43 protein-coding genes and 3 pseudogenes (2 of these 46 cut by a window edge) are annotated in these 57,671 nt (G+C 56.1%); 30 read left to right on the top strand and 16 right to left on the bottom strand.

Going from position 1 to position 57,671, the window contains the following annotated elements:
• Together GNF76_RS16535 and GNF76_RS16530 are read left to right on the top strand one after the other, a co-directional pair.
• On the top strand, nt 1-1,675 hold the 3' portion of the coding sequence (locus GNF76_RS16535; RefSeq protein ID WP_155584210.1) for an RNA-directed DNA polymerase. It extends 1,340 nt beyond the left edge of the window; 1,675 of the gene's 3,015 nt are visible here — the last part of the coding sequence; its start codon lies beyond the left edge, outside the window; the stop codon is at nt 1,673-1,675.
• An 83-nt stretch (nt 1,676-1,758) separates the two neighbouring features.
• Nucleotides 1,759-4,044, top strand: a complete 2,286-nt coding sequence (locus GNF76_RS16530; RefSeq protein WP_155584209.1) for a KAP family P-loop NTPase fold protein — start codon at nt 1,759-1,761, stop codon at nt 4,042-4,044.
• Between the two features lie 58 nt (nt 4,045-4,102).
• Here the strand turns inward: GNF76_RS16530 and GNF76_RS16525 are convergent, their stop codons facing one another.
• Nucleotides 4,103-5,254 carry a helix-turn-helix domain-containing protein gene (locus GNF76_RS16525; RefSeq protein WP_155584208.1) on the bottom strand — a complete coding sequence of 384 codons (1,152 nt, stop codon included), beginning with the start codon at nt 5,252-5,254 and terminating at the stop codon, nt 4,103-4,105.
• 6 nt (nt 5,255-5,260) lie between these two features.
• Nucleotides 5,261-5,911, bottom strand: coding sequence for a hypothetical protein (locus GNF76_RS16520; protein ID WP_178123369.1), 651 nt, complete (start codon nt 5,909-5,911; stop codon nt 5,261-5,263).
• A 339-nt stretch (nt 5,912-6,250) separates the two neighbouring features.
• Here GNF76_RS16520 and GNF76_RS16515 point away from each other — a divergent pair, with 339 nt between their 5' ends.
• The 3 genes from GNF76_RS16515 (at nt 6,251) to GNF76_RS16505 (ending at nt 7,899) form a co-directional block, all read left to right on the top strand.
• Nucleotides 6,251-6,580, top strand: a complete 330-nt coding sequence (locus GNF76_RS16515; protein ID WP_155584207.1) for a hypothetical protein — start codon at nt 6,251-6,253, stop codon at nt 6,578-6,580.
• 91 nt (nt 6,581-6,671) lie between these two features.
• Nucleotides 6,672-7,640, top strand: a complete 969-nt coding sequence (locus GNF76_RS16510) for a DUF932 domain-containing protein (protein ID WP_155584206.1) — start codon at nt 6,672-6,674, stop codon at nt 7,638-7,640.
• Nucleotides 7,641-7,707: 67 nt separating this feature from the next.
• On the top strand, nt 7,708-7,899 hold the full coding sequence (locus tag GNF76_RS16505; RefSeq protein ID WP_155584205.1) for a hypothetical protein: 192 nt from the start codon (nt 7,708-7,710) through the stop codon (nt 7,897-7,899).
• Nucleotides 7,900-7,928: 29 nt separating this feature from the next.
• Here GNF76_RS16505 and GNF76_RS16500 read toward each other — a convergent pair whose 3' ends face one another.
• Entirely contained in the window at nt 7,929-8,237 is a 309-nt protein-coding gene (locus GNF76_RS16500; protein ID WP_155584204.1) for a helix-turn-helix domain-containing protein, read from the bottom strand.
• Between the two features lie 121 nt (nt 8,238-8,358).
• Between GNF76_RS16500 and GNF76_RS16495 the strand changes: the two genes are divergently transcribed.
• The 8 genes from GNF76_RS16495 (at nt 8,359) to GNF76_RS16460 (ending at nt 20,595) form a co-directional block, all read left to right on the top strand.
• Nucleotides 8,359-9,015, top strand: a complete 657-nt coding sequence (locus tag GNF76_RS16495; protein WP_155584203.1) for a hypothetical protein — start codon at nt 8,359-8,361, stop codon at nt 9,013-9,015.
• Between the two features lie 34 nt (nt 9,016-9,049).
• Nucleotides 9,050-9,382 carry a hypothetical protein gene (locus GNF76_RS16490; RefSeq protein WP_155584202.1) on the top strand — a complete coding sequence of 111 codons (333 nt, stop codon included), beginning with the start codon at nt 9,050-9,052 and terminating at the stop codon, nt 9,380-9,382.
• Nucleotides 9,383-10,425: 1,043 nt separating this feature from the next.
• On the top strand, nt 10,426-10,629 hold the full coding sequence (locus GNF76_RS16485; RefSeq protein ID WP_057401866.1) for a helix-turn-helix domain-containing protein: 204 nt from the start codon (nt 10,426-10,428) through the stop codon (nt 10,627-10,629).
• A complete protein-coding gene (locus GNF76_RS16480; protein ID WP_155584201.1) occupies nt 10,626-13,358 on the top strand; it encodes a type I restriction endonuclease subunit R in 2,733 nt (910 codons plus the stop codon). Before GNF76_RS16485 ends, GNF76_RS16480 begins: the two co-directional genes overlap by 4 nt.
• Nucleotides 13,359-13,378: 20 nt before the next feature.
• Nucleotides 13,379-15,832 carry a type I restriction-modification system subunit M gene (locus tag GNF76_RS16475; RefSeq protein WP_155584200.1) on the top strand — a complete coding sequence of 818 codons (2,454 nt, stop codon included), beginning with the start codon at nt 13,379-13,381 and terminating at the stop codon, nt 15,830-15,832.
• Nucleotides 15,829-17,748: a restriction endonuclease subunit S gene (locus tag GNF76_RS16470; RefSeq protein WP_155584199.1), complete on the top strand. Its 1,920-nt coding sequence runs from the start codon at nt 15,829-15,831 to the stop codon at nt 17,746-17,748. The genes GNF76_RS16475 and GNF76_RS16470 overlap by 4 nt, the downstream gene beginning before the upstream one ends.
• 53 nt (nt 17,749-17,801) lie before the next feature.
• Nucleotides 17,802-19,499, top strand: coding sequence for an AAA family ATPase (locus GNF76_RS16465; protein ID WP_343037827.1), 1,698 nt, complete (start codon nt 17,802-17,804; stop codon nt 19,497-19,499).
• Nucleotides 19,492-20,595, top strand: coding sequence for a hypothetical protein (locus tag GNF76_RS16460; RefSeq protein ID WP_155584197.1), 1,104 nt, complete (start codon nt 19,492-19,494; stop codon nt 20,593-20,595). Before GNF76_RS16465 ends, GNF76_RS16460 begins: the two co-directional genes overlap by 8 nt.
• 264 nt (nt 20,596-20,859) lie before the next feature.
• Here the strand turns inward: GNF76_RS16460 and GNF76_RS16455 are convergent, their stop codons facing one another.
• Nucleotides 20,860-21,534 (bottom strand): inovirus Gp2 family protein, encoded by a 675-nt coding sequence (locus tag GNF76_RS16455; RefSeq protein WP_155584196.1) that lies wholly within the window; start codon nt 21,532-21,534, stop codon nt 20,860-20,862.
• Nucleotides 21,535-21,957: 423 nt separating this feature from the next.
• Nucleotides 21,958-22,146, bottom strand: a complete 189-nt coding sequence (locus GNF76_RS16450; RefSeq protein WP_133836645.1) for a helix-turn-helix transcriptional regulator — start codon at nt 22,144-22,146, stop codon at nt 21,958-21,960.
• Between the two features lie 502 nt (nt 22,147-22,648).
• Between GNF76_RS16450 and GNF76_RS16445 the strand changes: the two genes are divergently transcribed.
• The 3 genes and pseudogenes from GNF76_RS16445 to GNF76_RS29960 form a co-directional block, all read left to right on the top strand.
• On the top strand, nt 22,649-23,497 hold the full coding sequence (locus GNF76_RS16445; protein WP_155584195.1) for a hypothetical protein: 849 nt from the start codon (nt 22,649-22,651) through the stop codon (nt 23,495-23,497).
• Nucleotides 23,498-23,997: 500 nt separating this feature from the next.
• A pseudogene (locus GNF76_RS16440) lies at nt 23,998-24,417 on the top strand (Ada metal-binding domain-containing protein); the annotation flags it as partial.
• Between the two features lie 30 nt (nt 24,418-24,447).
• Nucleotides 24,448-24,567 (top strand): annotated as a pseudogene (locus tag GNF76_RS29960) (DJ-1/PfpI family protein); the annotation flags it as partial.
• Nucleotides 24,568-24,681: 114 nt separating this feature from the next.
• Here GNF76_RS29960 and GNF76_RS16435 read toward each other — a convergent pair.
• The 4 genes from GNF76_RS16435 to GNF76_RS16420 form a co-directional block, all read right to left on the bottom strand.
• The gene (locus tag GNF76_RS16435) at nt 24,682-25,761 is read right to left on the bottom strand and encodes an NAD(P)/FAD-dependent oxidoreductase (RefSeq protein WP_155584194.1); all 1,080 of its coding nucleotides are present in this window, start codon (nt 25,759-25,761) and stop codon (nt 24,682-24,684) included.
• Nucleotides 25,762-26,117: 356 nt separating this feature from the next.
• A complete protein-coding gene (locus GNF76_RS16430; protein ID WP_155584193.1) occupies nt 26,118-29,234 on the bottom strand; it encodes an efflux RND transporter permease subunit in 3,117 nt (1,038 codons plus the stop codon).
• Nucleotides 29,231-30,430 carry an efflux RND transporter periplasmic adaptor subunit gene (locus GNF76_RS16425; protein ID WP_155584192.1) on the bottom strand — a complete coding sequence of 400 codons (1,200 nt, stop codon included), beginning with the start codon at nt 30,428-30,430 and terminating at the stop codon, nt 29,231-29,233. Before GNF76_RS16425 ends, GNF76_RS16430 begins: the two co-directional genes overlap by 4 nt.
• 117 nt (nt 30,431-30,547) lie before the next feature.
• Nucleotides 30,548-31,138 carry a TetR/AcrR family transcriptional regulator gene (locus GNF76_RS16420; protein WP_155584191.1) on the bottom strand — a complete coding sequence of 197 codons (591 nt, stop codon included), beginning with the start codon at nt 31,136-31,138 and terminating at the stop codon, nt 30,548-30,550.
• 114 nt (nt 31,139-31,252) lie between these two features.
• Between GNF76_RS16420 and GNF76_RS16415 the strand changes: the two genes are divergently transcribed.
• Nucleotides 31,253-32,722 (top strand): efflux transporter outer membrane subunit, encoded by a 1,470-nt coding sequence (locus tag GNF76_RS16415; protein WP_155584190.1) that lies wholly within the window; start codon nt 31,253-31,255, stop codon nt 32,720-32,722.
• Between the two features lie 19 nt (nt 32,723-32,741).
• Here GNF76_RS16415 and GNF76_RS16410 read toward each other — a convergent pair whose 3' ends face one another.
• Complete coding sequence (locus tag GNF76_RS16410) at nt 32,742-33,626, bottom strand: LysR family transcriptional regulator (RefSeq protein WP_155584189.1); 885 nt, start codon at nt 33,624-33,626, stop codon at nt 32,742-32,744.
• A 120-nt stretch (nt 33,627-33,746) separates the two neighbouring features.
• Here GNF76_RS16410 and GNF76_RS16405 point away from each other — a divergent pair, with 120 nt between their 5' ends.
• Nucleotides 33,747-35,132: a M20 family metallopeptidase gene (locus GNF76_RS16405; RefSeq protein ID WP_155584188.1), complete on the top strand. Its 1,386-nt coding sequence runs from the start codon at nt 33,747-33,749 to the stop codon at nt 35,130-35,132.
• Nucleotides 35,133-35,199: 67 nt separating this feature from the next.
• The gene (locus GNF76_RS16400; RefSeq protein ID WP_155584187.1) at nt 35,200-36,489 is read left to right on the top strand and encodes an MFS transporter; all 1,290 of its coding nucleotides are present in this window, start codon (nt 35,200-35,202) and stop codon (nt 36,487-36,489) included.
• Nucleotides 36,490-36,512: 23 nt separating this feature from the next.
• Here GNF76_RS16400 and GNF76_RS16395 read toward each other — a convergent pair whose 3' ends face one another.
• Nucleotides 36,513-37,877 (bottom strand): ArnT family glycosyltransferase, encoded by a 1,365-nt coding sequence (locus GNF76_RS16395; protein ID WP_155584186.1) that lies wholly within the window; start codon nt 37,875-37,877, stop codon nt 36,513-36,515.
• Nucleotides 37,878-38,137: 260 nt separating this feature from the next.
• A complete protein-coding gene (locus GNF76_RS16390; protein ID WP_155584185.1) occupies nt 38,138-38,752 on the bottom strand; it encodes a helix-turn-helix domain-containing protein in 615 nt (204 codons plus the stop codon).
• A 181-nt stretch (nt 38,753-38,933) separates the two neighbouring features.
• Between GNF76_RS16390 and GNF76_RS16385 the strand changes: the two genes are divergently transcribed.
• The 4 genes from GNF76_RS16385 to GNF76_RS16370 all read left to right on the top strand — a co-directional run bounded on the left by GNF76_RS16385 (nt 38,934) and on the right by GNF76_RS16370 (nt 42,803).
• Nucleotides 38,934-40,070: an NAD(P)/FAD-dependent oxidoreductase gene (locus tag GNF76_RS16385; protein ID WP_155584184.1), complete on the top strand. Its 1,137-nt coding sequence runs from the start codon at nt 38,934-38,936 to the stop codon at nt 40,068-40,070.
• 27 nt (nt 40,071-40,097) lie between these two features.
• Nucleotides 40,098-40,478, top strand: a complete 381-nt coding sequence (locus tag GNF76_RS16380) for a RidA family protein (RefSeq protein ID WP_155584183.1) — start codon at nt 40,098-40,100, stop codon at nt 40,476-40,478.
• Between the two features lie 96 nt (nt 40,479-40,574).
• On the top strand, nt 40,575-41,630 hold the full coding sequence (locus GNF76_RS16375; RefSeq protein WP_155584182.1) for a YkvI family membrane protein: 1,056 nt from the start codon (nt 40,575-40,577) through the stop codon (nt 41,628-41,630).
• Nucleotides 41,631-41,894: 264 nt separating this feature from the next.
• The gene (locus GNF76_RS16370) at nt 41,895-42,803 is read left to right on the top strand and encodes a LysR family transcriptional regulator (protein ID WP_155584181.1); all 909 of its coding nucleotides are present in this window, start codon (nt 41,895-41,897) and stop codon (nt 42,801-42,803) included.
• A 23-nt stretch (nt 42,804-42,826) separates the two neighbouring features.
• Here GNF76_RS16370 and GNF76_RS16365 read toward each other — a convergent pair whose 3' ends face one another.
• Both GNF76_RS16365 and pdxR read right to left on the bottom strand, forming a co-directional pair.
• Nucleotides 42,827-43,768, bottom strand: coding sequence for a cupin domain-containing protein (locus GNF76_RS16365; RefSeq protein ID WP_155584180.1), 942 nt, complete (start codon nt 43,766-43,768; stop codon nt 42,827-42,829).
• Nucleotides 43,769-43,884: 116 nt separating this feature from the next.
• Nucleotides 43,885-45,369 carry a MocR-like pyridoxine biosynthesis transcription factor PdxR gene (pdxR, locus tag GNF76_RS16360; protein ID WP_155584179.1) on the bottom strand — a complete coding sequence of 495 codons (1,485 nt, stop codon included), beginning with the start codon at nt 45,367-45,369 and terminating at the stop codon, nt 43,885-43,887.
• Between pdxR and GNF76_RS16355 the strand changes: the two genes are divergently transcribed.
• The 3 genes from GNF76_RS16355 (at nt 45,370) to GNF76_RS16345 (ending at nt 50,273) form a co-directional block, all read left to right on the top strand.
• Nucleotides 45,370-47,127: an NAD(P)H dependent flavin oxidoreductase family protein gene (locus tag GNF76_RS16355; protein WP_155584267.1), complete on the top strand. Its 1,758-nt coding sequence runs from the start codon at nt 45,370-45,372 to the stop codon at nt 47,125-47,127.
• A 138-nt stretch (nt 47,128-47,265) separates the two neighbouring features.
• Nucleotides 47,266-48,288: a hypothetical protein gene (locus GNF76_RS16350; RefSeq protein ID WP_155584178.1), complete on the top strand. Its 1,023-nt coding sequence runs from the start codon at nt 47,266-47,268 to the stop codon at nt 48,286-48,288.
• A 527-nt stretch (nt 48,289-48,815) separates the two neighbouring features.
• The gene (locus GNF76_RS16345) at nt 48,816-50,273 is read left to right on the top strand and encodes an ArnT family glycosyltransferase (protein WP_155584177.1); all 1,458 of its coding nucleotides are present in this window, start codon (nt 48,816-48,818) and stop codon (nt 50,271-50,273) included.
• A gap of 39 nt (nt 50,274-50,312) precedes the next feature.
• Here GNF76_RS16345 and GNF76_RS16340 read toward each other — a convergent pair whose 3' ends face one another.
• Together GNF76_RS16340 and GNF76_RS16335 are read right to left on the bottom strand one after the other, a co-directional pair.
• Nucleotides 50,313-50,648: a hypothetical protein gene (locus tag GNF76_RS16340; RefSeq protein WP_155584176.1), complete on the bottom strand. Its 336-nt coding sequence runs from the start codon at nt 50,646-50,648 to the stop codon at nt 50,313-50,315.
• 86 nt (nt 50,649-50,734) lie between these two features.
• Nucleotides 50,735-51,958 carry an OprD family porin gene (locus GNF76_RS16335; protein WP_178123367.1) on the bottom strand — a complete coding sequence of 408 codons (1,224 nt, stop codon included), beginning with the start codon at nt 51,956-51,958 and terminating at the stop codon, nt 50,735-50,737.
• 181 nt (nt 51,959-52,139) lie between these two features.
• Between GNF76_RS16335 and GNF76_RS16330 the strand changes: the two genes are divergently transcribed.
• From GNF76_RS16330 to GNF76_RS29955, 4 genes and pseudogenes are all read left to right on the top strand, one after another.
• Complete coding sequence (locus GNF76_RS16330; RefSeq protein WP_178123366.1) at nt 52,140-53,057, top strand: LysR substrate-binding domain-containing protein; 918 nt, start codon at nt 52,140-52,142, stop codon at nt 53,055-53,057.
• A 112-nt stretch (nt 53,058-53,169) separates the two neighbouring features.
• A complete protein-coding gene (locus GNF76_RS16325) occupies nt 53,170-54,609 on the top strand; it encodes a YfcC family protein (protein ID WP_155584174.1) in 1,440 nt (479 codons plus the stop codon).
• Between the two features lie 34 nt (nt 54,610-54,643).
• The gene (locus GNF76_RS16320; RefSeq protein WP_155584173.1) at nt 54,644-56,479 is read left to right on the top strand and encodes a CocE/NonD family hydrolase; all 1,836 of its coding nucleotides are present in this window, start codon (nt 54,644-54,646) and stop codon (nt 56,477-56,479) included.
• A gap of 177 nt (nt 56,480-56,656) precedes the next feature.
• Nucleotides 56,657-57,671, top strand: a pseudogene (locus GNF76_RS29955) (methyl-accepting chemotaxis protein); its annotated part runs 50 nt beyond the window's last position; the annotation flags it as partial.

Raw genomic sequence — 57,671 nt, 5'->3', positions numbered from 1 at the left:
CGCAGTCATAGAGCATCTGCTCACCCCGATTAAGTTCTTCGAACTGGCTCAATACCTCCCGCGCATCATCCGCATGGCTACCGCCTGCGAAGACTTTGAATACCTAGACAAGATCATCAATGCACTTGGTGGCCTGATCGTTAAAGTAGAGAACGACTGCACTTTAGCGATCAAAAGCCTAGCAGCTGCCAACGTGCCAGCCGAGGCCCGACATTTATGGAAGCGATCCATCTGGGAAGTAACAACGCAGAGCATTGTCTCTGCGTTTCCTCCCCGCCTAAGCAAATCGGGGGCTACGGATTGGAAAAACCAAATGACCGGGCATATGGAGAGCCTTGCCTCCGTCATCTGGGATAACTTCCTGGACAGGCCAATGAACATCACCACCCAGCACATACAGAAGCTTCAAGCTCGGCTGTTCAGCTTCGATCTCGCCCATATCCCCTTGCGCTTTACAGGCCTGCCTCAGGAAATGGTCAGCCAGCGCGGTATTCCACTCCGTAAAAACCTCGCTACTTTTGACGCAGAAGATCTATTGCCTGACGAGATGACCGACGGCATCGCTACACTGGCGAACTGGCTCAGGCTTAAACGCGGCACCCCGTCTGGTCTAACCTTTGCCACTCGCCCATTCAGTCTCAATGAGCTCTACCTCATAGCCCCCACGCCTTTTGCCGCCTCCAGCCGCAAGTCACTGGGGTTGGTGGTGCAAGCCCTGCGCGGTTTTGAGCTGACCGAGCACAAGATGCCCCACCTCGACAAAAAGCAGGTTTTGCATATCCCGGACGGAGAACCCAAAGCAAAACAGACCATCGCTGTGGCCAGTTTGGAAACCAAAGATGAAAGCTTTACCGCCGCCATCATGGGGTGGCCCGATCCGGACGGCCTGCACCGTTACCAACGCATCAATCGCCTGATTAACGAACTGATCTCTCGGCCTGACGGCGCTGGTTACTTGATCCTCCCGGAAGTGTCTTTACCACCCCAATGGTTTATGCGTATCGCCGACAAGCTCAAGGGCCGTGGCATATCTTTGATCACCGGGGTGGAGTACCTCCATGCACCGAGAAAGCATGTGCGCCACCAGGTTTGGGCTTCGCTAACCCACGACGGTCTTGGGTTCCCTTCGCTGATGCTCTATCGCCAGGATAAACAGCGTCCAGCATTTCATGAGGAGAAAGAACTCTTTCGCCTAGCAGGCCTGCAGATGCAGCCCACTCAAGAGCAACAGTGGCAAAAGCCTCCAGTCATCCAGCATGGTGATTTCCGCTTTGCCATCATGATCTGCAGCGAGCTAACCAATATTCGTTACCGCGCAGACCTACGCGGCCAGGTCGATGCGCTATTTGTTCCAGAGTGGAACAGCGACACCGACACATTCAACGCACTGGTGGAGTCTGCCGCCCTTGATATTCATGCCTACATCATCCAATGCAACAATCGCCGCTTCGGTGATAGTCGTATCCGCGCACCTTATAAAGACCGCTGGAAGCGCGACATATTACGAGTCAAGGGAGGTAACCACGACTACTGCATTACAGGTGAAATCGACGTACTGAGCCTGCGCCAGTTCCAGTCCAGCCACCGCTCGCCAGCCTCAGGTTTCAAGCCTGTGCCAGATGGCTTCAATGAGGACATGGCATCGGATCGAAGAGTATTGCCCAAAGGTGCCTAAACCTGACTCGATCAAGCAGGGTTGCCCATAGCGAAGCAAGAGCATCAGCGCGTAAAAACTAAAGAGACATCAAGGAGAGAGTCATGAAGTGGATTCGCAAGATTTTTGGTAAGGGCACTGAAGGCTCAGCAGCCTCTTCGGATGCTCCGGCAGAAGAGCTTGTTGGTAAAGATCGAGAAAGCGACGATGACAGCGATCAGTACTTCTCGGACGAGCCAATCACCTCAAAACATCAAGATCGGTTCGGGCGAGCGCCTTACGCAGCGCGTATCGCTGAGACAATCGCCAGGCGCCTCGACCCCTCAAGCATCGTCATCGGCCTGTTTGGCCCGTGGGGAGATGGAAAAACTTCAGTTCTCAAGATGATGGAGGAGTCGCTAGATCAACACGGACAGGTTGTCACAATACGATTCAATCCTTGGCACTTTCCTTCCGAGGACGCGCTTTTGCGCGGCTTCTTTGCGACCCTGGCTGAAGCCTTGGGTAAGGAGCCAGCATTCAAAGAAAAAGCGGCAGCGCTGCTTGAGTCCTACGGGGGGATCCTGTCTGTCATCTCAGTCGCTCTGCCGGGTGTAGAAATCAATCCAGGGGAAGCGGCGAAGCAGATCGGAGAGTCATTATCCAAAGTCAGTCTCGATAAGCTTAAGGATCAAATTGACGCTCTTCTGGGCCAAAGCGGGAAAAGATTGGTCATCCTTATCGATGATATTGACCGGTTGGATAGACAAGAAACCCACGCCATTTTCAAGCTGGTAAAGCTCTCGGCAAGCTTCAAGTACACCTGCTACGTTCTGGCTTTCGATGACGAGGTAGTCGCTGCTGCATTGGGTGAGCGTTACGGCGCCGGTGGACAAGAAGCGGGCCGCGCGTTTCTCGAAAAAATCATTCAGGTGCCCTTGCACCTACCCCCTGCTGATCAAATGAGCCTGCGAGAAATCGCTTTTGAGGGCGTCGAACATGCTCTTAATCAAGCAGGAATTGTCCTTGACCAGCGTCAGATCGACGTATTCACTCGTCATTTTGTAGATGGCCTTGAGCCGAAGCTTGAAACTCCACGAGTCGCAAAGCTGTACACGAACGCACTCATGTTTGCACTTCCACTCGTCAAGGGGGAAGTCAACATCGCTGAGTTCATGCTTGTTGAAGGATTGAGGGTGTTGTACCCGAAGCTCCATGCCGCAATTCGCGACAACGCAGATTTGTTTTTACAAGGGGAGCCCCGCGAAGCTTTGCGAGGTTTGGAAAAGCCTCCGTCAGCCATTGATCGACTCCTCGAAACCGCAATGCCGGGTTCTGCTTCAGAAGAGCGAGGCCAGATGCGAGAGCGACTTTTGAAACCTCTTTTTCCGCGAATCAGCAATATGATGTACGGGGGAGATTGGGAGGAGCGGTGGGGGAACGAGCGAAGAATTTGTTCGAGCCGTTATTTCAAACGCTACTTCGTTTACGGGGTGCCTGAAGGAGACATATCGGATAATCATTTAACAAACTTGATAGACGCCCTCGTCACAGCAGATACCGATTCGCAGCGCAGCCTGTTGAGCTCGTATTCAAAACGCGTCATGCCGCAATTGATCCAAGCACTTCGGAATCGAGCGGACTCTCTGGATGAAGTTTCGGCGTTAGCGATCGCAATCGCCGTCGCGAGGAATGGAGATCTTCTTCCGCGCGAACGCGGAGCTCTCGTAATCGGCGGCACGATAATGTACGCGGGGATACTAATTTCTCAACTTATCAGGCGAATCCCCTTATCTGACAGGCAGTCAGCTGCTGAGGCAGTACTTGGAGCGGCGTTTCCACTGGCAATGGGAATGGAGTGCGCCCGCTGGCTCACACACTCAGCGGACAGACCAGAAGAGCGCCGAGTTCTTCCTGATGGAGCGGACGACGCCCTTTACCATTTGTTCGCTGTTCGCATCCGTGACGCGGACGATGTTGAACCGTTGTTTATGCAGGCAGGAAGAGACGCACCAAATCTTTACTGGTACTGGCAGCACGGAAGAAATCGAGAAGAGATCGAAGCGCGCTTGCGCGAGGTTTTTGATAAAGACCCAGCGAAGCTGGATGACTTCCTCGACACCTACATTGGAGAAGGATGGGAAGTGGAAAGCGGCCTGCCGGTTAGGTCTGACCTAAGGCGCGAGAGCTACAACAGTATCGCGTCAATAATTTCACCGAACTACGTTTTTGATAACCTCCGCACCCGCTATGGCGCCGAGCTGGACGCCCCTCAGTACTATCAGAATGGAGAGCCAGCGAGAATAACGGCACACCAGTTCGCCTCTATACATCTTTCTATTGTCGCTGAGCAGCTTCCTAAGCCCGAGGATGCCGACGGATCAGGTAGCGACCCTGAGCAATCTGAATGATGGCAATCAGGACGTTTCTCTGTAGAGAAACTGGCTCGATCTCGAACCCCAGGAACCGCTAGCTTTTAACAAGACGCAGTTTTGGAGGGGGCGGATTTTTACCCGTTGCGCCCTCACCTCCATCCCCTCTGAGCACATTTAGCATGAGACCAAATGTCAGCTCATTGATCTCTTCGGGCGAGATTGCCAATTGTTCCGCCACATTCGTTTTCGTAATTCCTTCAGCTCGAAGCGCAGCAAATATCTTTTCCAACACTACAGAGCGTTCGTGATTGATAGGAGCAGGCTCATTCACCCGATACCCCTCTTGCGCAATCTGAATGCACAACGTCCGGTAAGTCCAGTCAGTTGTAAGCCCCAGGCTGTGTAACCTGTAATTCAAAGCTGCAACGGAAACCGCCCACAATTTTTTGAACTTGATCAAGCTATTTAGGCTAACTGAACGCGGAGCCATCGCCAAAACGCTTGCCCTCGGCATCAGAAACGCCGAAGCGAAGGCGTTAGCCTCCCGCTCAAGATCTGGTCCTTGAGGATGAGCATGCTGATGCATCACCAGATGTCCTAACTCATGTGCAGCATCAAAGCGGCAGCGCTCTGCTGATTTGAACGTGTTGAGAAACATGAACGGTCGCCCACCACTCCACATCGAAAATGCATCGACATCCTTGGCGTCAATGGCGAGCGAGTAGACGCGAATGCCCCTGGACTCAAGCAGAAGGATCATATTCTTGATCGGCTGTTCGCCAAGCCCCCACTGAGCACGCAGAGTCTCCGCTACAACCTCAGGACCTTGTTGAGAAGAAGTCAGTTGATTGAAAGCTTCTTCCGATGATGTAAGCGCCCCTCGCTCGCTACCCAGGTCCGGAACATCGGGGTGCGGAAGATCAAACCGGCACTCCAACCATTCGTTTAACAGCAGAGCTATTGCGCCAGCCCCTAAAGCACTGTCTCTTAGAGACGCCGTCATTTTCGAAAGTGAACGGAAGCTTGCGACATCAGGCGTAGGGACTTCCGGATCATCCCCAAAAAAGAAAGCTTCTGGAAATCGAAGCGCACTCGCAATCCTGGCCAAGGTCCCAGCTTCAGGCTCCTGCGTACCACTTTCATAACTCGACACGGACCGTTCGGTCACCCCGATAAGGCCCGCGAGCTCGCGCTTTTTCATCCCGCGTCTGCGTCTGGCCAGCGCGAACCGTTGTGAATTAAACATAAAAAGTCATGCGTTCTTACGACGAATTTCAATATCAATATCTGGGCCACTTGGACCGGTAATTTGAGCGAAGCTTTCATCCAAGTCGATAGCGCCGAGCAGGATTCGCTCAGACCACTCAGTGATCTTGCCTCCATGGTCGATGCTCGATGGCCGCGAAAGCTCAAACCTGATTTCATTCTTGGCGGTGTCAGTGTGGTGTAGCAGCATCCAAGTTTCAAAGCCCTCAAGCCCAGAGAACTCAGTCTGCTGAGGAATCAAGTCGGCGAACATATCCAGCTGGGAATTGTGCTGAATCGCCTCGACGGTGCTTCTTCCCTTTTTAGAGCGATTGGTGGGAGTACCGTAGGGATTGCCCACGCTTGCGTCACCCGACGCCACCGAGACCGCGAGTTTGAGGCCTGAATGGACCGTCAATGGATAGTTGATTTTTTCATAGGCAGCCCAGCCTAAAGGGCGTGTTTGGTCGCGGAATGACCCGACGATCCAGCCCCACATTTCCATACCTGGAAAAATCGACGGATGATTTCGAGTCAACCTCACACGATGCAAATGGCCTTGATAGACAGCTTCACGAACAGCCTCATGAGACAAGCTCAACTGATCAAGGCGTGAGGTTACATCTGTCGGATCACTGAATATCTGACAAGCCTGCATAAGCGTTTACTCATGGAGTGGACTTCCGTTTATTCTCCCTCAAAAGAGGAGGAAAAACAAGAAGCCGGGTTTTTATGCTCGGTTTCAGGTTCGCCCAGTCACTCCCGGAGAGCACACACCTACAGCCCACAGGCATCTTTCTCGAAAGCTTTCTCAACGAGATTGACTACCTGTCAGTTACATGGCTGAAACGCAATGCCAATGCAGTAGTACCGTTAGTGACCATACACCGCACTGAGTCGTTTACTGCTGTACCGGACGAATGATCCACGCTTATTCGATTCGAACAAATTTCAATCACACATCACTGCTTTGACATCCCACTATGGAGCTTCAACCATGTCATTGCAGTGCCCTCGCTGTCATTCCCTCAAAGTCGCTTCGTTCCATCACGCAATGAAAATTGGCGCTGCCATTGGCACTCTGGGCGGCGTTGCTCGTGGCGCCAGCGCCGCACTTGCTGGCAGTCAGGCAGGGGCGCTAGTCGGCGCCATTACCGGCCCACTGGGAGTTACCCTCGGAGCCGTTTCTGGCGCGATTCTCGGCGGGCTTGTTGGCGGCGCTGGCGGCTGCGCATTAGGCGCTCAACTCGGCGACAAGCTTGACCGACATGTACTCGCCCACAACCTCTGCCTGATCTGTGGGCATCGTTTCAACCTCCCTGCTTAAACCGTTTCCCACTTCTCTCTTTTAATACGTCCGGACGGGGCCACGCGATGCGTGGCCTTTATGCCGGCTCGCACCCTAAGGAATCGTAATCATGGCTCATCAAATCGAACAAATGGCTTACGTTGGTGCGACTCCGTGGCATGGCCTCGGCAGTCAACTGACGCAAAAACAACCTATCGAGATCTGGCAGCGTGAAGCCGGTATGGACTGGCAGATCCAGGAAAGCCCCGTCCACTTCAAAGCCGACGCCATCGGCCATATGGGCAGTATTCACTCATTCCCAGAACAAAAGGTACTGTACCGTTCCGACACCAAGGCTCCGCTGTCCGTAGTATCCAACCGCTACCAAATTGTCCAGCCACGTGAGGTTATGGAGTTTTACCGTGACCTCACTGAAGTGTCCGGCTATGAGCTGGAAACGGCAGGTGTTCTGAAGGGAGGGCGTAAGTTTTGGGCATTAGCGCGAACCGGGCAAAACGCCACCTTGAAGGGCAACGATCAGGTTAATGGCTACTTGTTGCTGGCGACCTCGTGTGACGGCACCCTCGCGACCACAGCCACGCCGACCACCGTTCGCGTGGTTTGCAACAACACGTTGAGCATTGCCTTGGATGGTATTCCCCATGCAATCAAGGTCCCACATAACACGCGATTCAATCCTCAGTCGGTGAAAAAGCAACTCGGTATTGCCGTCTCGCAATGGGACGAATTCATGTACCGGATGCGCGTGCTCTCCGAACGCAAAGTTCAGTGGCCTGAGGCGATGAGCTTTTTTATGGAGGTGCTATGTGAGACCTACGCCCATGATCCCATTCCCGACGTACTACCCAACAAACGAGCGCTGGAGAAGGTTCAAAACTTGTACGAAGGCAAAGGTCGCGGATCAGACATGGAGTCCGCTCGCGGCACCGCATGGGGCCTGCTAAACGCAGTAACTGAGTATGTCGATCACGAGCGTCGTGCCAGGAGTTCAGAGTACCGGATGGACTCAGCTTGGTTCGGGCAAGGAGCACTAATCAAGCAACGAGCACTCGACTCGGCTCTACGACTAGTTGCATAAAGTTGTTTTCGACCAACATGCCTGAGCGATCAACGCTCAGGCATTTTTCCGCCTGAAGGAAAATACGATGAATTTCATACGCTTTGTCGGTCTGCTTTTCATGTTTTTCGGCATTCTGGCCAGCTGCCTGTTGGCAGTAGCACTAGCAGTTCTCATGGCTCGCTCCTGGCCAATCCTGATTGCAGTGCTGCTGGCGGGTTTGCTATTCGAGTTGATCACGACAGAAGCCGGGGTCGAAGTATCTTTGAACCCGTGCTGAAGGTAGGCCAAAGGCGCATTGCTGAGTCGCTATTGAGATTCCAGCAGCTCGTCCAGGTATCGCATTAGCAGCACGCGCTCATCTGCATCCAGCTTACTAAACTTGATAAGCAGCTCAGCTTCGTCATCTTCGACCGCGTAAAAATACGCCGCAGGAACACTGAGCACCTCGCTCAGCCGCTCGACCAAATCCGGGGCAGGAACCCGCTTCCCCAACTCGTATCGGTTCATACGGGTGCTTGCAGACATCTCGTCTAAGCCGGCATCAAGTCCTAGTCGTTCTTGCGACAACCCCGCCCGAATACGCGCCTGCTTTATCCGCTTTGCCAGTACTGACATGCACACACCCAATTTCCAAAGGGGCATCGTGCATGCACAGCTTTTTCCAAATACTACCATTTTGGTAGTATTGGAATATCATACGAACTCAATCCAACCAACGACAAAACCGAGCGCTCAGATGAAAGTCAAAATCTCGCTGATCAATGCAATGCTTTTAACTGTGTTACAGGCAGGGGTGTCCCTGACAGCTGCCGCCGACCCGAACGTACGTGTATGCGATACGACCCCCACTCCCATGCCCATCCTTGCGATCAAGCACATCGACTGCTCTGTCCCCAACTCTCCGTCTTCAGTAAATAGGGCCTACGTCGATCAAAACGGCAACAAAACTTTGCAGCGTGTTGATGGAAGGCGAATCGTCAACTGCGACAGCGCAGGGACCTGCGCGCACCGTGGTGAATTCATGGGCAATGCTCCTGAAGGGATCTACGGGATCACAACCGGATGGTATCTGGGCACAGATACGTCGGGGGCCGTTGCGGCTTACAAGGAAGGTACCGGTCCTGGGTACGGTGGAAATCGTTACGAACCACAGGCAACGAATAAACCATCGTCAAGCCCGGTAGACGTAAGCAAACTTGACGTTGTGTGCATGGCAACAGCGGTTTTTAACTGTTCGATCAATGGGCAAGACATCGAAGATCAAGATTTACCTAAATATCTTCCACTGGTAGATAAAAAGGATGTAAACAAAAAAGGTGGCAACTGCGATTCAGTACCACTTTGCTACGATAAAAACATGATACTCCTGGGCCTCAACAAAGACTTATTTTAAAACTTGTGAATATCACTAGCGATTGGAAATCAACATGGACATCAGTGTTTATTCCGCCAGCGACATATCGAATGAGGATATTTCCTCAATGGTCTCAGAAAAGAAGTCTTTCACCATAAAAGAAATCGACTCCGACTTCTTTAGCGACACAATAGAAACTATAGAGAAGCTAATTGAGTCCCAAGGATTCACATGCAGAGTGTATACCGCTGGACGCATAACTGCCCTAGGAATCAGCGTGTTTACCATAGTGGGTGGAGTTGCAGCTGGCTTAACGATTGCAGCTCACAATCTCGCAACCTATAACCCTGACTATGAAATAGCAAAAATATACCCAAAAACGCTTATTATAAATTATAAAAAATAGCACTTAGCACACACATGAGCCTCCCACCCTAATTTAAAGGGTGAGAGGCTCGTGCGCACAAAATATAAAACACTCAAAAATCACTAAACGACAGGCACGACACTATCAACTGACAAAGCAGCGTCCCTTCAACGCTACCTATCAACCAACTCAATTATCTCAATCTGATACCGATAACGGGAAGCAACGTACCCCATCAGGATAGACCCGATAGACATGCCGAACAAGAACGCACCTACACCTAACAATATAGTATTGCCTACGTTACCAGCCTGAAGACCTGCACTCATAGTTCGGGAAACCCATTCGAAACCACCGAACTCAGCAATAAATGAATACACAGTAGCCAATAGACCTATCGTGGCAGTCTTCTTGCCAAAAAAGGCCTTTCCGCTCACTGATGAACAGCGCTCAGGTAAAAGCTTCTCTGCACTTGACCGCGCGATAGGCTTTTTTTACTACCGTTTTGGCGTGATGAGGATGCGGTCGCTTGCTCCGAACCGGTGAGCGTAGCACTGAGTCGATTGCCGCACTTTGATAATGGAGTGAGTGTCGGTTTACTGTTAAAGCTGAGCAGCCATGGCCCGTCCGCCCTCAAATGGTCGGTTCGTTACTCGAAGCTATTTGAGCGTACTGAATCGCTGCTATGGCTTGCGCTTCATGCAGCGCTTGCAGGGATACTCTTCGGTGTCTGCGACCGTTTGCCTGTTCAGCTTAAGCCCTTTGATGAGCTGATTACCACAGCGGAAAAACAGCCTTAGAACTTCCCCAGCAGGAGTTGTTTGACGAAGATGATCGGGGCTCATTATTCATGGAAGTTTTTTTTGCTAACCGATTCGTTAGGGGGACCGAGTGAGGGGAGCTGTGGCGAAACATTCGTTAGCGGCAGAGCTCGCCCTGGATTCAATGCCCTGTGGACCTCGATATCCGTATTGTCGCATCTCCTAAATTCTCTCCTTCTATCGCTGTAGGGTATACATCGTTCTGGTAAACTTCAGCCGACTTTAAACGACTATGACTGCGTAAGCTTGAGCCTAACCATAATGAGCACTGAACCTTGGGTCACTGCCGAACAGGTTTCCCTTCACTTGGGGGTGGCCAAAGACACGGTGTATCGCTGGCGCGAGCGTAAGGCTTTGCCTGCACACAAAGTTGGTCGTCTATGGAAGTTTCAGCTATCTGAGGTCGATGAGTGGGTGCGTGCGGGTGGCGCAGACGAGCACCAAAACTCAGGGAATGAGCAATGACTATTGCGAACAGCAATGAAGCGCAAACAAGATCTCAGGTCATCGACTCTCAGCTTGCTCATGCTGGCTGGTCTCAAAGTCGGCGGACTCTTGTCGAAGAATTTTTGCTCAAAACAGCCGAGCCTGCCGGCAATTATGGCAACGAGCAATTTGCTGACTACGTCCTTCTTGGTTCAGATGGCAATCCGATTGCAGTAGTCGAGGCCAAGCGGTCATCACGTGATGAGCTTGCCGGCAAGCGTCAGGCAGCGGACTACGCGGATGCAATCAACGCCAAATTCGGCAACGACCCCTTCATTTTTCTCACCAATGGCAAAGAGATTCAATTCTGGGATCGTGAGCGCTATGCGCCCCGAAAAATCTCGGGGTTCTACACCCGAGACGACTTGGAGCGACTGCGCCATCAGCGGCAGTTTGCTCAACCGCTGGGCGGTGTCACTATCAGCGCCGCTATTGCAGGCCGCGACTATCAGAATGAAGCTATTCGGCGTGTCACTGAAGGAGTAGATGCGGCCAAGCGCAAATTCTTGTTGGTGATGGCTACAGGTACAGGTAAGACTCGAACGACCATCGCTCTTGTTGATACTTTGCTGCGATCAAAGCGCGTGCAGCGAGTCCTATTCCTGGCCGACCGCCGCGAACTAGTACGCCAAGCTATGTCGGAGTTCAAGTCCCACTTACCCAACGAGAGTTTGGCTCGCATCGAGTCCGGTGAAACCTCTGGCGCACGCATTCAGTTCTCGACCTACCCCAGCATGATGCAGGTTTATTCGCGCCTTTCGGTGGGTTACTACGATCTGATCGTGGCCGATGAAAGCCACCGCTCTATCTACCAACGGTATAAGGCCGTCTTCGATCACTTCGACGCCATCCAGCTTGGGCTGACCGCGACCCCCACCGACTACATCGATCACAACACATTCGAGCTGTTTGATTGCGGCGACGGCGCGCCCAGCTACTACTACAGCTACGAGCAAGCGATTGCCGACCAGAACCTGGTCAACTACCGCGTGCTGGATGCACAAACCAATTTTCAACTTCAGGGCATCATGGGTGACGCACTACCCGAGCCCTTGAAACAGATGGCCCGCGATCAAGGCGTGGAGCTTGATGAGCTGAACTTCGATGGCAGTGACATCGAAAAGGGAATCATCAACCAAGGCACCAACGATGCCATGGTGCGAGAGTTTATGGATAAGAGCCGCAAAGACGTGCGCGGTCTACCGCACAAGTCCATCATCTTCGCCGTCAGCCACGCCCATGCAAAGAGGCTCTACGAAGGATTTAACCGTCTGTATCCTGAGCTGCAGCGCCAAGGTATGGCTGAAATTATTGACAGCCACATGGAGCGTGCTGACGCGACGCTGGATGATTTCAAGTACCGCACCATGCCGCGTGTGGCTATTTCGGTGGACATGCTCGACACCGGCGTAGACGTCCCCGCCATCCAGAACCTGGTTTTCGCCAAGCCCGTATTCAGCAGGGTTAAGTTCTGGCAGATGATCGGGCGCGGCACGCGGCTGCATACCGACAAGGCCACCGGCGAGATCAAGAAGGATTTCTTGATCATTGATCACTGGAAAAACTTCGCGTATTTCAAGCTTAACCCCGACGGAGAAGTCGACCATCCCAGCGAACCGCTACCGGTTCGCCTGTTCCGACTGCAGCTTGAAAAGTGGCAACTCCTGGAAGCACAACAGCAAGACACACAAGCCACCGTTGCCGATCTGCAGGCGATGCTGCAGGCATTGCCCCGTCACAGCATCAATGTACGTCCGCACTGGGACGAGCTCGACACGCTGGCATTGCAATGGCCGAAGCCCAGCCAAAGCGCAATTGAACACTTGTCGCAAGCCATCGCACCTTTGATGCGACTAGCCCCTTTGTCTGGCCTGGATGAACTTCAATTTCGCATCTGGTGCGAGCGTCTCTCAGTGGCTTGGCTTAAAGGTGATGCAAGCGAACAGGCCAAAGTGCGTGAGCGCATTCACGAGGCGATAAATAGTCTGGCCGAAAATATCCCTCAGGTGCAGCATGTAGCCGAACAACGTGCCTGGGTTCAGTCGGCCGGCTTCTGGCAGCACTTGGATATGGCGCGTTTGATCACCCTACAAACCGTGTTCGCCCCGCTGATGCGCTACCGCACCAGCACACCTAGCCGCACGATTGAAATCAACCTGCCAGACAGTATCACCCAGCGCAGTTGGATCATCTACGGCCCCACGGGTGAAGGTGCTTTTGCAGAAAGCTATCGCGAACAGGTAGAGGCGCTGGTGCGCCGACTGGCTGACCAGCTTCCTGAGTTGGCTAAGCTCAAGCAAGGCGAGCATGTAGGTGATGACGAGCTGGAGCGAATCAGTAACACGCTGAACAAGGCCGATCTGTTTGTCACCGAAGACACCTTGCGCAAAGCCTTCGAAGCCCCCTCCGCATCCTTGGCCGAGTTCCTGCGACACATACTTTGCGAAGGCGCGCACCTGCCTAACCGTGAGCAGCGCATCAGTGCTGCATTCGATGCGTTCATTGCCGCACACGGCTATTTGCGCGCCAACCAACTCAACTTCCTGCGGGCCGTAAAAACTGCTGTGCTACGCCACGGGCGCATTACCCGCGCTGCACTCAGCGAACCTCCGCTGTCGCGTGTAGGGCGCGTGGAAACGCTATTTCCGTCACAAGACATCGACGAACTCATCAACCTCACCAACCAGTTGTTGGATGAGGCAGCCTGAACAATCAAGGACAACACTGAATGCTCGCCCCTCATATTAAGAAAAAAGTTGACGAACTCTGGAATCGCTTCTGGGCTGCCGGTCTCACCAACCCCTTGGTTGCGGTCGAGCAAATTACCTACCTGTTGTTTCTCAAACGTCTGGAAGACATTGATCTCAAGCGCCAGCAGCGTGGTTTTCCTTCTATTTATGAAGGGTTCGAAAACTGCAAGTGGAGCTACATTCGGCAGGACAAAACCAACCCCGCTCACTTGATTGAGGTGGTGTTTCCCTGGCTGCGCGAGCTCGACAAACACTTCACCGGAGCCAGCGCCGACGGTACCGAGCTCGCTAGTCTGAACAATCGTATGGCCGATGCGTACTTTCAGCTCGACCCCAATAAGGGCAAGGTGCTGAGCGATGCCATCGACAAAATCGACGAGCTGTTTGCCCGTGCTGGTGAAGGTTCGGCCGCACAGGACGTCATGGGTGACACTTTCGAGTACCTGCTCAGTGAAATGGCCACGGCCGGAAAGAATGGCCAATTCCGTACCCCGCGCCACCTGATCCGCTTTATGGTTGAGTTGCTAGACCCCGAGCCCGGCCAGCGCGTCATCGACCCTGCCGCCGGCACGGGTGGCTTCCTGTTCAGCACCCAGCAGCACCTGATGCGCAAATACTCAGCGCAAGAAAACCTCGTGCTGGAGTGGGACGGCACTCCACATCGCACCGATGGTGCTGCTGCCACACCTGAGCAATACGCCGCCATCCACAACGGCGCCAACTTCGTCGGCCTGGACAATGACCGTACCATGGCCCGCATCGGCTGGATGAACTTGGTTTTGCACGACGTCACCGACCCGCATCTGCTGCAGGGCGATTCACTCAGCAAGCGCGAAGGAAAAGCCAAACTCAAGGAGCTGCTGGAGCCTGGCAGCTACCAGTTCGTATTGGCCAACCCGCCCTTTACCGGTACGGTCGACAGCGGTGATCTAGAGCCCGACACCTTACTTTTTCCACGTGTCGGCGGTGGCGGCAAGAAAAAAGACGAATCGATCACTAATAAGAGCGAACTACTCTTTCTGTGGTTGATGCTCGACTTGCTGGATATTGGTGGTCGCTGCGCAGTGATCATTCCTGAGGGTGTTCTGTTCGGCAATACCGATGCTCACGTGCGCCTGCGCCGAGAACTTCTTGTCGAGCACGTGGTGGAGGGCGTCGTCTCTCTTCCAGGCGGGGTCTTTCAGCCCTATACCGGCGTCAAGACCTCCGTCTTGATCTTTAGAAAAGTCACACGCCGTGACAACAAACAAAACTTGCCCAGCAACGTGGCACCGCTAAGTGAACACGTCTGGTTCTACGAAGTGGAGGAAGACGGCTACACGAAAGATGCCAGGCGCAATGCCCGCCCAGGCCAACAGAACGACCTTTGGGATGCGCTTGAAAAGTTTAAAGCCTGGATTTCGCAGGGCCGCTCTGGCGCGCAGCGCAATGAAAGAACTCTGTTGCAACCTAGCTTTCACACTGAGCGTTGGCGCCAGGCCCTGCTGCGCGATACCGCCGACAAGCTCACGCCTGCTGGTGAGGCATTTTCAGCTTTAGCCGACACCAGCATGTGGGATGGTCAGGTGTGGGGTATGCACGAGCTGTTCCCTGAGCTTCCTGCCAATCCCAAAGAGGCTGAAGAAAAGGTGCGATCAGCGTCAGGAAGTGTGTTGATTGAATTGGCTATTCAGGCACTCACTCCAGCGGCACAAAAGGCGTGGGATGCAACACTTAAAGCACGCCTTGCCGAAAAAATCACCGATTCCGAACTTATAGAAGCTTGGAAAAAAGCAGCCAAGCCCGTTGAGGCGGAATTCAAGAAATTGGCCCGTGAAATGGAAGCCCTTTTCGAAAAAGAAGATTCTTCAGCGCTCTCGGTCTGGAAAGACTTGCTTAAGACAGCTCTCGCTGAAGCTCAAGGCGACGTTTATGTGCTGGGCCTATTGCAAGGAAGTCAGCCGCCCAAGACCATGACGACGTATGACATCGGACAGAAGCTGACTGAAGTGGCCCGCGAAGTTGCCAAACTCGACGGCTTCGACGTCATTCTGCGCAGCCTGGTCATTGATCAGGCCAGTGAGCTCGACGCGGCTAAGCATTGGGTTGTTCCTGTGCGTGACTGGGTGCGTAACGACGAATGGAAAAGTGAAGATGGTAAGCTCATCGGCTCACACGATGTCGATGGCTTGGTGCGCTCGACTTATGTGCAAGCCATTCTGGCCGATGGGCTCTACGACGAGAAGGGCGTGCTCAAAGGCGGCTTGCTCGACCCCGACTGTATTGAAGCACGTGACTGGAACCTGTCCGCCGGGCAATACAAGCCATTTGACTTTACTCAGCTCAAGAGCGACCAAAGCGTGGCCGAGCTGATCGGCACACTCAAGACCGCAGAGCAAGACATTATCACAGGCTTGGACAAGCTGTTGGCAATGGTGGAGGGGCGGGAATGAGTTTTCCTGAATCATGGGTTGAAGCACGTCTTGGTGACGTACTTTCACGCGTGGATACCAAAGTTGACCCCCAAACATCGCAGGCGAACAGCCACTTCTATGTTGGCCTTGAACATATCGAATCTCACACCGGCCGGTTGCTCCGTGATGTGGATGAAGTAACTGAAGGCAGCGACATCCTCAGTATCAAAACAGCCTTCAATACAGGTGACATTCTGTATGGGAAGTTGCGCCCAAATTTAAACAAGGTCCATTTGGCGACTCAAGATGGCATCTGTAGCACAGATATCTGGGCTCTGAGAGCATCTGAGGTTTTACTACCAGAATTCGCTCTTCGCTATTTGCGGTCACCTGCGATTTATGTGCGTGCCACGCAATTAGCTGCAGGTGCCAATCTTCCTCGTATTTCGGCCAGTGCGTTTGATCGCCTATCAATTCCGCTCCCCACTCTCCCCGAACAGCAGCGGATCGTCGATTTATTGCGGCAGGCAGAGGTGGTGGCCAAGGCCAAGAAATCCATCAGCGATCAAATTGATCATCTCCTTCGGACCGCTTACTGGGAGCACTTTGGTGCATGGTTCACAGCGGATGGCTTGGTTGACCCAGTTCGAATTAGCGATTGTGTTGCGGATTCTCAGTACGGAGTATCCGAAGCTATGGGCGAGACCGGAACGCACGCGGTGCTGCGTATGAATAGCATCACCACCAGTGGCTGGTTGGAGCTGTCTGACCTGAAGTACGCGAGCCTGTCGAAAAAAGACATCAACTCTACGGAGTTGCAGGATGGAGACCTGCTGTTCAACCGGACAAATTCCAAGGAGCTGGTCGGTAAGTGTGCAGTTTGGCGCCATGTCGCAGGCACATACAGCTTTGCGTCTTACCTCGTACGCTTTCGCTTGAAGCCAGAAAAAATGCTGCCCGAATACCTCTGGGCGACGTTAAACAGTGCATACGGGAAATATCGCCTTTTGAATTCAGCCAAACAGGCTGTAAGCATGGCAAATGTTAGCCCGACAGGCTTGGGGCGAATTACAGTGCCGCTTCCGCCGTTGCCGCTTCAAGAAACGTTCGCTAAGTTCGTGCGTGAAATTGAGTTAGTGCGAGCACAGATGCTTAGCAAGTTGGAGCTGTATTCTGAATTGCAGGAGATCATTAGCCAACGAGCCTTGATCGGAGAGCTGACTACCCAATGGCGAGAGCTTCATACGGACGAAATCGCCAAGGCAGGCAAGGTTCGTGATCCGCTACTACGCAAACACGGAACAAAGGTCTCTCTGACTGGCGCCGCCAAAATCCGCTTTACTGCACAAGCTGATCTCACAGTGCGCCCCGCGCGCCATTGGCTGCTCGCCGAGCTCAGTGAATTCCAGCGCCGCGTCCTGAAAGGGTTCAGCGGGTATGAGTTTCATCCTGTGTTCACCGAGGATACTTCGGACTTCACGGCGTTCTGCGATAGCGATGCAGTTCGCGATGCGCTCGGCGGGCTGGAGTGGTCACCGAACCAAGTCGGCCGCACTCTCGGTGTGTTGGCTGATTTGGGGTTGATTGCTCAGGTCAGCATTCTTCGCCGCGACGTCGCTACCAACAGCGACACGTTTCACAAGGCGTTTCGTCCTCTGCGGGAAGACGAGTGCACCCGTTTGGCCGACATCGCTACGTTGAAGCGCATGTCGCGCTCTGGTGATGTGGCTAACGTGGCCTACTATTTTCGTGCGTTTCTTGACCGTGAAGCGTCCGCGCGTGCGGGTGCTGGCGACATGTTTCAGGTCACATCTCTTGAAGACGACTACGGTCACTCGCGAACAGATTGGATCGATCAGGGCCGTCACTATGCTGACCTTGATGCGCTGCGCGATGATCTCGCGAAGCGATTGGGCGTTGCGCCAGATTTGGTGACCGTGGAGGAAATTGCATAGTGCGGCTTCGGTACTTGCACTTGCGGAACTATCCGCCGATATCTGAGCTTCGCGTGCGCTTCGCCAGCGGCTCGCCGCTCGGGCGCGAGTGCGCGATACGCTTCGTAATAGGGCTCAATGGCAGCGGAAAGTCGAACCTTTTGCGCGCAGTAGCGGAGGTGTTCCTCGCTTTAGCCGATGAACGCCTGCCGCCGTTTCCTGTGAGCCTGATCTACGAACTGGGTAGCCGCGGCGAGAAAGGCCACCGAACATTCCTAGTCGATTGCTTCGGCAGAAAGTCTGAAGCGAGCATCTGGATGCGCGAGGGTTTTTATTGGCCAGACGATACGAGCGTGGAGACATTTGATGCTGCGGTGACGCAGATTCGCGCGGCCGATATGCAGGACCCTGAGACGTTTTCGCAGCACGAGCTAGAGCCGTTCGTGCTGCCCGGCACGTGGCCGCAGTCGCCTGGGATTGCAATGCCATCGGCCGTGCTGGCGTACACCACGGGTGACATTCGCCCCTGGCGTTCGGTCTGGGGGCGCAACCAAGACGGCGAGTCTGCTACCGAGGCTGATAGCCAAGAAGTAGCTGACGAGCGTCCACCGGGATGGACGATGGAACTTGAGCGAGCGTTTTCGCCTGCAAAAGACGACGATTCGCTTGAGGCTGATGGAATTGAGCGTGAGGGGCGCATCAACAGCGCTGGGCGGCCCATACTGCTCGATGCGACGCTATTGAAGTGCGCATTACTCGCGGTCGTGTTGCCACGCTCGCGACTCGCGGTTCACTATCAGAATGAAAGTCAGCAAACCGATGGGTTCGCGAAACTGCTGTCGAATGGTGGGTGCGACCATCTCGTGACCATCGCGTTTCGGGGCCGCTTTCTGCCTAAGGAGTGGGCGCAGGAAATTCAGGATTTGTCTTTGAAGTGGTGGCTCTGCGCGGGTGAGGTAATAGCCGAGCCGCACCCTGTGGAACCGCGACGAACCGTGATCTTCGATGTGGGTGGGCAGTTTGACGCGAGGACGCTACCCACTCAAACGGGTGACGACGAGCTCGACATCTGTAACACGCAGCGACAAGCCCTTCTGCATTTGCTCGGCGGTGAATCTGCTACACCTTTCAAATTGTTTGAGCGATTGCTGGCGCTAAGAGACGGCGAGCTTTTTGAGGACGTGCAACTACGAATGCGCCGAACGCCCGCGTCGGACGAGGTATCGAGCGCCACGGCAAGCGATGTCGGCGTTCTTCGTTATGAGGAAATGTCGGACGGTGAGCAGATGTTTCTGGGCAGGATGGCGTTGTTCCACTTATTGAAAGGGCAGCAGGATGCGCTGCTGTTGCTCGATGAACCAGAAACCCACTTCAACGACAAATGGAAGCGGGAGATTGTTGACATTATTGATGACGCAATTGGCGACACAGCGAACGACGTATTGATCTCAACACACTCTGCCATCGTGCTTTCTGATGTGTTCAACAACGAGATCGTGATGGTGCAAAAAACGCCCGAAGGCTCCACCGTGCGAAGCGTGGACGAGCCCACGTTCGCCACCGATCCGAGCGCGCTGATGATGACGGTATTCGGTGCCGACGACAGCATCGGAAAACGTGCCCAGGAATTCATTGAAGGCAAACTGCGGCAAGCCACCGGAACACCTGCCGAAATGGCGGATTTGGAGCTACTAATCGCCCGGATGGGGGCGGGCTTCTATCGCAGCGAGTTGCGTACCCTGCTTAACACTTGGCGAGGTGGAAATGATTAAACCAATCCATCGCGTTGCGTGTTCACCTGCGCTGGCTGCCTGCCAGCGGTTGATGCAGCGTTTTGCGCTGTGGTTGTGTGATCCTACGATCACAGGCGCTCACATCAGTCAGCAGGTGTTACAACCTCCGGTTCTGGCCAGCGCGATTGAGGCGAATTGGTTATGGGACTTTCTCCAGTGCGTTGATGCTGGCCAATCGCTGTTGAGCCGGGCGCGAACTGTGGCGGCTATGCCGCCAGCGCAGAAGCTAGCCTTGGCCACTTGGATACAGACTGTTGCGGCGCTTGCAACGCAGTTTCAACCCGCCGCCACTCCGTGGCCAACCGATCGCCCGATTGCGAACAAGTCGGATTGGATGGCGTTCAAAACGCTGATGGAAAGTTTTTACAATAAGGGGTTTCGAAGTGGCTTGCCCTACTTTCCCAATGGCGCCCCCACTGCAGCAGGTGGCGTAAACTATGCTGACTATGTGAGCGCTTTCCGCAACGCGCACCGGCTAAACCCGGCCCCGCATGCACGTCAGGTTTGTGTGCTGTGCGGCTGCCCGCTTGGCGACACGCCGCACGTTGACCACTGGATCATCAAGAGCGCGTTTCCAATACTTAGCGTATGTGCGGACAACCTGCAATTAATCTGCAGCACTTGCAACGAGGCTCCGAACAAGGGCGACAAACCCGTGCATTCCGCTGGCAGCTTTACTGATTGGTTCCACCCATATATTCGTCCTGGAAATGGGGCCTTACGGCTCGACTACGTTCTACCTGAGTTATCCGTGCGATGCTCCGCCAATACTCCTGCTGATCAACCCAAGGCCGCCAAACTCGATGCGCTACTCAATCTAACCAGCCGATGGACGCGCGAGCTAAAAGCGGAATATGCCAGGCATCAGGATGTTTTAATACGTAGGGAGCAGCGTCGACTAAAAAGTGCACAAGCTCGACACACACAAGACGAGATTCTGACTTATGTCCAGCAATGGCAGGCTGATTTGGCAGCCTGTGAACCGCATCACGAAGTGCATCAAGCGCTGGCTGCTGCTTTGCAGGAACCAACTCGTTTAGCTGCTTGGCACTCTGAGATTGCACTAGTTAATTAACTCTACGTTTAGAATTCTCACCTGCGCTGCAGCATGCATGATTTTTATTGGTACCATTGTTAGGCTAGTTAGCTATCGCTATAGGTTGGATGTGAGTGCTTGCCTTTTGACTGCGGCGGCGTCTTGTTCACGCCAAATTCCGGGAGTTTACCAAGCAAGGTGTGGGCAGGTAACTAAATGCTGTGGGGCGGGAGAAAAGCAGTCGATTGGCTGTTGTTAACAGCCAATCAGACAGCTCTGCGTCGGCGTCGGGAACCCAAAGCGTCACCCCCTACTGCAACCAAACCCATGCTGACTGCCACCGTAGACCTTGGTAGCCGATTTGCAGAGGTAGCTAGCCCTCCTGAAAAGCGAACCAAGCCCGTCGTCAACAACTCCTTTAGCAGATTTTCCGCTGGCTACTCGGTAGGTCGCGTTATCTGGAATTTCTACCAGACCTGCGATTAGATCGACTGGTATCCCCAGCGCGCTCGCCCACGCCTCGTTCAAGCGACTGAACATGTTGGCTCGGTCTGAGGCGATTTTGCCTACCGTGTAAAAGGCGTCTCGGTTTAGCAAAATCAGCAGATGGTAGTGCGGCCTTCCACGCCACCCTTGCTCTCGTGCCCACACATACCGAACTTTGCAGCTATGAGCGTGCTGGTACCGCCGTGAAGCCATTTCGCGGTGATGCTTCACCTTTGATTTGAATGAGGCAAAGAACCTGCTAATGACCTCGTTGGAATCTATGTAATCGTCCAGTTCAATATCACAGGGAAGCCGTAGGTCCACCCTGAATGCGAGCACCCTTGAGTATTGGTCAAAGGTCAAATCGATGGTTCGCTTTAAATCAGCCAGGTACTCGCGGATGAATGGGCCTTTCTCCACCATCACTGGCAGCCCTTCGAAGGTGTCGTCGTAATGGAAGTGAAGGTTTCGGTTATCGGGATGACGAAGCATGATTACTACTCTTGGAGTGGAGGTCATAACCTCTGCACACTGAGTAGTTTTTAACCCTGCCTCCTTCCTGCCCCAGATGCACTCGCCTTCAATCGATGCCCCTTCTGTACAGGTCTATAAAGCATATTACCCGCACCGAGAAAGTGACCTCCGAGAGCTGCGAAGGCACATTACTGAAATCCCAATGAGACGTTGATTTTTTGATAATCCCTTCACTCTGGAAAAAAAGCATCTCCTATGCATGGGTCTACTCACACTGTCGCGGATCACGCTATCAGCAATAGTGATCAACTCAACTTCGACGTGGCCATGACTCACTGAAGCGACCGCAATAACCCGCACGGCCTCCGGCATAAGCGCCATGGTCGGAGATGATCCGACCATGGCGCTTATGCCGTTCGTAAACACCCTTCACGCAACAAATTATTCAGCCGTGTCGCGCTCTTCGATCCGAGCCAAAATCCACTCGTGTACCTCCTCCTCCACCCAACCAACACTGCGCTCTCCCAGTGAAACGGGCTTGGGGAAGGCTCCTTCGGCGATGTACTTATAGATGGTAGAGCGACCCAGACCGGTTGAGTCGATGACGTCTTTCAAGCGAATGATCCTCATGAACGGGGCTCCTCTGTTCGTTCAGAGGATTGGCAGGACGAGTTTTTATTTACGCCTGTGGCCTGAAAGGATGCGACTCCTCTCAGAAAGTGGCTCACCCAAATTAACTGAGCCTGCACCTCCGACTCGCTTCCGCATGGAGCGCATTGAAAATATGCCAGAGCCCTTCATTTGTGATCGCGTTAATTGCCCCTTACCCGCTGTACATCACCTCTTCTTAAGCCCACAACCGGGGCGGCCCTCCGGAAAAAACCAGAACCAAAAATCAAGCCAAAACCGAAAAAAAGAGCTTTTAACCCAATAAACGTTGGATATTTTGCGAATCTAAAACCATAGGAAAAACCTAGGTTATCCATATATTCTTAATAGAAAGTGTTAACGTAACAACTAGATTCCAGTTAGATTCACAGCAGGAATGTGGTAGTGGCGACCTAGGAGCTCTGAACAGGGCGGTGTGCTATCACTAAAATAAATCGATTTATGAAAGTGGAATGATCTAGCTATGGCTGTAAAAAATGCTGATTTTTTAAGCCGGATCCTCGGAGACACTAAACCGAATCATCGCCATGACGTTTGGCTCTGGTTTTACCTTCAGCAGCACGAGAGTGCTGGGTTTGATGCTGATAGCTGCAATGGCTTCGCCATGCGAGACCGAATCGCAGGCTTCCTTCACGGAAACGACATCTCCAATGAGTTCATCGCATCCGAAAAGGATCGCTTACTAGTCTCAGACGACCACCTAAAATGGATCACCGGGGAGGATAGACAGTGCGAATGGCTGTACCCAAGGCTAATGGAGCTTACTGGCCAGCGATCAATAGCTCGCCAGCCTCATCTAACAGGGTGGGATCTCCTGATCGCGATTATTGATATCTGGGACATCAGTGTCAGTACAAAAATTAGGGAGCTAAACTCGCTTTACAGTTCGTGGATTCGTCACAAGGAAATGGACCATCAGTTCCACTGGTTTAAAGAAGCTAAGGAAGGCGTTCAACGTTGCCAGTTCGCGTGGGATTGGCTGCGGAAACATGAACAGCGATTGACCTCGGGCAGACCGCCCGCGAACAGCCATGTCGAGCTACTCATTTTCTTTGACCAAACAGAACTGGTCGAGGCGGAACGTGAGTTGATCATCCAACGGATCAGACGTAACTGGAATCGCAACCAGTCTCAAAGCAAGGCGCAGGGTAAAAAGCAGTACAACTTCGTCTTGTCAGAAAAAATTGTCAGCCTTCTGGATGAGCTCGCCGAATCACATGGACTCAAACGAGCCAAAATACTGGAACTCCTCATAGAGACGGAGTTCAAGACCGGAAGCCACCTATCCGGTAGGCTGAAAACCAGCAGGTGATTATATTTTGTGGCAAGTGATCGGCATCACAGTCGTCTGTGCGTATGAAGAGTTCAATTGGTATTCCAAAAGGTATTCCAACAAAAAATCAAAACAAATTATTTTCTTTTAAATCAATAGATTAAATAATCAGTTCAGATTACCCCGGCCCAAAGACGTCCACAGACGTCTTTTTTTGTGCCTGAAATCCAGTAAATACAGGGCCCTGGTGTCTATTAGCGTCCACAGACTGAATCGTCCCGGATGATCTGGACATGCTCATGGCCAGCTCAGAGATCGAGCAGGAATGCCCAAATTTTGAAGTGCTGATGTCCCGAGAGATCGAACGGGATGTAATCGAAGGAAAACTCCATACCGGGCCAGCCTGGGTGGTTCAATTCATCGCAAGAAGGAAGTAGATCAAGCGCCTGCCAGATCACTGTCGATTTCTCGGTGGAGACGTTGCTGCAGGCCGATTAGGCCCCACCGGTCTGCACTTGTCCTATGCTTACCGGAGCACTATGAGTCCTTACAATAACCCCCTTCCGCCAAGACCCGAGATGATCAGGGCGATGTTTGGCAGCGACAGCGCCTATGAAGGTGTGTTTTTTACTGAGGTCAAAACCACCGGTATCTTTTGCCGTCCTACATGCGGCGCACGCAAGCCAAAACCGGAAAACGTCGAGTTTTTTTCGCTGGCCAACGAAGCGATGGCAGCAGGCTATCGCCCGTGTCTGTGATGCGAGCCTTTGGATCTGGTAGCTTCGGCGCCAGATTGGGTCAGAGAGCTACTGGCTGCGGTATCTGCATCGCCTGAAGCTCGCTGGAGTGATGCTGAACTCATGAAGCGCGGTATCGACCCACTTCGCTTACGCAGGCGGTTCAAACAGAATTTTGGTATGACTTTTCACACCTGGCTTCGTTCTCGCCGGCTGGGCATTCGACCAACCACCGGCATCGACCTATTCCTGATGTGGGATATTTTAGGCCGCAATACCGAGGAATGGCACGTCCGAATACTGGGTACCAGCTCTATCGTGCATTCGGCGCACGGCCTCAAGCAAAATTCAAAAGGGCCGATTGCGCGAGCATGCTATTACGCAATTCAGTCTGAGCTAACCGTGAGAAAGCCTGGTATCGAAAGCAGCAGCCTGACGATACCCGGCGACTGGATTTGCGACCCAAGCGGATTTTGCGGGTAGCCCTCACACTTGAAAGCGCGAAGGCCGAAAGTTATTCAGCAACGGCGTAGCGATATTTGTTATCAGCTCTTGGCTAAAGAGCCGCGCCAACGTCGGCGCCAGCGTCAATCCTGGATGTGCACTCATGATATATAAGCCCCCGTACTGACTCATAGGTCCCACTATAGGAAGGCGATCGTCGGGTATCGGTCGCCACCCTACAGCCACGGAACGTAGTTCTATTGACTCCGCACCATTCAATTCGGCACGAATTGCTTTGAGGGCTCTGAGCCCGATGGCAACGGGCCCATTTTCTTGCGTATCGTCTATATAGTCTTCAGCCGCAATTAATGTGCGCGCGCCTGCTTGACGAGCTTCCATTTCAGAACTTGAAACAATGCCATTTAAAAGATTATTAGACACGTCAAACTTAATAATAATCGCTGGGGATGACCGAATGGGTAGATGCATGCCTTGGCGAGATAAAAGATTAGGCGTTCCTAAGCCAGCAGTCAGTACCGTTTTACTGCCATGAATATTTCCCGACTGCGTACTGACGCCTACAACCTGTCCACTCTCAACGAGTAGTTCGTTTGCTGCGCAATTGGAAATAACGCTTGCGCCAAAACCTTTAGCCGCTTGAATCAGGCATTCAATGGCTTCGACCGGCGAGGTGACCCCCGCCGCTGCCATATAGCGAGCTCGAATGGGCGGATGAGCAAGATTGGGCTCAAGCGCCCTTATTGCATCCTGCGAAATCGTGAGGGGTTGGAGGGGAGAAAGACTCAGACCAACTTCTGAAAGGTCTTGCTTTTCTTGACAGGCGCCATAGGTAAGTTCTCCACACCAACGCAATGGGAATGACGGCAACTCTGTATGGAGGCGATTGTAATCGTCAATCACCCTTTGCGCTAAATGCTGGACGGGTTCAGCCAATGCACTGGCATTAATCCATCCGAATGCGTGGCCGCTTGCGCCACTGGCTGGCCGGGATTCTTCAATGAGTATTACTCGTTGCCCTGCTTGGGCACAGTAATAGGCTAAGGACGCACCATGAATTCCGGCGCCCACGATAACAAGATCATATCTGTAGCTCTGGTTCATTAACGGTAACACCCTTAACTGTTAGGGAGGTCCTGAACAAGCCCCCCAGGCAAACTCGCCCTACCTGATCAACATTGCAAATCTTAGGCTTCCAACGCCCCTGAAAGTCACTACATCCTCACGTCAGCCTGACCCCGACCTGCCGTGGCTCATGACAGCTGCTTGCGTTCGTCAGACTGCGCAATGCTTCATAAATAATATTAGACTGAACACTTAATCCAATATACGACAATACCAAATCACCCGCCCATGAGAAAAGCCGGGATCCGGCAGGCCATACGTAACGCGTACCTAGCTCTTATTCATGGCCCCATTAATCTTGCGAAGACCTCATAGAAGTTGAAGTCAACTTCACGTCAATGGTCTACCAATGAATCCCCCTCCTTTCGATCCAGCTCGGTGACCGAGGTCAATCGCCCTAATTTTTGCGCGAGGTACTTGCGCAAATCGTCCATATAGGTGAACACCACCGGCACGAAAACCAGACTCAGGACGGTAGACGTGATCAACCCCCCGATCACAGCAATCGCCATGGGCGCCCGAAAGCCACTGTCGGCACCACTGCTAAGTACCGCGGGAACCATGCCGGCGGCCATGGCGATGGTCGTCATGATGATCGGGCGGGCACGCTCTGCTCCCGAACGCAGAAGTGCGTCCTTGCGCGAAACCCCCTCCCGACGCTTTTCAATGGCGAACTCGACCAGAAGAATAGAGTTCTTCGTAACGATGCCCATCAACATCAAGATGCCGATCATCGCGGGAAGGTCGAGTGCTGCGCCATAGAGCAGCAGGCCCGCAATGGCACCTCCGATGGACAGAGGAAGCGCGACCAGGATCGTGATGGGTTGCAGGAAGTCCTTGAACAGAAGCACGAGGACGGCATACACCATCAGGATGCCAAACCCCATGGCCACACCAAACTTGTCAAACATCTCGTTCATGTACTCGGCGTCACCATATTCAACACGACGTACGCCGTCAGGCAACGCTTGCAGTACGGGCAAGGTATTAATACTGTCGAGGGCATCGCCAAGTGTGGCGCCAGCACTCAGGTCTGCGTCCACCGATACCCGTCGAAGACGGTCAAAACGCTCGATGCGAGCGGGTCCATCTGCAAAGCCGAGGGTAGCGACGGCATGCAGCGGAACGCTGCTGCCGTCGTCGGTTGGAATACTCAGGTTTCGAAGAATATCCAGATCACCGCGTGAGCGCTCATCCAAAGCGACCCGAATGGGTATCTGTCGATCCGTCAAATTGAATCGCGCAGAGCTAGCATCGACTTCACCGAGTGTGGCGACGCGCATGACGTTGCCGATACTGGACGCAGAGACGCCCGCCAGCGCTGCCTCGTGCAAACGTGGCTGAATCAGTAATTCCGGACGGGCAAGCGGTTCGTTAACCTGAACGTTAGCAATGCCTGTGACGCCCCGCATTTGTCTCTGAAGTTCGTTTGCGGTCTCTGACAGCGTTGCGGGGTCCGCACTCAGCAGGATGATGGAAACATCACGTCCATCGCTTCCGCCCTGGAATGTGAAGCGTATGTCATCGAACTGATTGAGATCTTGCTGCAACGATTGCTCGAAGCCTTTCTGGTCCAGTTCACGCTCACTCGGGGGCTTTAAGCGGACCAGCAGCATGCCTTTGGTGACATCGTTGGCGCCCGCAGCATCCTGGCCTCCCGCCAACGTGAACACGGCACTCACTTCCTTGCGCTGGGAGATCTGGCTACCGGCTTCTCGCAGCTTTTCGTCGGTCTGAGCCAGAGGTGTGCCCGGTGTCAGCGCGACGTTGACTTGCGTAAGGCTCAGGTCGCTGACGGGCAGGAACCCAGTGGGAAGCAAGGGAATCAAGAGCAGCGAACTGATGAGAAACGCGCCACCGATGCCCAGTGCGGTGCGGCGATGGCGAAGCGACCAATCCAACACACTCAGGTAGCGTCCCATGAGCTTGCCCGGTTGGCCGTGGGTGCCATGCCCATCTGAACCCACTCCGGGCTTGGGCTGCATCAGATAGGCCGCCAGCAGCGGCGTTGCCAACCGTGCGACCAGCATAGAGGCCAGAACGGCGACGGAAACCGTGACGCCGAACTGCGTGAAGTAACGTCCGATGTAGCCACCAATAAAACTGACCGGCAGAAACACGGCCACAATGGTTGCGGTGATCGCAATGACAGCGAAGCCGATCGCATCGGAGGCATCAATCGCCGCTCGGAATGGGCGCTTGCCCATGTCCAGGTGGCGCTCGATGTTCTCGATTTCGACAATCGCGTCGTCGACCAGAATGCCTATCACCAGGGTCAAGGCCAATAAGGTGATGCTGTTCAGGGTGTAGCCCAGCAATGACATGGCGGCGAATGTCGGCAGGATCGACAGCGGAAGCGCGATGGACGCGACAAGGGTGGCGCGCCAGTTGCGCAGGAAGAAAAACACCACGAGGACGGTCAAGCCCGCGCCTTCCAACAACGTCATCATGGACATTTTGTAGCTGGAACGGGTGTAGTCCACCGTGGAGGCGAACTGCTGGATCTTGAGATCGCCATAACTGCGTTGGAGACCGGCGATGGTGTCCTCAACCCCTTTAGCAACCACAGTGTCACTGGACCCCTTGGCGCGGTAAACGGCAAACCCGACTACTTCCCGATCATTCAAGCGAGCAAGCTCCCGACTCTCGCTACTGGCGTCGCGCACAGTCGCCAGGTCGGCCAACGTGGCCCACCGCCCCCCCGGAAGGGCAATCGGGCGAGCCGCGAGCGCTTCTACGCTTAAGGCGCTCCCCAGGGTGCGGATGGCTTGTTCGCGGCCATAGAGAACAATTCGCCCGCCGGGCACATCCACATTGCTTTGCACCAATTGAGTGTTGACCTGCTCGGCACTGATGCCGAGTGCGGTCAGTCGATCAGGTTTGAGCTCAATACGGATTTCACGATTCACGCCGCCCATACGCTGCACACGTTGTACACCTGGTGTCGCAAGTAACGCTCGGCTGACTGTGTCGTCCACGAACCATGACAGTTCTACGGTATTGCGCTCAGCAGAGTCGACCGCGTAATAAAGGATCGCGCCACCTTCGACATCCACCCGTGACACGCGTGGCTCAAGCACTGATTGCGGCAACTCGGCGCGCGCCTCGGTGACGACCTCACGCACATCATTCGTTGCACGGTCGGGATCAACGCCGAGTTGAAACTCAACCGTAGTCAGCGAGGTACCGTCGCTCAGCGTTGAACTCATGTGCCGGATACCTGCGAGCCCGGCAATGGCGTTTTCCACGCGACGGGTGACAGCGTTTTCCAATTCGCTCGACGCGGCTCCCGGCAGGGTGACAGCGACGGTAACGACGGGAAAGTCCACGCGTGGATTCGCATTAATGGGCAGGCGCAAGAAAGCGCTGATGCCAACGACAGCCAGCAGGAAGAACAGAACCAATGTAGGGATGGGCCGCCGAATCGCCCAGGATGAAATCTGGAAGCTCATGGCGCCTCCTGCGTCAGAGGGGCGTCAGTGACGGAAGCGATGACAGCATCCCCTTCACGCACAAAAGCGGATGCATTCGCCACTACGCGCTCGCCGACCTGCAAGCCCGAGGTGATCTCCAGCAAGTCGCCATTGCGCCGACCGGTTGCCACTACCTGACGAGCGATGATCCCCTGCTCATTGACACGCATCACGGAAGCCCGACTAGCATCGATAATAGAAAGTGCCCGCACCGGCAGCGTCACGTCGAGTTTGCGCCGCGCAAGGACCAGCGTCGCCCGGGCAAAGGTGCCGGCGCGAAGCAAAGGCGAATAGCCCAACGCAATGCGTACACGGCCGAGTCTGGATCGCGCATCAACCTTGGGGTCCACCCGTCGAATCGTGCCCTCCATGGGAGAAGAGATCCCGGCAACTTGGACACGAAGCGTTTGCCCAGGCGCGATGTCGATCAGCTCGGTTTCCGCCACTTCGCCTTCGAATTCGATGACCCCCTCCCTAATCAGCCGGAACATAGGGTCACCTCCACTCAACGCGCCGGTACGTGCCACACGCTCCACGATGACACCTGCAAAGGGCGCCCCGATATCAGCCTTGCTTCGCTGGTGGCGAGCATCAGCAAGTTGCGCCAGTGCCTGGTCAACTTCCGCACGTGCAGCACGCAGGCTGGCCGCTGCCGAGTCCGCCTGGGCGCGACGCTCATCGACCTGCTGCTCACTGACCGTCCCACTTCCCCCCAGCGGCTCGATACGCTTGAAACTGGCGTGTGCTTCTACGGTGACAGCCTCCTGATGGCCGACTGCCGCACGCGCACGCGCCAATGCCGCTTGAGCCTGGCGAACCTGCGCGTCCAGCCCTTGCGTTTCCAGTCGAGCCAGCAACTGTCCAGCCTCGACGCTGTCGCCCTCCTCCACGTTCACCTCTGCCACACGCTGTTCCGGCACAGATGAACTGATCGCGATTTCCTCGCGGGCAACCAGTGTTCCATTCACCTGCACAGTGCGATCAAACATCGCCGGGCCTGCCGTGACGGTGCTGACACGCTGTGGCGGCGTTACGGGGGCTAAGGGCTTGCTGACAGGCCAAAGCAACCATGCGCCCATGCTGACCAGCAGCAGGAAGATGCATGTCCAACGCTTCAGATTGTGGGGTCTTGGCGCACCAGGAGTAGAGGGGGTAGGGTTCATCGGAGTTTTCATTGAGGTAGTCCGAAAAAGCGTGTCGGAACGTAGGAGAACCGTGAGCTTGGCGCCCCCCCTACGGCTCCAGCTTTCACTGGAGAAGGGACGACATACAAGTGGGCTTAGTGAGGCGATCTATTCAAGAAATCGTCGGATCATGCGCATTAACGTTGGCGTATAGGTTTTGAGCTTGAAATCCCGATCCAGCACAGAACGGGAGACTGCACCATCAATAAGAGCGATGAGCCAAGTAGCAGCGATCTTCGGATCCAAGGTTGCATCGATCTGACCTTTGGTAATGCCGCGCTTTAGAAGTGCGACCAGATCCCCTTTGATGGAAGCCTCGCTGGCAGCAAACAAGACAGCCATTTCAGGGTTGCGCATGGACTCGGCAACCACTTCAACGCCGATCTTGGCGTAGACAGGATCGACGCACTGCTTCAAGAGGTCTTTTGCCAACCGCTCAATCGCCACAATGGCATCGGGTTCATCGGCTAGTTGAGCAAAACGCTCGCTCATTTCGCGCCGGTCCTCCTCCGCGATGGCCTCAATCACTGCCTGTTTATTAGGGAAATAGTGAAACAGGTTGCCAGGGCTCATACCCGCAGCAGCACAGATCTCGTTGGTCGATGTGCCGCGAAAGCCCTTTTCAGCGAAGCACATGACCGCAGCCTCAAGGATCTGCTGCAGCTTGGCCTGGTGCTTCTCAGGATCAACTTTTCTCATTTCTTCTCCGTAGAGGCTGGTGTTGATGTGCGCCTCTTTTATTAGACCGACTACTTAGTCTAGTATTTAGAAACCCCCAGCCGCAGTCAAGCAACGATACGAAAGGATCTTTCCGTGAGCCGACAGACAACCCCTTATCTCAGGCAAAGGCTGCCTCTGTTCGCGACCATCATCATGGCCGCCGCGCTGGCGGGATGCGCAAAACTTGGCCCGCAGCCAGACAGTGTGCAGCCCGTTGCAACCGACTGGGCGAACCGCGGCGCCGTGCATCGCGCCCCGAGTGTCGACCCTGCGCAATGGTGGAAGGCGTTTGATGAGCCGGTGCTGGATGCGTTGGTGGCACAGACGCTTGAACAGAATCTGACGTTGTTGCAGGCCTGCAATCGCTTGCAAGCCGCCCGGGCGCTAGTGAGAACGGCCGCAGCTCAACGCTTGCCTCAGGTGGACGCAAGCGCTGAAGGTCGGCGCCAGAAGCGTCTGTCCGGCCGGGCCGAAAGTGACTTTGAGCGCACCCCGGAAGACGATCTGCAGTCGCCTTCCGGCTCGCGAGCCAGCAGCTACTTCCAGGCGGGTTTCGATGCCTCCTGGGAGCTGGATCTGTTCGGACGCCTCGCGGCTACCGAAGAAGCCGCCCGCGCAACAGCAGGTAGCGTGCTGGCCGAGTCGCGAATGGCGCGCGTCTCAGTGGTCGCCGAAGTGGTGCGCAGCTACATCGAATTACGCAGTGGACAGCGCCGCCTGGCTCTTCAGAGAGAAAACCTCAAAGATCAAAACCATCTCGTCGCGATGACACGTGACCGTCGAGCCGCTGGAATCGTGGGCGATCTCGACATTGATCGCAGCCTCACGACAGCATCGGAAACAGCGGCGCAGCTGCCGTTGCTCGAGCAATCCATACAGCAATCCGCCCAGCGCATCGCCGTATTGACCGGCAAAACTACCATCGACTCAAACTTACTGAAACCGATGCCACAACCCGTGGCCGAACGCTTGGCGCTGCGCGTTCTACCTGCGGATCTTGTGCGCGTACGCCCGGAAATCCAGCGTGCAGAACGCTTGATTGCACAAGCCAGCGCGGAGCTGGGTATCGCTGTCGCCGATCTCTATCCGCGCATGACTCTGGTAGGCAGCATTACAGCCAAGGGCGACCTGATCGGCACACCTCTGGCCGAACGCGCAACAAACGCATCGGCCGGGCTATCAATCCACATCCCATTGCTGGATTGGGGCGCACGCCGCGCAGTGGTGAGTGCGCGTGAAGCGAGTTTGACGGAATCGATCTTTGCGTATCGCCTGGCAGTGCTTGAAGGCATCGAAGATACAGAAAATGCACTCACTGCCATTGATGTCGGACGCCGCAAAGCCATGGAGGAAGAAATTCATCTCGCGGCCGCCCAGCGCACGGCCAGTCATGCCGATACGCTTTACCAACGCGGCATCACGGACCTGCTAGATCGTCTCGACGCAGCGAAGGCATTGCGCGAGGCGCAACTGAGCAGCGCGGACGTTGTCGAGCAGCAGGCACTTGCTGTGGTCGCACTGTACAAGGCAGTCGGCGGAGCGAGTCTGGAGCCGGTTCAGTAGCTTTGCGCGACCGTGATACTCAGTTGACGGCTTTAAGACAGCCGATCAGGGTCTCGATAAATAGCTGCAGCGAGGCCGGCAGTGTCCGTTTGGGCATGGTCAACACTTGAATGGTCCGGTCGGAAAATCGGGGGTTCGACAGCGGGACCGAAATCAGGTCATTACTGTCATTCAGCCGCTGGCTGATTGCGCCACCCAACGCGATCGTGTCGGTGTGGCGGACAAACTCATGGATGGCCCCGGAGTAGTTGCAGGTCATCACGTGATTGAAGGCCAACCCCTCCATTTCACAGACCAGGTCGAACAACTGCCTCTGAGTCGTGCCTTTGGGTGTGAGCGCCAAGGGGAACGGCACGAGCGAACGCAGAGGCAATTGCTTGAGCGTCGACAGCGGATGACCGGCACGCATGATCGCGCGAATCGCCGAGCGGCTTGAATAGAGGATCTCGACACCTTCAGTAGGTTCTGTGCTGAACGTCAGCCCTACGTCGGCATCACCGCGTTTCACTTTCTCTGCGCATTCGAACGGTGACATTACCTCCAGCACGTACTGGAAAGCCGGAGACTGCTGGTAATGCTGGATCAACACGTGCGGCAAAAAATAACGTGACAGCCCCTCTGTCGACACCAGGCGAATGACGCGCGCGCCGTGATAATCACCGCCGCGCAGCTCCGACAGCAGGGCCTGTTCTTCCAACGAGACGCGCCTGGCGTGGTGAGCCAAAGCGCTACCCGCCGCCGTCGGTTCCATGCCCCGTGGCCGACGCTCGAACAAGGGTACGCCGATACTCTCCTCCAGCAGGGCGATCTGGCGGCTGACAGCGCTGGGGGCGATATGCAAGCGCTCACCGGCGGCAGCCAGCGAACCTGAATCAAACACGGCCAGAAAATAACGATAATCCATGGAAATCCCACTCACAAATGCATCTATTAATTAGATGCCAGTCTTCAAAAAACAGCAATATACAGTGCGATAGGCGACTTCTATATTGGCCTGAATCTGTCAGCCCTTATCGGAACTGTTATGTCCAAGCAACAAGCACTCGCCAGTGTTCGCCAATACCTGTCCGACGGCCATTTCGAAGCCGACTTGCGCCGCCGGGTAGCAATTCGCAGTGAAAGCCAGGCTCCTGGCCAAGCGCCGGAATTGACGCGTTATCTGCATGAGGAAATACAACCGACCCTGGAGCGAATGGGCTTTGAATGCCAGGCCCTTGAGAATCCGAAGGGCGCAGGCCCACTGCTGTTCGCTTCGCGTCACGAAGGCGCGGACCTGCCGACGGTACTGACCTACGGGCATGGCGACGTCGTACTCGGTTATGCCGAACAATGGCGTGAAGGCCTCAACCCCTGGGTGCTGACCGTGGAAGGCGATCGTTGGTATGGACGCGGCACCGCCGACAACAAAGGTCAGCACAGCATTAACCTGACAGCGCTTGAGGCTGTGATCAAGGCCCGCGAGGGGCGCTTGGGATTTAACGTTAAGGTCCTGTTTGAGACCGGCGAAGAATGTGGCTCGCCCGGATTGCGCGAGGTCTGCACGGAAAATCGGCAGTTGCTGCAAGCCGATGTATTCATCGCTTCGGACGGCCCGCGCCTAAACGACAGCCGTCCAACCATTTTTCTTGGTTCTCGGGGCTCAGCGCTGTTTTCCGTTGAGGTGCAGGCGCGCGACAAAGGCTTGCACTCTGGAAACTGGGGAGGCGTCATGTCCAACCCGGCAGTCGTGCTGGCCAACGCACTGGCCAGTCTGGTGGATCAGAACGGCCGTATTCTCTGCCGAGGACTGGTCCCCTCCTCCATACCCGACTCAGTGCGTAAAGCGATCCACGACCTGAACATTAATCAACACTCCCTCGGCCGCCCCTTGGATGTTGACTGGGGTGAACCGGACCTCACCTTAGGTGAACGGCTCTTTGCCTGGAATACCCTGGAAATCCTCGCGTTCACGGCGGGCAATCCTGCCAAGCCTGTGAATGCCATTCCACCGTCGGCTATTGCACATTGCCAATTGCGCTTTGTGGTAGGCACTCATTGGCAGAACCTGGAACACCTGCTGCGCCAACACCTGGATGCTGAAGGCTTCCACTGCGTCAAAATCGTCATTGATCGTTGCACGCCCAGCACTCGACTGGACCCTGAGAATCCATGGGTGCTTTTCGCGAAAAAGGTCATGTGCGACACAACACCCAGGCAGATTGCCGTACTACCTAACCTTGCCGGTACGCTGCCTAACGACATTTTCGCTGACGTCCTGGGGTTACCGACCTTGTGGATTCCGCACTCCTACCCCGGCTGCTCACAACATGCGCCAGATGAGCACTTGCTGGGTTCGGTGGTCCTTGAAGGCCTGCAAATCATGACTGCCCTATTCTGGGAATTGGGCCACGTGGCGCAAACCAGCACTTAGAAAATAGGGCGTTGATCGACCCTTTATATCTGCCGCTCACACACTTACAAGACCAGGAGCGTCGAACATGACAGCGTTATCGTCCACCCTCGTTACACCTGCAACTGAACGGACCAAATCCATATGGAAACCGGTCGGGGCCGCCTTGATCGGAAACACCCTTGAATGGTTTGACCTGTCGGTTTACGCCTACTTTGCGTTAACCATCAGCAAGGTATTTTTCCCCGCGGCAGACCCAGCAGTATCACTGTTTCTGGCATTCGCAACGTTCGGCATTTCGTTTCTGATTCGTCCGCTGGGCGCTGCGGTTCTGGGCTCCTATGCCGACCGACAAGGCCGCAAGAAAGCATTGAGCCTGTCCATATTGCTGATGCTGATCGGCACGGCGACGATAGCGGTGATGCCCAGCTATGCCACTATCGGGATAATCGCCCCCATCGGCATTCTGTTTGCGCGCCTGCTGCAAGGTTTCTCCGCAGGCGGTGAGTTCGGCAGCTCAACCGCGTTCATGATGGAACACGCCCCGCAAAAGACCCGTAACTTTGTCGCGAGCCTGCAATTTGCGAGTCAGGGCTTTGGCGTGGTGATCGCCTCTTTATTCGGCTATTTCCTGACGACAGGTCTTGATGATCAGCAGATGCTCGAGTGGGGTTGGCGGGTGCCGTTTTTCTTTGGTTTGATTCTTGGTCCGGTGGGGCTTTACATCCGCCGTACGGTGGATGAGTCTCCTGACTTCAAGGAGAGCGAGCCCGGCTCGCAGCCGTTAAGGGATGTGCTTCTTTCACAAAAGACCTTGTTGCTAGTCGCAATGGGCGTGCTGATCGTGTCGACAGCATCCAATTTCATGATCAAGTACATGCCGTCCTATGCGTCAACTACATTGAACATTCCGCAGTCGTCGGGCTTCCTGGCTACGCTGACCGGCGGCCTGATCCTTACCCTGGTGACACCCATTGTCGGCTTCATTACCGGGTTCGTCAGTCGTATCAAAATCATGCTCTGGGCCTCGACCATCTATATCCTGGCGATCATTCCGGCATTCGTCTGGCTGAACAAAGTGCCTAGTGCAACGTCGCTGTTAATCGTTGTCTCGATGATGGCGCTGATCAAGGCCGTTTACTTCGCACCGCTAGCCTCACTAATGGCTGATGTGTTCCCCATCCATACCCGGGTGACGGGCATGTCGTTGAGCTACAACCTGTCAGTGACGATCTTCGGCGGCTTTGCGCCAGTGATTGCCACTGGATTGATCGCACTCACAGGTTCTCAGTTGGCGCCCAGCTTTTATCTAATACTGGCGGCCGCCCTTAGCATAAGTGCCTTGTTGGTTGCCAAACGAAAGTTGAAGCTGTCTTAACTCAGCCCCTCTGACCGTACACCTCACCAAAACCAATAAGGCAGAAACTTGGGTGTCGGCTCATTGGCCAACTCCAAGTGGTAAGTAATAGAATTAAAGAAAAACATATCCAATATAAGGAAGGCGACAGCACCAAAAGAGAAAATCACAAATTCACGATGTGGATGCGCCCAGAAACGTGACTCCATCCAGGGCCGAACTGCAACAAGGGTAATCAAACCCACGGACGCACCGAGATAGTGGGGCCGAAGAGGGGTCACAGCATAAAGACCATATATAAATGCAAGCAGCAACAGTCCCAGCCCAATAACAGGCAAGTTCAAGCAAAACCCCAACAGCTTATCTCTGACACTTACAAATAGTTGGCTGCGATCTACGAAAATGTAGGCAGCCAACAAGGAAATGGCGGGTGTAATTGAAAGTACATAACGCGCCTTTTTGGAGCTTGGAATCGTGAACAGCACGATGACCACAAGGAGCCAGCCAGTGAGGTACAAGAGCATGTTCGTGGTCGGATGAGCTGAACGCTCAAAAAAATACTTGCCCTTCTTGATAATGACGCTCAACGCGATAACAGCGGTTACGCCATAGGTCAGCAAGCCGGCAGAGAAATAGAAGTAATAACGGGGCGCGTGATCACTGCCAAACCGCCCCAACCCCTGCATGATCAAGACCTCTTGTAGAAAGGCGTCACCACCTTGTACGTAGGCAGCCCATGTCAGCACTGCAACACCTGTGGCCAGGACGAGGCCCGCTAACAAGGAGAACACCACCAGCATGCGCCACTGCCGGCTTAACAGATAATAGGAGGCAACTACACTGGCAGGGCCGATCAGGCCAATAGGGCCACGAAATGCAAAGCCCAGCGCAAGTCCCGCGAGTACCAGTAGCAACCGAAAACGTTGTTTATGCACCTCTCCCGAATAAGCCAGGTAAAAGCACATCACGGTAAATAGTGCAGGGTATACATCCAGCGCCAAGGAGTTTACGCCGTCCAGGAATGACCAGGTGAACAGAGCAAACACAACACCATAGGCACCCCATTTTTTTTCATGCAACGCACCCAGCTTGTAAATAAACACCAGCATCAAGGCGGCGGCAACACAAAAAGGGAAGCCCATAGAAAGGATGGATACACGGCCAAACGGCAAGGAAACCAGATACACGAGGAGCGTGTTGAGCACCGTATAATCAGGGTATGGCTGCAGATCATCCGCGATTGGAAACAGCGTCACCCCATGCTGCAGCATATACTGGGCAAAGTCGACAAAGCGCGTGGTGTAATTGAGCACGGCGGGTTTGTATTGCAGAATAGCCAATACAGTAAATGCCATTATGAAAATAAATGAGCATGGCTTATTTACAGCCACTTCCTTTAACCGTTTCATGTGACCCTGCCGCCCCTGAAAACGCGCAGGCTAGCATGTTGTTTTTGGGGCCATCCAGACTGCAAAAGTAAAGAGTTGTTAAAAGCAGTACAGTCTATTTATTCAAGCTATCCAGATGCGCGCACGTTCTGAACGCGAGCTGAATAACACTTAATAAAGTTGTAACTCCCCCAGTACAGGTCTTGTTTTTTGCAAATAAACTCTAACAACGTGAGGGCTCAGGGTGTTTAAAAGCTTGGTATTTACTGACTCCGACAACCTCATGATTCCGACATCACCACCATCACTTCAGCAACTGCCCCCTCCTCGCCTTCCGCCAGATAGATATGACCAACTGAGCTATTGAAATAGGCTGTTTCGCGGCAACCGATGCCGAGGGATTCACCGGTCTCGAACTGAATCCGCACGCGCCCCGACAGGACCACTGCGAACTCTTGCCCAGGGTGGCGGATGTAGTCCTCGAACTGGCTCAGCTCGCGCGCGTAAATGCGCGCATACATCGGCGTCATGCTACGCCCGGGGAAATCCCCCGCCATCGGGTGATAGTCATAATTCCCTGTGCTGTAGCCTGCCGCACCATCGATGGCGGTGCTGACGGCCGTGGGCTGTACAACGCCAACACCCGGCCTGGACGGGTTGAAAAGCTGAGCAATGTCCACACTCAGTGCCCGCGCTGCAGCCGCGAGTTTTTCGTAACTCACCGACACTTGCGCCAGCTCCATCTTCGACAAGGTCGACAACGCCACGCCTGAACGCTCGGACAGCTGCTTTAGCGTCAACTTCTGGTTTTTGCGGATCACTCGCAGACGGGCACCGACATGGGCGCGATCTATCAAGGGATGGTCCGTGGGACACGAGACTCGGTCGGAACTCATGCAAACTTCTCTGCCGTACGAAAAACGGTGCCTGAGGCTGAACCAAGGCAAGGGCTGAAATAATACCTCAAGGCAATAGGTTGACTGGAAAATTCTCATATCTTACATTTCTCTTATCTGAGAATTATAAAAATAGAGGGAAGTGCATGTCTTCCCCATCCCCAGAGAGAGGTATTTCGGTATGCACGACAGCGAATGTTTTGATTTCGCCATCATCGGCGGCGGTATTGCGGGGGCTTCACTGGCCTATCGCTTGGCTGGGCAAGCCAGCGTTGTGATGCTTGAGCGTGAGAGCCAGCCGGGATATCACGCCACCGGACGGTCCGCCGCGATGTTCATGGAAAGCTACGGAACACCGCAGATCCAGGCATTGACCCGCGCCAGCCGGGACTTCTATGAACAACCGCCAACTGATTTTACCGAACATGCGCTGCTGGAGCCTCGCGGCTGTCTGTACGTTGCAGGTGAGGGGCAGCAATCCCTGCTGAAACAAACCTTCGAAGACAGCCGGGCACAGGCTGGTAATGTTTCATTGATTGATACCGAGCACGCCCTTGGGTTGGTGCCCTGCCTGCGCCCGGAGGCGATTGTCGGAGCGATGCTCGAAACCGACGCCCGCGACCTGGACGTTCACGCGTTGCATCAAGGTTTTTTGCGGGCCATGCGCCGTGCCGGTGGCGTACTGCAGTGCGATGCCCAACTGAGTGTCGCCACCCGCGAGGGCCATCATTGGCTCCTGACACTGGCCGACGGCCGCCAGTTGCGCGCACGCAATCTGGTCAATGCCGCAGGTGCCTGGGCCGACGAGGTGGCGCAGCAATGCGGCGTGAAGCCCATTGGGTTGCAGCCCTGCCGACGTACCGCTTTTACCTTCGACGGCCCTGAGGGCATGGACTTCTCACGCTGGCCTGCGGTGATCGGCATCGACGAAAGTTTCTACTTCAAACCGGACGCCGGCCAACTGCTCGGCTCGCCGGCCAACGCCGATCCCGTTCTGCCACAGGACGTGATGCCCGAAGAGCTGGACATCGCCACCGGGATCTACCACATCGAAGCAGCCACTTCCTTGACCATCCGCCGCCCACGCCACAGCTGGGCCGGCCTGCGGTCGTTCGTCGCCGACGGTGATCTGGTAATCGGCTGGGATGATCAGCGCGAAGGTTTCTTCTGGCTGGCTGCACAGGGTGGTTATGGCATTCAGTCTGCGGCCGGCGTATCGCAACTGGCCTGTGCCCAATTGCTCGGTCACCCCCTACCCGAAACACTGAGCCGCCAGGGCGTCGAGCCACAACGCCTGGCACCTGGCCGCTTGCGTTAATCATTCATCCCAACGAGGTTCCGTACCATGTCTGACGATCTCCAGCGCTATCCCAGCCACCTGCCCTATCCGTTCTCCAAGGCCATTCGGGTCGGCGGTTTTTTGTACCTCTCCGGACAAGTACCAATGAACCCTCTGGGCGAGGTGGTGCTCGGTGGCATCCGCGAGCAAACCGAGGCCGCCATGGCCCGCATCGGCGAGACCCTGGCCGAATGCGGCGTGGGTTTTGACCAGGTGGTGAAGGCCACGGTATGGCTGACGGACATGCAACATTTCGCCGGTTTCAACGAGGTGTACAAGCGCCACTTCGAGAATGGTTTCCCGGTGCGCTCCACCGTCGGCGGCGCCCAATTGGCGCTGGGGGTCGATGTGGAGATCGAAGTCCAGGCCTGGGTCGGCACCTGCTGATCCACCTCTGCTGTTTGCCAGTGCGATGCCCCGGGATGGCCATGAACAGTGGTCGTCCCCATAAGCCATAACAAAAACAATTCGAGGGAAATCGTCATGAAAGAAAGTCTGAAAATAGCCGGCGCGTTTGTCGGAGTGATTGTCGGCGCTGGGTTCGCTTCCGGTCGGGAGCTGATGCAGATGTTCGTGGATTTCGGCGTATGGGGATTACTCGGAGCGGTGGTCAGCGCCGCTTTCTTCACCTTTCTCGGGATGGCGTTGGCGGGCATGGGCAGCCGGCTGCGGGCAAAGTCCCATAAGGACGTGGTGTATGCACTGTGCGGACGTTACCTGGGCACCTTTGTCGATCTGATGATCACCTTTTTCATGTTTGCGGTGACCGTAGTCATGTTGGCCGGCGGCGGTGCTCTGTTGGAACAACAATTCGGTATCCCCGCTATATACGGCAGCGTGGCGGTGACCCTGATCGTGGTCGCCATCGTGTGCCTGGATGTGCAGAAGGTCATTGGTATGATCGGCGCCGTCACTCCACTGTTGATCCTGACGGCGGTAGCGGTGGCTCTGTATGGCGTCGCCACCCGGGGCTTGAGTTTCGGTGAACTCAATCACCTGGCTAGCCAGCAAAACGCTGGCGCGAGCCATTGGCTGCTAGGAGCGTTGTTGTACGTGTCTTACAACATCGTTGCCGGGGTGCCGTTTCTGGCAATCATGGGCGGCGCCGCAAAATCCGAGAAGCAGGCCATCTGGGGTGGCATCTTCGGTGGTGCGTTGCTAGGGCTGCTGATGCTGGTGATGAGCCTGGGATTGCTGTCACGCCTGGACAGCGTGGCGGACCTGCCAATGCCCATGCTGTATATCGCTACGGAGGTTTCACCGGTCCTCGGCCTGCTGATGGCAGTGATCATCTTCCTGATGATCGTTAACACCGCAGTCGGTACCTTGTATTCCTTTTCGGCCCGACTACTACCAGCAGGCACTCGCAAGTTCCGCATCGGCTCAGCGGCCACTGGCGTCCTTGCTTTCGTCGGCAGCCTGGTCGGGTTTGTAAGTTTGGTGGGCCAGGTCTATCCACTCTTTGGCTACCTGGGCTTTTTGCTGATTGGCTCAGTGGTCGTTGGTTGGTTACGCGTAGGACGCCTGGCCCAGGCTTAAACAGTCGAAAGTGGCGCGCGGACCAAACAAACTGTCAGCGCCCGGGGCAAACGGTTACTGGCGTTGGCGGTCACAGATCCAGCCCCATGCATTGCTGGTCGATCAGAGTCAGTGCCAGGATGCTGACCCAACATCTAAAGACGTCCACGGACGTCTTTTTTTATGCCTGGCGTTCGATCATGAGTCACATAGACAATCACCCCTCCTTATCCCATCATTCTTAATCCCCAAGCACCCGCTCCGTTCTCCCACGCGAGGTCAGCCATGGATTATCTTGCGGCATTAACCGCCTTCATCGAGTCCGCAGACAGCAACAACTTTTCCCGTGCCGCGGACCGGTTGAACATCAAGGCCTCCACCGTCTCCCGTTACATCAAAGAGCTTGAACAGGACCTGGGCATTGCCCTGTTCAACCGCTCCACCCGTGCGTTACACCTGACCGAAGGCGGTGAGACGTTCCTGCTCCACGCCCGCGAAGTATTGAAGCAACTGGAGCGTGCAAAAGCGGCGACCTCGGCACTGAATCAACACCCACGCGGGGTGTTGAAGTTGAATGTGCCTCCGGCGTTCTGCCGCCATCATCTGATGCCAAGGTTCAAAGGCTTCCTCGAGCGTTTCCCGGAGATCAAGCTTGAAGTCACCCTGGAGAATGCCCAGGTCAATCTGATCCATGAAGGCGTCGACTTGGCGATCCGGATTGGCACGCTGGCCGACTCCACGCTCAAGGCGCGCAAGCTGGCCGATGAGACCTTGAGGGTGTGTGTCAGCCCGGCGTTTGCTGCCCTGTATGAGCCGCCTTCAGCACCCGAAGACTTGATTCGCTATCCCGCCATTCTGGGTACTCAACTGTCAGACGAAATCACGCTGATTGCCAACGAGCACGCTGTGCCGATTTCACTGTCGGGCAGCTTGCGGCTCAATGATCTGGATGCACAGCTCATCGCGGCCAAAGAGGGACTGGGCATCGCGCTGCTGCCGGACTGGCTGGTGGCGAAGAGTCTTGAGCAAGGCGATCTGCAGGTTTGGCTGCCGCAATGGCGCGCGCAGTCCACGGAGCAGCGCTCTGCCATCTGGTTTGTCTACCCGCCCAAGCGTGTCGTCTCTTCAAAGGTGCGCTGTTTTATCGACTTTATCGTGAGTCAGATTGGCGACCCGCCTTACTGGAAATCCTGAGGCAAAGTCGCCATCTCATCCAGTCAGCTGAAGCGGATGTCCAACGAGCGCAGGTGGGTTTGCAAGCCTGCGTCCTGGACCGGAATCAAGAAGGCTTCCCGATCCGACTCGTTAAAGTGCGCGTGCCAATACCCGGGCGGCGTCACGAAGGCCAGGCCTGGGCTCCAATCGACTCGAACGGGGTTGTGAATCTGCCCATCCGCCGCAAGCTCGGTGCCCACCAGGGAATAGCAGCCGTCGGGGCAATCGATGATGAAGTCCAGGGCGATGGATTGGTGCCGGTGCGGTTTCTGAATCGAGCCCGCCGGCAGGATGCCGTACATCGCCCAGAGTACGTGGGTCACTGTCCGGGTTTGAGGGAAGTTGCGGTTGGCCAGCAGGATGCTGATGCGGCTGCGGTCCTGAGCGCGCGGGTCCTCTGCGGCTTCCCGCAGCTTTGCATTCGCGACCTCGGCGGGGTAAAGGGTCGGGGCGAAGCGATCGACCGTGGGGGTCACGCCCAGGAACCGCAGCAACGGCTCGTCATGGACGTAATACAGACGCGAGTCTTCGGTCGCAGTAAGCACCACCGCATCAAGCCCCGGCAGTGCCATGAAGCATCCTTTGGCCCATTCAAATGCATGCAGGCCTTGAACGAGGCCACCGCTGCCGGCGATGACATACAGCACCTGGGACGTGGCATTCGGCTCAAGCTTCAGGCTATCTCCGGCATTCAGCCGGATAAAATTGGCGCAGAGCCCAGGCCCCGTGGCGGGCCCTTCACAACCCAGCGACTCGCTCAGATCAAGGGGAACAAGCCTGGTCTCACCCGAGTTGTAAAGCGATGCAGGAAAGCTGTGATAAGGAATGCGGGTGATCAGGTTGGCGCTTATCGGGTTCGCCGCCTTGCTGTATTCGAAATACTCCGCTTCGCGCTCATGGGCAGGCAACTCGGTGCTGAGGCTGGTTTTGAGTCGGGTATTCATAATCTCCACCTTGATGTGCGCTTGATGGCTGCGCGGGTGGAATGACTATAGGAACCCTTCACCCCAGGAGTAAGTGCTCAACCGGCACAGCAGTTGTGTCTAAAAGGGCAGCGATCTTATTGGAGCTGATGCGCCGCCCGCACCAATCGTCGCGCAGCCTCGCGAAGTTCCTCCCGATTCAACGAAGCAAACCCCAGCCGCAAGGCATTCTCTGCTTCGTCCACAGGCGAAAACAGTCGGCCACTGCGCACCACCAACCCGTGTTCCAAGGCTCTTTGCACCAGTTGGTCAACGTCGATCCCAGCCTCAAACCGCACCCAAAGCGCCAACCCGCCTTCCGGCTCGCGAATTGAAATCCGTTCCCCAAACCCCTCCAGCAAGCACGCTTGCAGCGTTTCCCGACGCAGGCGATATTCCTTTGTCACGCGCCGCAGGTGCTTCTTCAGTTCACCGTTATTGATCAGATCCGCCAGCATCTGCTGCGTGACGGCATCGCCCTGCCCCAAGACCAGCGCAGCGTTGCGGTTGAGCACTTCGATCACATCGGTCGGCGCGACCACGTAACTGCAGCGGTAGGTCGACCCCAACGATTTGGACAGTGAGCCGATATAGATCACATGCCGCTGCGCGCTGTCGCTGGCGAGGGGGGCGTAGGGCCGGCCGTCAAAGTGATACTCATGGTCGTAGTCTTCCTCGATCACGCAAAAGTCGTGCTGCCTGGCCAGCGCCAGCAAGTGTTGCCGGCGTTCGGCGTGCAGGCTGACGGTGGTCGGAAACTGGTGGTGGGGGGTGACATAGATCATCCGGACGTTGTGGACCCGGCACAGTTCCTCTATGTGATCGACCCGGCAGCCTTCGCTGTCCATGTCCACGGTCACGAGGCGAGCGCCCAATTTGCGGAATATCTCCCACGCCGGCGGGTAGCTCAGGCGCTCCACCAGCACCACGTCACCGGGTTTGAGCAGCGCACTGGCAGTCAGGTACAACGACATCTGGACGCCTTGGGTCAGACAGATGTGCTCGGCGCCCACGGCCAGGCTGCGATTGTTGCGCAGCATTTCGGCCAGGGCTTTACGCAGTTCATAGCTGGTGCCCTCGCTGCCGTGGCGCACGGTATTGGAGGCAAAACTGCTGCGCAGGGCCCTGCGATAGTAGCGATGCAACAGGGCTTGGGGCAGCAAACGGTGGTCACAGGCGCCGTTATCGAAGAACAGGACCTCGGGCCGATGTTGCAAGGCGGTCATCTGGTCGTTTTGGGCGAAATACGCAACGGCGGGTTGTGCCTGGAGTTCCAACGCGAAGGACTGCGGTTCACTTCGGGCACCGGGTGCGGTTGCCAACTGCGCGCTGACAAAAGTGCCTCGACGCGGTTCGCTGACCAGCCAACCCTTGGTGATGGCCTCTTCGTAGGCGAGGATCACGGTCTTGCGGTTGACGTCGAGCAACCGCGCCATTTCCCGGGTCCCAGGCAAAAGCGTCCCGGGCGACAGGCGACCGTCGATAATCGCGCTCACCAACCCTTCGACGATCCTGCGATAAGAGGCTTGGGACTCAACCCCATCCAGCTTGAGCAGGAGTTGCCATTTGCGCATCTGGACCATCTGAATTATCCAAAACTGGAGGTTCTAATGGTCCTAAGTCTAGCGCAACAATCAAGCCTCATTCACCCCGAGGTCTTTATGAACACACGTCATGTCATTGAATTATCGCCCTCGGGCAAAACCTTCGAGGCCGGTGAAGAGTTGCTGCTCGACGCCATGCTCGCCAGTGGACTGTCAGTGCCGTTCTCGTGCCGTCGGGGTGCTTGTGGTTCGTGCAAGGTCAAAGTCATGGGAGGCCAATACCGTGACAAGGTTCTGCTGCCAGGCGCCCCAGCCCCGTCTTACCCCCTCGCCGACGATGAATTGCTGCTGTGCCAGAGCCATGCCTGCGCCGATATGCGCCTGGAAATCCCCGGCTGGTCGCTGGACACGCCGACGCTGGAAGTCACCGCGCATGTGTTGAGTAAACGCGCCCTGAGCGTTGATATCACCGAGTTGGTGCTCAAGCCCGACGGCCTGGAGGCGCTTGAGGTGCGTGCCGGTCAGTACGTCAAGTTTCGCCTCGATGAGGGCGATAGCCGCTGCTTCTCGATTGCCAATCTGCCGGCACAGGATCACGGCCAACTGGTGTTTCATATTCGCCGGGTCAGCGGCGGGCTGTTCTCCGAGCGCAGGCTGGCGACACTGGAGGTGGGCGACACACTCACGCTGGAGGGCCCGTTCGGTGCGTGTACCTGGCAGCACGATGATGATCGCCCGCTCGTGCTGTTCGCCACCGGAACCGGCTATGCCGGCGTCAAACCGCTGCTGCTCAGCGCACTGGAGCGCAATGCCGAGGTGACGTTGTATTGGGGCGGCGCATGGCCGGCGGATTTTTACGACCGCGACTTCCTCGACCAAGCCATCACCACGCACCCGCGTTTTTCCTGGCACGCGGTCTTGTCCTCAGAATCCCAGGTACAGCAGGTTGCGCTTGGGCAAAAGCATCGTTGGGCGGATGCCCAGGTCTACGCCTGCGGGAACAGCTCAATGATCTGCACGGTCCGCGAGCAATGCCTCGCGGCCGGCCTGTCGGCTCATCGGTTTGTCGCTGAGGCCTTTGTGCCCAGCGGCCTGTCGCAACCCACTCCAGGAGCCAAACCGCTGGACCCGGTCTGGGAAAAAGTCGGCCCGCGCTATTCACTGGACGGCATGTTGGCGGCCCGCGAGCAGTCGGTACGCGCCCTGGCGTTGATTGCCAGTCAACTGCGCGTCGGGATGACCACGGCCGAAGCCATCGATATGGCCAATCAACAGTTGCAGATCATGGGCGCCTCCCACACGTGGCATCCAACCTATATCCGGTTTGGTGAAGACACCATTCGCACACCACGCCAGGGTATCGATCCGCAGCGCAAGCTCCGCGCGACCGATATTGCCGTGGTCGATCTCGGCCCGGTGTGGGACGGTTATGAGGGCGACTATGGCGACACGTTTGTGTTTGGTGAGCACCCGCTATACGAGGCGTGCGTCAAAGCGCTGCATGAAGTATTCAACGAAACCCGCGAAGCCTGGCACCGCGGGCTGACTGGCCAGGAGCTGTACGATTTCGCTCAGCACAGCGCGGCCGCAAAAGGTTGGGCGCTGGAGCGCAATCTCGCCGGGCATCGCATCGCCGATTTCCCTCATGCCTTGTTTGGCGATACAAAACTGGCTGAGCTGGAGATCGTACCGAGCGAGATGGTCTGGGTCCTGGAAATCCAGTTGTGCCACCCCACCGAAGCGGTCGGCGCGTTCTTTGAGGACATTCTGATCGGAGAAGCCACTGCGCCCCATTGAATCAACGCCCCAAGGCGAACGATCCGGTCGGCAGATCGTTCGCCTTCAATGTAGCTACACTTGCAAGCCGTTATAGTCGACACCGTTCCAGCGGCACCTGAAACCCACACTATCAGACAACCGGAAGTCCGATACCTCATGCTCAAACCCGCCCTGCTTCTGACCCTCGCCACCGTCTCGACCTTCGCCCATGCAGACCTCGCTGGCGTCTGGCAAGGCACACTCGGCAAGACACCGATCACCGCCTGTTTCAACGCGGCACCCGACACCGGCGGCAGTTACTACTACCAGCGCTTCCTCGCACCGATCCAACTGGCTCAAGAAAAGGCCGGTGAACCCTGGGCGGAGGAAGGTAAAACCGGGTTCTGGCAGTTGGATGAACCCCAGGGCGATACGCTGACGGGAACCTGGAGCAAAGCCGCAGGCGCTACGCCGTTAACGTTGACGCTGAAGCGGGCAAGCACCGAGGGCTGTGGCAGCGACGCCTATAACGCGCCAATGGAAGCCGCACCACTGCCCGCCAAGGTGGAGAAAAAAACCTTCGGCGAACATCGCTATCAAGTCAAAACCCAAGGTGCTCAAGTCACCTTCAAGCTGGATGGCGATAGCCCGGCGATCCAGAAGATCAATCAGCAACTGGCACGTCTGGCCGTCAGCCCCGAGGGCCAGAAAGAGTTTTTCAGCGAACGACGTGAGTACCTGGGCCGTAGCGGCTCTGCCAACACCAGTGAAATCACGGTCGACCCCACGTATTGGTCGTCCCGGTGGATCACCGTCAAGTTTTACCGCTGGACCGCAGGCTTCGGTCGCAACGGTATCAGTTGGGGCCTGCACACCTGGAACCTGCAAACCGGTGAAAGCGTAGATCCCTGGACCTGGCTTGGCGGTCGTCAGAAATGGTATGACCCCTACTCCGGCGAAGTAAAACTGTCCCCCACGTTCAGCGCCTGGTTGGAAAAGCAAACCCCCGTGGACGAAGGCTGCCCGGCGGTCACCAGCTACTCGACCTTCGACCTGAGCTTCAACACCCAAGGCCTGCAACTCTCGACGCCCGCCACCGGTGACGGTTGCGACAATGAATTGAGTTTCACCTGGGACCAACTGGCGCCAGTGCTGTCGGCACAAGGCAAAGCGGCATTGCCCAGCCTGAAGTTGCCTTAACCACTACCAGCCCAGGTATCTACACATTTCTTGAAATCCCTGCCCCCCTGAAATCCCTGAAATCCTGTAGCCGCTGCCGAGGTACGAGGCTGCGATGGGCAGCGAAGCGGCCCCAAGGCGGTCCTGCGGACCGCATCTCAGCCTCGTGCCTCGGCAGCGGCTACAGGGTTTTCGCAGGACGCAAAAGATATGTAGATACCTATGCCAATGCCAGACCGGCCTTAATGCCTGTCAGTTAAGGGATGAAGGCAATCCCGTGTGGGAGCTGTCGAGCTTTAGCGAGGCTGCGATGGCGGTGGGTCAGGCAACATCCATGTTTGCAGTACCGACGCCATCGCAGGCAAGCCAGCTCCCACCTTTGATCTTCTCTGTCTTGAGGCCCTGCCTTCGCTTAGCTGATCGACATTAAGGCTAGCCTCACAAAAACCCATCACTCATTCACGAATTGTTAAGAATCGCCCTCGTATACTCACCGATTGCCCGAACCGTTCCCCCGAACGGTCCCTTGCCCACGGTAGCCTGAATCCATGACGCGCTCCGCTCCGCTGCTGTTCCTGCTCGCTGCTCTGCTGTTTTTCTTCGCCCTAGGCAATCACGAGTTGCAAGGCTCGACCGAAGCCCGGGTGGCCGGGATCGCCATGGCCATGCACCTGGACAACGACTGGGTCGTACCTCGGTTGTTTCGGGAACCCTTCCTGGAAAAACCCCCGTTAAGCCTGTGGATCGACGCCGGGGCGATTCGCCTGTTTGGCGGCACTACTTGGGCGGTACGCCTGGCGTCGGCGTTTGCCGGCCTGTTCAGCGTGATGTTGCTGTACGGGATGTTGCGCAAGTTTGGTCGACCAAAGACCCTGGCGTTTGTCGCGGGGCTGATGCTGGCGACCATGGGCAGTTATTGGAGTAACTCGCGTGGGGTCGGTGAGGATGCGCTGCTCAGTCTGGGCGTGACCATGGCCTTGTTGGCGTTCTATCAGGCCAATCGCCCCGAGCCTGAGCGCTCGGCCTCCAACCTCGGCACCTGGCTGCTATTTACCTTGGGGATGCTGATTGCCACGTTGAGCAAAGGCGTACTGGGCCTGGCGATGCCGGGCATTGTGATCTTTGTCTACCTGGCCAGTACCAGCCTGATGGATAAGCGCCTCACACTTGGCGACTGGATTCGCCCTGGGCTGTTCACGCTGCTGGCCCTGGTGCCGTTGATGATCTGGCTGGGCTTTCTGTTCCAGCGCGACGGCATGCAGGCGGTTCGCGAGGTGCTGTTGACCAACAGTGTCGGGCGTTTCAGCGGGTCCTTCGTCGAAGCCGGTCACTACGAACCGTTCTACTACTACCTCGCCAAATTACCCGAAGCGTTTTTGCCCTGGAACATCCTGGTGTACCTGGGGCTGTGGCACTTCCGTAAAAGCCTGATGCGCAACCGTTACCGGCTGTTCTTCAGTGTGTGGCTGGTGGCGCAGTTCACCTTGCTGACGTTTGCGTCGAGCAAGCGCACGGTGTACCTGATGTCACTGACACCTGCCGCTGCTGTGCTCGCGGCGGAATATGGCGCGGTACTGCTGGAGTGGCTGAAAGGCCGCACACAAACCTCGCACTTCGCCAAACACGTCTACGGCCATCGTTGGGGGCTGGTGGGAGGCCTCCTCACCTTCGTAGTGGCCTGCTACCTGATCGCCGCGTTCTGGTTTGCGCCAAAAGCCGATGTACGCCAATCGTTTGTGCCGGTGATCAGCCAGATCCAGGCACTGCAGGCCGAGGGCAAAGAGGTGGCGCTGTATCAACCGAACGAGCGGATCGCGGGCGCCGGGGTGTTCTACATGCAAGCGTACTTGCCGATCCTGCAGACAGAGCCGGAGCTCAGAAGCTACCTCGCCGCCAAGCCAGGCAATGTGGCGTTGCTCGATCGCACCGAGCAACTGGCGGCCCCCGTCACCGTGATCAAACAGATGTCGGTCAATCGCCAGCCTTACTACTTTGTAGAGCAGTGAGTCAGAGAGGAGCGCTTGAACAAGCGCTCCTTCACGCCCTTACTGAGCGGTTTTCAGCTTGACCACATCACCGGACACCTTGGTGGTGTAGCCGGTCAGCACCCACGCCCAGAACCAGTTTTCCTGGATTTGGGTGTTGATCATCGCGTCGCCGCCCTTGGCCTGGATGGCAGCGGTTTGAGCGCGCACGAAACGGTTATTCTGCTTGATCGGGATGAACCCCAACAGCAGCATACCGGTGGCTGTCGCTTCACTGTGGCCAATCACGGTGTATTGGCTCGAATCCAGTTGCTGGGTCTTCATCGCGGTACCGGTGCAGCCACTGACGGCCAGGGCCAACAACAGGGAAGCAGCGATTTTACTGACGTGGTTCAAGGTAAAACTCCATGTGCAAAAGCCCGGGACTCAGTTCTCGGGCGCGGCGTACTCTAACGGCATTGCCGCCGGATGAGAACAGTTCTCTACCAGAGCGCTAGATCGTACGTCAGGTAAAACCGCCAGTTATCCCGGTCACTGGCATAGGTTGAACGGTATGTCGCCTTGCGCAACTCGACGCCCAAACCTTTGAAAGTACTGTCCTGAATTACATAACGCAGGTTGGTATCAGACTCCCACTCGCGCGCCTCGCGGCCCTTGAAGTCGCCGTTCTGGCCCTTGTAGTAGCGGGTCATGAAACTCAGCCCTGGCAGCACCGCAGCAAAGTCATAGTCGTAACGCAGCATCCAGGTCTGCTCACCGGCCTGGATGAATTTACCGACACCGGCATTGCTGAAGGAGTACACCGTCGACACACTGGCGTAGGGCAGCGCGGTATCGCCCGTGACTTTCTGGTAACCGACGCCCAACGCCTGCGCCCCCAACCGATAGGTGAACAACCCGCTGAACATGTCACTGTCGACCGTGCCGTTACGCGCTTCGCCCGCTTCATTGCTGATGAAATAGCGCAAATCGCTGGTCAGGCTGCCGCTGCCCAATGACTGTTTATGCACCAGTCCAAAAAATTGCTGGCGATAGAACTCACGCATTTCACCGTAATACCACGTGCCGCTGAGTGTGGGCGTGAAGGCATAGGTGGCACCGGCGAAGTCAAAGTCGCTGCCCTTTTTTCCGCTGTAGCCTTGGGGGTAAATATCCACGCTGTCGGTGGAGTTGCGCTGTTTGAATTTTTCCAGGTGCCCAGTGTGTAAATACAGATTGCGAATACCGGTGTACTCGACTTGAGTGCCTTGAAAGGTTTGCGGCACCAGCCGGCCATCGTTGTGCACCAGCACCGGGATTTTCGGCAGCAGCGTGCCGGTTTTCACGACGGTATCACCGATGCGCATCTTCGCCGTGACGCCCAGGCTTGAATATTCGCTGGCTGCACGACCATCGTCGTGAACCGGCAGCAACCCGGTGCCGGAATGGGTGCGGCTGGAGTCGAGCCGGATCCCTGTCAGGCCCAGCGCATCCAGACCGAACCCCACCGTACCCTCGGTATAGCCCGATTGCAGGTTGAGCAAAAAACCTTGGGCCCACTCTTTACGGTCCTCGCCGCCGTCGCGATAGTCGTCGTTGAAGTAGTAATTGCGCAGGGTCAACCGGCCATGGGAGTCCTCCCAAAACCCCTGGGCCATCAACTGCGATGACAGGCCTGCCAGCAAGCCCACAGACACAAATCCTCCCTTCGTGATCAGCTCACGCATAAATTCCCCCCAATGCCTTATTGTCGATTTTATGGGCAGTTGCACCGTGCGACAGGCTGGACGGCATGTCGCATTGCGGCGGACACTAACCCCTCATCGAACGCCCGACAACGTTATGCGTGAAGCGCATCAGGCTATGCGCAAAGCCCCTTGCGCCGCCGCAACCGACAGGAAAATCACGGTGAATCTCAAGCAGCTCGAAGCCTTCAAGGCGATCATGTCCACCGGCTCGACCATCGGCGCAGCGACGCGTATGGGCCTTTCGCAATCAGCGGTCAGCCGCTTGTTAAGCCAGTTGGAAGATGCGCTGGGCTTTGCTTTGTTCCTGCGTAAAAAAGGTCGGTTAATGGCCACCCCGGAAGCGGAAGAACTGCTCACCGAAGTCGCCGGGCTGGTGGACGGTATGCAGCGTATCCAGCGCTTGGCCGATGAGATGCGCGTGGGCCGCTCACGCAAGAGCCTGCTCAAGGTCGGGGTGCCCACCAGCATGGCCCAGGAACTGTTGCCACGTATCGTTGCCGAGTTTCTCAAGGACCGTGAGGACATCGTCGTCGAGTTGCTGACCGGCTCCTATGACATGATCGAACGGGCCGTACTGGACCGTTCCGCCGACCTGGGTTTTGTGCGACTGCCCACCGAGATTCCCGACTTCGAGACTGAGCCGGTGCTGGACACCGAAGGCGTGTGTGTGATGCCGATGGACCATCCACTGGCCCGCCACGCGGTTATCGAAGTGCAGCATTTGCGGGAGGTGCCGCTGGTGATGCTGGGCCGACAACGAGCGCTGCGGGCTGAATTGAACCAGATCTTTCGCGCCGCCAACCTGACGCCCCAGGTGCGGGTGGAAGTGCATTCGGTGGGCGCCGCGTGCAGCTTTGTGGCCGAAGGCCTCGGGGTGTCTATCGTCAATGGTTTGCTGGCCAGTCACTTTCTGCATTTGCCGATTGTCATCCGTCCCTTCCGACCGGCATTGCCCTATGCGTTTGGCTTGGCATTTCGCGCCAATGAGCCACGCTCGCAGGTGGTGACCGCCTTTGCCGAGCACCTCAAACAACGGCTGGCCGCACAAAACGCATACCCCAACCCACCCCACGCATAACGTTGTGGCCGGTAAAACTTTGCCCTAGTGTCCGCCCCACAAGCGTCACTACCCACAACAATAACAGCGTGTTGATCCTGCCCAGACAGGACTCGCGCCCGGGGCAGCCAGCATGACCGAACCACAGATCATCCGTACCCAACCGCCTGCCGAGACATCGGTGGACAAACCCGCGCAGCGCAAACAAATCAACCCGGCAATCATCCTGCTGAGCATCGTCTTGCTCGCGGTCGCCTTCACCTACGCAGTGAACTCGGGCAAGTTCCAGCGCCAGAATGGTCTGGTGGTTCCCGGCTCCTATCAGGTGCTGGAAAAACACGATTCCCTCAGCCAACTGTTCTCCCTCGCGCCGCGCAAAGCCGACGACAGCGTGGCCCGCCCGGTGTCGCTGATAGAAGGCTTCATGGCCATTCCCCAGGGCATCGAGAAACGTGCAGCGCTGATTTTCATGGTGCTGTTCATTGGCGGCATGTTCGGCGTACTGAACAAGGCCGGGGTGATTGATGCCGGGCTGGAACGCCTGCTGGGGCTGACCCGGGGCAATATCTACGTGCTGGTGCCCAGCCTGATGCTGGTGTTTTCCGCCGGCAGCACCTTCATGGGACTGGCCAAGGAGTTCATCCTGATCGTTCCGTTGATGGTCGCAATGGCCAACCGCTTGGGCCTGTCGAACCTAATCGGCCTGGCCATCGTCACCATCTCGGTAAAGATTGGTTACCTGGCATCGATCTCCAACCCGGTGGCGCTTTCGGTGGCCCAGCCGATGGTCGGGCTGCCGATTTTCAGCGGCTTGAGCATGCGCGTCCTAGCCTATTGCACCTTCTTGCTGGTGGGCATTGCGTTCGTATTGTGGAGCATTCGCAAGCACGGTTTTGACGCCAGCGCGCAGATCACGTTTGAACGCAAACCGCTGCCACTGCGTCACCTGTTGAACCTGGTGTTGCTGGGTGTTGGTATTGGCTTCCTGGTCTATGCCTCCAACCGCTGGGAGTGGAAATACCACGAGCTGTCGGCGTTCTATCTGCTGCTGACCGTGGCCTTCAGTGTGATCGCCGGGCTTGGCGCCAGCGTTGCCGCCAGCGCCTTTGTCGACGGTATGAAGAAGGTGCTGATCGCCGGCGTCTTGATTGGCCTGGCCACCGCCGTAGAAATCATCCTCAGTACCGGCCAGGTGCTGGACACCATCGTCAATAGCCTGGCCAATCTGGTGGGCGATCACGGGCCTGTGGTCTCGGCCTACGGCATGTTCTTCGCACAATTGGGGCTGGACGTATTGATCCCGTCCACCTCGGGTCAGGCAGCGGTGACCATGCCAATCTTCGGGCCGCTGGGGCAGTTGTCTGGTGTCAGTCCACAAACCACGGTGTTCGCCTTCCTGATGGGGAACGGCCTGACCAACATGATCACCCCGACTTCCAGCGGCCTGCTGGTATTGCTGGCGACCGCGCAAGTGGGCTGGGGCCAGTGGGCCCGGTACATCCTGCCGCTGTTCTTGATCTACGCGGCACTGGCGATGGTGCTGCTGGCCATCGCGGTAGCGGTTGGGTACTGAATCGATGACTGTCCTCCAAGGAAGTGTTTTCCCCATGCAGATGCTGCACAACCAGATGATCCCGATGCGTGATGGCATCCACCTGGCTACCGATATCTACTTGCCGCAGGGTCTGGAGGGGCCCTTCCCGGTAGTGATCGAACGTACGCCCTATGACAAGAGCAAACCTTCACGTTCGGAAAAGCAACTCGACGGCCAGCACATCTCCCGTGAGCAAATGGCCGCCCGTTTCACCGCTCAGGGCTTTGCCGCGATCTTCCAGGATTGTCGCGGCCGGTATAGTTCCGAAGGCGTATTCATCAAGTACACCGCCGAGGGCGAAGATGGTTTCGACACCTTGGCCTGGATTGTCAAACAGCCCTGGTGCAACGGCAAGGTTGGCAGCATGGGGCTGTCCTATGCGGCCCATACCCAACTGGCAATGGCCTGCCTGAGCCCTCCGGGCCTGTGCAGCATGGTGCTGGACAGTGGCGGCTTCGCTAATGCCTACCAATGCGGGATTCGCCAAGGTGGTGCGTTCGAGCTCAAGCAAGCCACATGGGCCTGGCGCCAGGCCAAGGAAAGCCCGGCAGCCCTGGCTGATCCACAGATCCGTGAAGCACTGGAGCAAGAGGACATTCACCACTGGTTCAGCCGCATGCCCTGGCAGCCCGGTCAATCGCCGCTGCGCCATGTGCCGGAATACGAAACCTATGTGCTGGACCAGTGGGCCCAGGGGACGTTCGGTTCATATTGGAAAAAACCCGGTATCTACGCCGAAGGCCATTACGAGCGTTTGCCGGATATTCCCGTACTGTTCATGTCCAGTTGGTACGACGCCTATGTCAGTTCGACCTTGGCCAACTACGCCGCTTTCCACAACAGCAGTACACGACCTCAACACTTGATCATGGGCCCCTGGCTGCACGGTGACCGCAATATCAGCCACAGTGGCGATGTCGAATTTGGGCCCAACGCGACGTTCGACGGTCAGGTCGCCAAGGACTGGCTGAGTTGCCGTCTGGACTGGTTCGAGCGATCCCTAAAACCCGCATCAAAAATATTGCCGGCGAGCGTGAGCGTGTTCCTGATGGGCGGCGGGAGTGGCGCCATGGATGAAAACGGCCGCCTGCAACATGGCGGCCGCTGGCTACACAGCTCGCAGTGGCCACTGCCCGGTAGCCAGTCGCAGAGCCTTTATCTGAATGTGCAGCGACAGTTGCACCCCACCTCGCCCACCGAAGCCGACGCCCACCTGGACTATTACGCCGACCCCGCCGAGCCGGTACCCACTATTGGCGGTGCCCTGACCTCCGGCGCGCCGGTGTTTGTCGGCGGCGCCTTCGATCAGCGCGAGCGCCCGGACTTCTTCGGCACCCGTGGCGATAACAGCCCATTGGCCGAGCGCAGCGACGTACTGAGCTTCCAGACTGAACCACTGAGTGAAGACCTGATCGTCGCGGGCGCCGTACAGATTGAACTGTGGATCGACAGTGACGCCCCCGATACCGATTTCACCGCCAAGCTGGTGGATGTTTACCCGCCCAGCGCGGATTACCCCGAAGGTTTTGCAATGAACATCACCGATGGCATCCGTCGCTGCCGCTATCGTGACTCCTGGGAACAACCTGCACTGATGACGCCCGGTGAACGGGTCAAAGTGCTGATCGAGCCCTTCGCCACCTGCAACCTATTCAAGCAAGGTCATCGCGTGCGCCTGGACATTGCCAGCAGCAACTTCCCGCACTTTGATGTCAACCCCAACAGCGGCGAAGCCGAAGGCCAGGCCCTGCGCCCACAGACTGCCCACAACCGGGTACACCTGAGTCGCGACTTTGCGTCACGGTTGATCCTCAGCGTCCTGCCTGCCAGCGCCGTCCCCGATTGCTGATCACCCTCAAGCGCCCCCCTGGGCGCTTGCCACCCAAAACCGTTTATCTGTGAATCCAACCTTCGCAAAAAAAAACGTTTCAGCTCTCGCCAGGCCTGCCGATACCTCCTGACGATCCATCGGCTGGGCGATCTTCCAGCAACTGATGTACATGCAATCTGTTCCTGGAGGAATTCGATGAATACTTGGTTCGGCAACATCAGCGTCAACCTGAAACTGGGCCTGGGCTTCGGCCTGGTCCTGCTCCTGACGTCGATCCTGGCCCTCACCGGCTGGACCAGCCTTGGCGGGTTGATTGACCGCAGCAACTGGATGAGCGATATCACCCAGCTCAACGCCTCGCTGACCAAGCTACGCATTGTTCGCCTGCAGTACATGCTGGCCAATGGCGACGAAACCGTGGCGCAAAACGTACAGACCAGCCTCGACGGCTTTGTCGCGCAACAGCAAAAGCTGCTGAGCAGTTTCAAGAGCCCGGAAAACCTCAAGCTGCTCAACGAACAGAAGAGCGTCATCACCGCCTACCAACAGTCCCTGAACAAAATGCGCGAGGCCTACCGTGCCGGCAACGCCGCACGCCAAGCCATGGGGGACCGTGCCGATACGGCCGGCACCTTGATTGACGCACTGGACACCCGCGTACGCCAGATGCCCCTGAGTGACGACCGTTTTGACCAGTTCAAAGCCATCACCGACGCCAAGGAACAGTTCCAACGTGCCCGCTATGAAGTGCGTGGCTACACCGGCGACACCAATGCCGATACCGAAGCTCGCGCAGCAGCACAGGTCGATGCAGCCATCAACAGCCTGAAAGACCTTGGCAACGTGTTTGGCGCCACCCAGCAAACCCAACTGAACTCGCTGGAGACCGCCTTGGGCGCCTATCGCAGCGCTCTGCAAAACTATAAGGCCGCCAGCGCCAATATCGTTGTCGCTCGCCAGGAAATGACCGTACAAGGCGCAGACATCCTCGGTATCAGCGACAAGCTGTACGACATCCAGCTAGAGCGCCGCGACCTGGAAAGTACCCAGGCCCGCAGCCTGCAATTGATCAGCACTATCCTGGCATTGCTGGTGGGCATCATCGCCGCGCTGATCATCACCCGCCAGATCACCCGGCCGCTGCGCGATACCTTGGCCGTGGTCGAACGCATCGCCTCCGGCGACCTGAGCCACACCATTCAGGTGACCC

Source organism: Pseudomonas spelaei, from assembly GCF_009724245.1.
In the GTDB taxonomy this organism is placed as follows: Bacteria; Pseudomonadota; Gammaproteobacteria; order Pseudomonadales; family Pseudomonadaceae; genus Aquipseudomonas; species Aquipseudomonas spelaei.
This window is presented reverse-complemented; position numbering and strand designations above follow the sequence as displayed.

What these genes read in the sequence shown, in the direction of transcription:
- GNF76_RS16530 (WP_155584209.1), top strand. Translation starts at nt 1,759, where the DNA reads ATGAAGTGGATTCGCAAGATTTTTGGTAAGGGCACTGAAGGCTCAGCA.
- GNF76_RS16525 (WP_155584208.1), bottom strand. Translation starts at nt 5,254, where the DNA reads ATGTTTAATTCACAACGGTTCGCGCTGGCCAGACGCAGACGCGGGATG.
- GNF76_RS16520 (WP_178123369.1), bottom strand. Translation starts at nt 5,911, where the DNA reads ATGCAGGCTTGTCAGATATTCAGTGATCCGACAGATGTAACCTCACGC.
- GNF76_RS16515 (WP_155584207.1), top strand. Translation starts at nt 6,251, where the DNA reads ATGTCATTGCAGTGCCCTCGCTGTCATTCCCTCAAAGTCGCTTCGTTC.
- GNF76_RS16510 (WP_155584206.1), top strand. Translation starts at nt 6,672, where the DNA reads ATGGCTCATCAAATCGAACAAATGGCTTACGTTGGTGCGACTCCGTGG.
- GNF76_RS16505 (WP_155584205.1), top strand. Translation starts at nt 7,708, where the DNA reads ATGAATTTCATACGCTTTGTCGGTCTGCTTTTCATGTTTTTCGGCATT.
- GNF76_RS16500 (WP_155584204.1), bottom strand. Translation starts at nt 8,237, where the DNA reads ATGTCAGTACTGGCAAAGCGGATAAAGCAGGCGCGTATTCGGGCGGGG.
- GNF76_RS16495 (WP_155584203.1), top strand. Translation starts at nt 8,359, where the DNA reads ATGAAAGTCAAAATCTCGCTGATCAATGCAATGCTTTTAACTGTGTTA.
- GNF76_RS16490 (WP_155584202.1), top strand. Translation starts at nt 9,050, where the DNA reads ATGGACATCAGTGTTTATTCCGCCAGCGACATATCGAATGAGGATATT.
- GNF76_RS16485 (WP_057401866.1), top strand. Translation starts at nt 10,426, where the DNA reads ATGAGCACTGAACCTTGGGTCACTGCCGAACAGGTTTCCCTTCACTTG.
- GNF76_RS16480 (WP_155584201.1), top strand. Translation starts at nt 10,626, where the DNA reads ATGACTATTGCGAACAGCAATGAAGCGCAAACAAGATCTCAGGTCATC.
- GNF76_RS16475 (WP_155584200.1), top strand. Translation starts at nt 13,379, where the DNA reads ATGCTCGCCCCTCATATTAAGAAAAAAGTTGACGAACTCTGGAATCGC.
- GNF76_RS16470 (WP_155584199.1), top strand. Translation starts at nt 15,829, where the DNA reads ATGAGTTTTCCTGAATCATGGGTTGAAGCACGTCTTGGTGACGTACTT.
- GNF76_RS16460 (WP_155584197.1), top strand. Translation starts at nt 19,492, where the DNA reads ATGATTAAACCAATCCATCGCGTTGCGTGTTCACCTGCGCTGGCTGCC.
- GNF76_RS16455 (WP_155584196.1), bottom strand. Translation starts at nt 21,534, where the DNA reads ATGCTTCGTCATCCCGATAACCGAAACCTTCACTTCCATTACGACGAC.
- GNF76_RS16450 (WP_133836645.1), bottom strand. Translation starts at nt 22,146, where the DNA reads ATGAGGATCATTCGCTTGAAAGACGTCATCGACTCAACCGGTCTGGGT.
- GNF76_RS16445 (WP_155584195.1), top strand. Translation starts at nt 22,649, where the DNA reads ATGGCTGTAAAAAATGCTGATTTTTTAAGCCGGATCCTCGGAGACACT.
- GNF76_RS16435 (WP_155584194.1), bottom strand. Translation starts at nt 25,761, where the DNA reads ATGAACCAGAGCTACAGATATGATCTTGTTATCGTGGGCGCCGGAATT.
- GNF76_RS16430 (WP_155584193.1), bottom strand. Translation starts at nt 29,234, where the DNA reads ATGAGCTTCCAGATTTCATCCTGGGCGATTCGGCGGCCCATCCCTACA.
- GNF76_RS16425 (WP_155584192.1), bottom strand. Translation starts at nt 30,430, where the DNA reads ATGAAAACTCCGATGAACCCTACCCCCTCTACTCCTGGTGCGCCAAGA.
- GNF76_RS16420 (WP_155584191.1), bottom strand. Translation starts at nt 31,138, where the DNA reads ATGAGAAAAGTTGATCCTGAGAAGCACCAGGCCAAGCTGCAGCAGATC.
- GNF76_RS16410 (WP_155584189.1), bottom strand. Translation starts at nt 33,626, where the DNA reads ATGGATTATCGTTATTTTCTGGCCGTGTTTGATTCAGGTTCGCTGGCT.
- GNF76_RS16405 (WP_155584188.1), top strand. Translation starts at nt 33,747, where the DNA reads ATGTCCAAGCAACAAGCACTCGCCAGTGTTCGCCAATACCTGTCCGAC.
- GNF76_RS16400 (WP_155584187.1), top strand. Translation starts at nt 35,200, where the DNA reads ATGACAGCGTTATCGTCCACCCTCGTTACACCTGCAACTGAACGGACC.
- GNF76_RS16395 (WP_155584186.1), bottom strand. Translation starts at nt 37,877, where the DNA reads ATGAAACGGTTAAAGGAAGTGGCTGTAAATAAGCCATGCTCATTTATT.
- GNF76_RS16390 (WP_155584185.1), bottom strand. Translation starts at nt 38,752, where the DNA reads ATGAGTTCCGACCGAGTCTCGTGTCCCACGGACCATCCCTTGATAGAT.
- GNF76_RS16385 (WP_155584184.1), top strand. Translation starts at nt 38,934, where the DNA reads ATGCACGACAGCGAATGTTTTGATTTCGCCATCATCGGCGGCGGTATT.
- GNF76_RS16380 (WP_155584183.1), top strand. Translation starts at nt 40,098, where the DNA reads ATGTCTGACGATCTCCAGCGCTATCCCAGCCACCTGCCCTATCCGTTC.
- GNF76_RS16375 (WP_155584182.1), top strand. Translation starts at nt 40,575, where the DNA reads ATGAAAGAAAGTCTGAAAATAGCCGGCGCGTTTGTCGGAGTGATTGTC.
- GNF76_RS16370 (WP_155584181.1), top strand. Translation starts at nt 41,895, where the DNA reads ATGGATTATCTTGCGGCATTAACCGCCTTCATCGAGTCCGCAGACAGC.
- GNF76_RS16365 (WP_155584180.1), bottom strand. Translation starts at nt 43,768, where the DNA reads ATGAATACCCGACTCAAAACCAGCCTCAGCACCGAGTTGCCTGCCCAT.
- pdxR (WP_155584179.1), bottom strand. Translation starts at nt 45,369, where the DNA reads ATGGTCCAGATGCGCAAATGGCAACTCCTGCTCAAGCTGGATGGGGTT.
- GNF76_RS16350 (WP_155584178.1), top strand. Translation starts at nt 47,266, where the DNA reads ATGCTCAAACCCGCCCTGCTTCTGACCCTCGCCACCGTCTCGACCTTC.
- GNF76_RS16345 (WP_155584177.1), top strand. Translation starts at nt 48,816, where the DNA reads ATGACGCGCTCCGCTCCGCTGCTGTTCCTGCTCGCTGCTCTGCTGTTT.
- GNF76_RS16335 (WP_178123367.1), bottom strand. Translation starts at nt 51,958, where the DNA reads ATGCGTGAGCTGATCACGAAGGGAGGATTTGTGTCTGTGGGCTTGCTG.
- GNF76_RS16325 (WP_155584174.1), top strand. Translation starts at nt 53,170, where the DNA reads ATGACCGAACCACAGATCATCCGTACCCAACCGCCTGCCGAGACATCG.
- GNF76_RS16320 (WP_155584173.1), top strand. Translation starts at nt 54,644, where the DNA reads ATGCAGATGCTGCACAACCAGATGATCCCGATGCGTGATGGCATCCAC.